Below are 56,533 nucleotides of genomic sequence, written 5' to 3'. Positions count from 1 at the left end.
TGATTTTTAACCCATATTGAATGATGTATAGGAAAGTGAGAGAAAAATATTTAAAATAACTGACCAAAGAGACAGCGTGTAGCCAAGTCGAAAATAGGGGAATTAGTAATATTAAAACGATTGAAAAGATTATAAATATATAAAATTACTAAGTTAAAATCTGTCATTTAGGTCAATTTAATTACTGGTATGAAACTTAAATGAATTTATGAAGTGACTAATTTGTCATTAGAATTTAATAGTTCATATTTTTATCTAAATCGATATAAGAATAAGATGACTATAATAAAATAGATATAGTCATCTAAAAATGACGATGTGGTCAGATTAAAGATTCTGAAGATATAGAATAAAAGTCGGTAGCCAGAGGGCCGTAAAGACAGCATTCACTGCCATACCAAATGCTGCGTATCGACCTGCAACACTACCACGCTGCCAGGCTTGTGCTGTGCCAATCGCATGAGCGGCAAGGCCCAGTGCAAGACCAGAAGCACGTTCGTCATTGATATGACGCAGAATGAGAGGGGAAAACGCAGCCCCAATGACACCAGACAGAATTACAATCAGAATCACCAGGCTAATTGGTGCATCCAGTAAAGTCGCGATATTAATCGCAATTGGGGTAGTAACTGCACGAGTGGCAAAGGCCATGATGTCACCGGCTGCCATATGTAACAGATAAGCGAGTCCCATGGGCAGGGCAACTGCACTGATACTGGCGAAGATCAGAATTCCAATCACACCTTTTAATGGCAGGTCATCATAGCGCATCGCTGCCAGAGGAATTGCCAAGGCCACCGTAACATAACCTAAAAGACGGTTAAACAGGGGATTGGTGTCTTCCGTATAATGTTCATAAGGAACACCCAGTACAAACAGAATAGCCAGCACAAAGAACATGCCAAAGACAATGACCGGAATTTTAGGAATCACACGGTTACATGGTTTTGCCGCAAGATAGGCCGCCAGCGTGATCAGGAAACCATAGAGTACAGATAACATAATGATCTCCTAAAGCCAGCGCTTGGCCATTTTTGCATAGACCCATAATGGAATGAGCGTACTAACAAACAGAATCAGCAGAAAGGCTGGAATTTTATGTCCCATATGCACCAGCATCATCAATGAGCCGGCGCTGACAGGTAAAAATGCAAAGGCACTTTCTTTCATAATCTTGTTATTGGTATCCACCAGTCGGGCAGGAATTTTGCTCCAGCGACGCCAGCTAAACAGGACGATGAGCAGGCTGATCAAACCGACCAGATTGCCTAACTCAGGGTGCTCTAACTGGGTCATGATCCATACTGCTGCTTCCCGAAAGACAATAATCAGAAGCAGCGTGCCGATCCATGCTGGCCAATCTATATGCTTAATCCAGTTCATTTTAGAGTCTATTTAATTTGATTTATCGAGTTTTAGTCGATCTTACGCGGTATTTCAAATTCTTCAAGTGGCCGTTGAAACTGAACTGCTTGCTCACCCAAAATATCTTCTAGGGAGAGATGTGCCTGGCGAATGATCTGTGCCAGTTTCTGTGGAGCAATACTGACCTGCAAATGCAGCTGACCTTGCTCGTCATAATGCTCGGACTGAATCACATTCAGATCATAAAGTTGATTACGCAGTTTGCCATGTGCAGGCTGTAACTTAAGTTCAAACTTTTGCAGTTCTCCCATCAACGCTTCATGTACCGCCTTACGTAGCAGGTCAATCCCTTCTCCAGTGTGAGCAGACACATACACCCGTTCTGGCTGATTGGGTTTGTGATAGATAATCTTGGCTTCTTCACCGCTTTGGTCAATTTTATTATAGACACGAAGTACTGGAACATTAGCCCCAATTTCCTTGAGCACACTTTCTACTGCATCAATCTGTTCCAGAATTTCCGGACTGCTGGAATCAATCACGTGCAGCAACAGGGTGGCTTCTAAGGTTTCTTCCAAAGTCGCTTTAAAAGATTCTACCAGTGAGTGAGACAGGTTACGTACGAATCCTACCGTATCTGCCAGTACTACAGTGCCAATGCCTTCCCAGTCCAGACGGCGCAAGGTCGGATCCAGAGTGGCAAACAGCTGGTCAGCTGCATAAACATCGCTATCTGCAAGAATATTAAACAGGGTAGATTTACCGGCGTTGGTATAACCAACCAGAGAAATGGTAGGTACAGCAGCTTTCTGACGGGCTACACGACCTTGCATCCGGGTTTGACGGACTTTATCCAGTCGAGCTTTCAGTTGCCCCATCCGTACGCGCAGCAAACGTCGGTCAGTTTCCAGTAAAGTTTCACCAGGACCACGTAAACCAATACCCCCTTTCTGGCTATCCAGATTACCACGACTACGAATCAGGCGAGAAGAAAGATGCTGTAACTGGGCCAGTTCGACCTGTAATTTACCTTCATAAGTACGGGCGCGCAGCGCGAAAATATCCAGAATGAGTTCAGTACGGTCGACCACCCGGCATTTAACAACGCGTTCAAGGTTACGTGCCTGCGCAGGGGTCAGGGTATGATCAAAAATCACCAGATCAGCTTCAAGAGCTTCAACTTTTTCTGCAATTTCCTCAGCCTTGCCGGAGCCGATAAAATATTTAGGATCGGGTCTTAAACGCTGAGCATGCATATGCTCAAGAATTTCTGCCCCTGCTGAACTGGCCAACAGGTGAAATTCTTCTGCATCCAGATCCTCCAGCATCTGCACGGTCACACTGACCAGAATGACACGATCTTTGGCACGATGCTGTTCAAAATATTCCACTCAGTCCACACTCTACTTAAAAATTTTTTTAATAGAATTCATTTTAGTGGAAAAAGACAGGGACAGGTAGCATTGCTCTGTGAGTTTTGGGTTAGAGTGCAGCAACAAAAAATTGCGCCAGGCCGACTAAAACAGCCGCATAAAATGCGGTTGCCACAAAAATGTATTTCAGTGCTTGTGTGAGTTGAAGGGTTTCAAGCGTAACCTTTGGATCTTGCTGCATGATAAAACTCCATAATTTACTCATTCAATGGAAATATAATAATTCATCGTTTAATTGAATAAAAATTGCAAAATTTAATCCGTCTGAACGGTTTTTATAATCAATGCATGTTCAGAATGAACAGTATAGAATGGTAAAGATACGTGAAGATGATGACCTGAATCGACCTGGAAATAGTGATCCTTGTATGCACTCGACTATAAATAATGAAACATCTGAAATTCGTGGTTTAGCAAAATTTTTGCTCTATAGCAGAAAAATGGTTGCCTCTGTCGCAGCGGTGAGTGAAGGGTTCTATCTAGTTTACCGACACGGTTTATACAAGAATCCGAATAATCCACATAACACGCGATATGTGCAGTATTTCTGTCGTCAGCTATGCAAGGTATTTAATATTGAAGTGCAGGTACATGGCACCATTCCACGAGAACCCGCACTTTGGGTGAGTAATCATGTGTCCTGGCTGGATATTGCAGTACTCGGTTCTAGTGCACGGGTGTTTTTCCTGGCTAAAGCCGAGATTGAACAGTGGCCGCTGCTTGGCAAACTGGCGAAGGGCGGGGGAACTTTATTTATCAAGCGAGGGTCGGGAGATTCACTCCGGATCCGTGAGCAGATTACCGGATTTTTAAAACAGGACATTCCAGTGCTGTTTTTCCCTGAAGCCACCACTTCAGATGGACGTGCAATCAAGAAGGTCCATGGCCGGATTCTGGGTGCAGCAATTGAAGCAAAGCGCCCGGTACAGATTTGCCTGATTTGTTATGTCAATCAGCAGGGGGAACTGGATACAGTTGCGCCTTTTATTGGTCAGGTCGGTTTCGCTGAGCATGTACGTAAAGTGTTAGAGATGCCAAATGTCACGGCACATTTAATGGCATTACCCGGGATTTCTACAGAAGGTCATACGGTGGATACGCTGACGCCGTTGGTGCAGGAAAAGATGAATGAAGGTCTGAAGTATTTACAGAATAAGGTCCTGAAAACACCCTTGGAAGTTACTGCATCAGTTTCGTAGGTAAAACAAACAGAATTATTTTCCAAAAAACTAAAATGAGCGTTTATTGGCGCTCATTTTTTTATATGTAGCATTCAGTAGTTTGTTGTTTTAACCAGTGTGATCCAGACGTGAACCTAGGGTTTCGAGATGCATCGGGAAAACATTATTTTTACGGTCTTCAAAATAATGACGTAAGGTCCTTTCTACACTCGGGAATGCTAGTTCTGCCCAAGGAATATCCACTTCGTCAAACAGGCGTGATTCAATGGTTTCTTCACCAGCACCAAATTTGCCTTCCACCAGTTGAGTTTTAAACAGCACATAAATCTGACCGATACGTGGAATATTGTACATACAGTACAGCTGTTCGATTTCCACTTCAGCTTCGGCTTCTTCACGGGTTTCACGTGCTGCGCCTTGTTCCATGGTTTCAAACAGTTCCATATAGCCGGCAGGTAAAGTCCACAGGCCATAACGAGGTTCAATCGCACGTCGGCATAGCAGTACTTTGTCTTCCCAGACCACTAGGGATCCGCAAATAATCTTTGGATTAATATAATGAATAAAACCACAGGAGCTGCAGACATGACGAAGTTTTTGATCACCTAAAGGTATTTTTTCAGTTGTCTTATGTCCACAGGCCGTACAGAAGTTCATATTCATCATCAATGACAAAAAGTAGACTCAGGATAACTGAAAAATTGAAATTTGGCATCAATTCTATCCTCAGGAATCAAAAATCAGCTATGATGAAATCATAATGAGAATGAGGAAAGCGTGGATGGATGAACGCAATTTAACACACAGATTACAGCAACGTTTGCGCTTTTCCAGGCGGATTCAGCCAGCGCATGCTGCCGTGTTAATTGCGATTACGGATGAGTCGGATCCCAAGGTCTTACTCACCCGCCGTTCGGCTTATCTGTCTAATCATGCCGGTGAGGTTTCTTTTCCGGGCGGTAAGCGTGATCCGCAGGACACCAGCAATATCGTCGTAGCGCTACGCGAAGCCTATGAGGAAACCGCACTGAACCCTTTCGATGTGCAGCTCATTGGTGATCTGCCCATGCAAAAGGCACGAAATGGCATGTTGGTAAAACCGATTGTTGGACTGATTCCACCAAAAGTTCAGCTGATTCCACAACCCACTGAAATTGACCGGATTTTCTTTGCCTCACTACGGCATTTACTTGAAGCCAAACCCACACCTTATGAAGTACGCTTTGCCCAGCAGTCCTTATATTTCCCGAGTATGCGCGTGGAAAATGAAGTGGTCTGGGGGCTGACTGCGCGTATGCTGATTTCTTTATTCCAGTATGGCCTCGACTATAAAAAAGACTGGCCATTCTTACTTAATTCACCAGCTTTTAAACGATCAAAATTCTTTCAGGACTGAAGAGGATATTCAGGCATGTTGTACAAATTTCAGGGACATTCTCCAAAAGCGCTGCAACAACCATGGGATGGTTGGGTCGCACCCACAGCGACCGTGATTGGTCAGGTTGAATTGGGCAAACAGGTCAGTATCTGGTTTGGCGCCGTGGTGCGTGGTGATAACAGCAAAATCCATCTTGGAGACTATACCAATGTGCAGGAAAATGCCGTGCTGCATACTGATGCGGGGATTGAAATGCATATTGGTGATTATGTGACGATTGGTCACCAAGCCATGCTGCATGGCTGTACCATTGGTGATAATAGCCTGATCGGGATTCAGGCTATAATTCTCAATAATGCCGTGATTGGTAAAAACTGTATCATTGGCGCGAATGCGCTGATTCCGGAAGGAAAAGTGATTCCGGACAATTCTGTGGTGATGGGATCGCCGGGCAAGGTGATAAAAACCCTAGATGAAGATACTGTACAAAAGCTGAAAATGAGCGCACTGCATTATGCCAACCATTTTCAGAAGTTCCAGCCACTGGAACAAGTTGAGCTTTAAGCAACTCATCTACCTGTATTTATTAACCTGGCGATGGCCAGGTTTTTTTGTATCTGTTTCGGGAAAATCTCGCGTAGCGGATATGAGTGGAGTATCATATCCGCGTTTTTTATATTCTCTGAATTAAGGTTGTGCATGAAAGTGCTGGCATTGGAAACTGCCAATGAGCAGTGTTCCGTTTCTGTGATTGATGACACTCAAGAATTATTTTTCCAACTTGATGCGCGCGCAAAGGCACAAACGCAAACAATTCTCCCAATGATCGAGCAGGCTCTAAAAGATTTAAGCCTGGCGGTTTCTGATTTGACGGCGATTGCATTTAGTCGTGGACCGGGTTCATTTAGCGGTGTGCGTATTAATGCCGCGGTAACACAAGCTTTGGCCTGGTCGAATGACCTGCCAGTGGTACCCGTTTCGACCTTACAGGCCTTGGCACAAGCGGCATACCGTTTGCATGGTCTGACCGAAGTGACCGCGGTACTCGATGCGCGTATGAATGAAGTTTATATCGCCAGCTATCAGCTGGATGCTCAAGGCATCATGCAGCCAGTAGATGAAGAACAGTTGCTTGGTTATGAACAGGGTAGTGCCACAGTAAAATTTGTTGTAGTCGGCTCAGGCGCTCATCTGGTTCAATCAGAAGAGACTGAATACAAGAATGTTACTGCGACTGCACAGGATATTGCCACGATAGCGCGTGTGGCAGCAGCATCAGAAAACTGGGTTAGTGCTGAATTGGCACTGCCGGTCTATTTACGCGATAACGCATGGAAAAAAATTCCAGAACAAGGCAAAGCATAATTAATCAGGATTAAGCATGGATCTATTACTGCTGCTGAAAGCGGCAATCATGGGTATTGTTGAGGGTATTACTGAGTTCTTACCGATTTCTAGTACAGGGCACTTGATTCTGGCTTCAGAATTAATGAATTTCTGGACCAAAGAAAAGAGTGATGTTTTCGTGATTGCCATCCAGATGGGGGCAATCGCAGCAGTGATTTATGAATACTGGACACGTCTGTGGGGAGCCGCCACCGGGATTGTCAGTGGTGAGCCACAAGGACGCCGTCTCGGTATTGGTCTGATTCTGGCTTCGATTCCAATTATACTTATCGGGCTGACTTTTGGTCAGACTGTAAAAGAATTGTTATTCAACAATATTGCAATTGCGATTGGCTTGATTGTCGGTGGTCTGATCATTATCTGGATTGAAAAGAATCCACCTCAAGTCCGTGCCCAAGAAGTTGAAGACCTGACCATTAAAGATGCTATCTGGATTGGTCTGATTCAGGTTTTATCGCTGATTCCAGGTACTTCACGTTCTGGTGCTACCATTATCGGGGCGATGTTCCTGGGAGTATCACGTAAGGCAGCGACTGAGTTTTCCTTCTTTCTGGGTATCCCGGTAATTGTCGGTGCAGGCCTGTTAGACTTATACCAGAGCTATGACGTGTTTAGTGGGACTCAGGACTGGGTGGTACTTACTGTTGGTCTTTTAGTGTCCTTTATTTCAGCATTGTTATTGATCCGTGCGTTAGTCGCTTATGTCGCGAAGCGTGATTTCATGATTTTTGCCTGGTACCGTATTGTATCGGGACTGCTCATTTTATTGTTTGCATACACAGGCTGGACATTATGGTAAGCGAGATTCGCTTATACACTGAAACTGCATATATCGAGAAAGCACAGCACTTTGAGGCTGTGCTTTCTTCTCGTGGTGTACAGGTTCAGATTGAGACCGTAGAAAAACTCAATGCGCGTTTCTTTCGCCTGAATCCCGAACTGGCACTGTGTGTTGATGCGGACGGTTTATGGCTATCTGCCAATGGCATGAAAATGCAACCGGACTGGAAAGCGGAAGTGGGGCGTTTAAAACGTGCTTCACTGAAGTCGGAAATGATTGCACGTGCTTGCAACTTGGGTGAAAAGCCGACCCTAATTGATGCGACTGCCGGTCTTGGTCATGACAGCCTGTTGATGGCACATCTTGGTGCGCATGTCACTCTGGTCGAACGTCATCCGATTCTGTTTACCTTGCTGGAAGATACCCATACGCGTGCGCAGAATGATGCTTTCCTGAATCCGGTTGTATCGCGTATTCATCTGGTCTTCTCTGATTCTGCTGACTATTTAATCCAGCAGGCAGCAGAAAACGCCGTGGTGGATGTCGTTTATCTGGATCCGATGTTCCCGCAGCGTGACCAGAATCAGCAGGCACCCAAGAAACAGGCACAGGTGAAAAAACAGATGCAGCTATTGCATATGCTCTTGCCTGAAGATGGTGAAATGGACCTTGGCGATAACCTGCTAGAACTGGCACAGAAAATTGCTAAACGGGTGGTGGTGAAACGTCCACGTCTTGCCGTTTTTCTGGCTGATAAAGCACCCGATCATCAATGGCAAGGGGATGCTTGTCGCTTTGATGCGTATTTTCAGCATGATCTTGTAGCTGAATAAGATAATTGCTTCAAAATTCGCCAAGGATTTGTTATATAGTTAAAAATAGCATTGATAAAAGTCCTATCAAGCATAAACTTATTCTGCGAATTAGCGAGCCACTTGATCTCCCCGAAATCCTATGATCGACTTCAAACCATCCATTAATTTTTGGCACGATTTTAAGAGCAATCAAATTGCCGGAATATGGTTGTTTCTGGGGTCGAGGCGTTCCCTGCAAATGGTACGTCCCTCCATTCTTCAACTGGTGTTCTGGGGCATTCTGGGTGGTTGTGCCAACAGCCTGTTCAGCTGGCTCAGTTCAGGCCGGATTGGGGAATTTAACTCCCAAGGTCTGGTTAGCTACGCACTCTGGCCTTTTATTGCCCTGATTGTCGGGATTTTTCTGTCACAGCGGATCAATAATCCGCGTTTGATGCTGGTGCCGGCCTTGCTCTGGCTGGTACTGGATACGCACATCATGCTATTTCAGTGTCTGATTCAGTATCTGGGCGATCTCGACTATCTGCCATATATTCTGTATGACTATATCCCGACCTTATTTGTGATGCTGTTTGTCTGGCAAAGTCTGGCTGTGGTCTGGGTATTCTCACGTGAGCTGAAATGGCCGTGGTGGGAACGGGCACTCATTATGCTGGCAACCCTGTTTACCTTGGTCGTTTGGCAAATATCTGTCAAAGATCAGCCGATCTGGAAAGTAGAAGAAGTCCCGCCAAGTTTTGCTGAAGATGCCTTCTATGCACAACCTAATTTACTAAACAAAGCGCTGGATTCTATTGAATATGGCGAGTTTGCGCAGTCACACTGGTATTTTGTGGGTGTGGCAGGTGCAAGCTATCAAGATGTATTCTATTCAGAGATTGAACGGATCAAGGAACAGTTTGATACCCGCTTTGGAACCTTTGGGCGTTCGATTGCCTTGGTAAATCATCCAGCAGCTCGCACCGAGATGCCAATTGCTTCCAAAACCAGTATGGAACTGGCTTTACGCCGTATTGGCCAGCAGATGAATCGCGAAAGTGATGTGCTCTTCCTGTACATGACCTCGCATGGTTTGCCAAACGTATTTGAAATGGAAAATGCACCGCTAGATCTGGCACAGGTCGATCCAAAGTGGCTGCGTGACACGCTGGATGCATCCGGTATCCGCTGGCGAGTTATTGTGATTTCTGCCTGTTACTCCGGCAGTTTTGTTTCTGCACTGCAAAATGAAAATACCTTGATCATCACCGCTTCAGCAGCAGATCGCCAGTCCTTTGGCTGCTCGAATGAAGCCGACTATACCTACTTTGGCCGTGCCTTCTTTGATGAAGCGATGCGTGAGCAGGACAGCTTAAAGGAAGCTTTTACACAAGCCAGCCAGACGGTAGCGAAGTGGGAAAGTGCACAAGGCTTTGAACCGTCTGAACCACAGTGGGTTATCGGTAAGAATATGGAATTGATGTTACCTCAGCTTGAACAACGTCTTTTCCCGCCAGCGACAATAGCTTCAGCTTCCCAGTCAGTCGCTTTGGCGCCCTAAACTGATCAATGACTTTAGAAAATACAAAAAGGAATCATGATGGAACTGCTACAGAATAATAGAAGTTTTGAAGGTGAACAGCGAATCTATCGCTTTGATTCTAAAGTGCTAAAAAATTCAGCGCGCTTTGGTATATTTCTGCCGCCGCAAGCCTTGGCAGGACAAAGCTGCCCAGCGTTATTCTATTTGGCAGGTCTGACCTGTACTGAAGAAACCTTTGCGATTAAAGCGCATGCGCAGCGTCTGGCAGCACAGCTTGGCTTAATCCTGATTACGCCAGATACCTCGCCACGTGGTGAAGGGGTAGCTGAAGGGGATAACTGGGACATCGGACAGGGTGCCGGTTTCTATATCAATGCAACGCAGTTTCCTTGGGCTGAACACTTCCAGATGGAAAGCTTCATCATGAATGAGCTTTATCCCTTGGTAAATGAAGAATTTGAAATTCAGCCGGGCAAAATCGGTATTTTTGGACATTCGATGGGCGGTCATGGTGCCTTAACCTTGGCATTTAAATATCCAGAAAAATTTGTCTCTGTTTCTGCCTTCGCTCCGATCTGTGCACCAAGCCAATGCCCTTGGGGTGAAAAGGCCTTTAGCAATTATTTAGGTGAAGATCGTGCAGAATGGGCCAAACATGATGCGACTGAACTGGTCAAAGCCAAAGGCGCACTTTATCCGGATATCCTGATTGACCAAGGCTTTAATGATCAGTTCTATAGCCAGCTGAATCCTGCCTTATTCCAGCAAGCTTGTGATGCCGTGGGACAAAAGCTCACCTTGCGTGAACATCAGGGCTATGATCACGGTTATTACTTTATCCAAAGCTTTGTTGATGACCATCTACAGTTCCATGCGGTACAGCTCGAAAACTGATTTTTAGCTATAACCCAAAGCAAATGACTCATGACATGGATGCAAATATACATGGCCTCCATGTCTGATCATGCGCTATGCTTGCAAAGATTTATATAATAAAAACAAGGCAGTTTATGCAAAATACCAGTGATATAGACGCATCTACAATTCCTCCAGTCATTCCACCATTCCCACCTGATATTCCAGCCACGCCGGAAGTAAGACCTGTACGGGTAGGCGGATTACAGCATTTTCGTTTTCATGGGACTGCCAGTGAATATTTCGGTATCTGGATTGTGAATATCCTGCTGACAATAGTCACTTTAGGATTGTATTCACCTTGGGCCAAGGTACGCCGTCTGCGTTATTTTTATGGTAATACTGAATTTGTACAACGCCGTTTCGACTTTACCGGGGTACCAGTCAAAATTTTGATGGGGCGTCTGATTGCGCTGGGACTATATTTTGCGATTTCGATTGCTTCAAACCTGTCTACTACAGCGACACTGGTCGGGTTGCTGATTCTTTATCTGGCAGTGCCCTGGCTGATTCGGGCGACACTACGGTTTAATGCCCGCAACAGTAAATTTGGCAATGCCCGGTTTTATTTTGGCGGCACCAATAAGGAAGCTTACTGGACCTTTATCAAAGCCATCCTGATTTATATCCTGACCCTAGGGATCTTTTTCCCGGTATTGGTCTGGCTATATAAACGTTATTGCTTTGATCATCTCTATGCAGGCCAGTTAAAATTCAGGCTAAATGCCACATGGGGCGATTACATGAAGGCTATGTATGTCCCACTGTTTATTTTCATGGGTTTTCTGGTTGCGGTGATAATCTTTGGCATAGGTTCCAGTTTTACCAATCTTGGCAATCCTGGAGTTTTAAGCTCGCTAATTGGCTGGATTGTGGCGATTTATCTATTTGGTTTTTTCATCATTTTCCCCCTGATGCAGGCCCGGATTTTTATTACCACCTGGAACAATACATCTATCAGTCGTAGCCAGTTCAAGACCGAGTGTACCCAATGGCACTATACCTGGATTCTGGTGACTAACTGGATCGCACGTATTCTGAGTTTAGGTTTGCTTACACCATGGGCAGCGATTCGTCTATATCGCTATCAGGTGGAATCATTAACCCTGAATTTACGTAATGATCCGGACATGATGATGAACAGAGCACAGCAGGATCACAGTGCGCTGGCAGAAGAGATCAGTGACATCTTCGATATTGATGTGTCGTTATAACAGGAGAAAAGTATGTCTACTCAGGTCACTGACGTCATTTTCTATGATGGCATTATCTCAAAACCGCAACCGGCGCAGGTGTCCCGGATTGATGATCAGTCGGTACTGATTCGTTATGGCGAAGCTTATGCACAGCAGCGGCGTTATCTGTATGCAGACATGCAGCTGATTGGAGCACTTGGAAAAATTCAGCCAGTGATTGAACTCCAAGATGATGCCCGCCTGGAGTTTTCTTCTGAGCTGCCAGAATGGTTTAATTTACAGCGTAAGGGATTACAGCACTCGATCTGGAAACTGGAACGCACCCCGGCTTTAATTCTGTTTAGTGTGGCATTTGTACTGGCACTGGGTTTTGCGACAATTAAATGGGGCATTCCAGCAGCTTCCTATCATGTGGCTCATCATCTGCCTGCCAACACTTTGACGCGTATGGGCGATGAAGCAGAAAGCTATGTCCTGAAGATGACTGAAGACACTAAACTGCCTAAGGCACGTCAGCAGACGATAGTAGCTCAATATCAACAACTGGTTGCAGGAGATCAGCCGGCGAAAGTGGTGTTCCGTCAAGGTGGAGCAATCGGTGCCAATGCACTGGCGATTCCAAACAATACCATTATCCTGACTGATGAACTGGTCGCACTGGCTCAGGATGATCGGGAAATTATGGGGGTGTTGGCACATGAACAGGGCCATCTGGTACAGCGGCATAGCCTGCAACAGGCACTTTCCAGTTTAGGGTTTAGCGTAATTTTAATCATGATTACCGGTGATGGTTCAGACCTGCTTACCAATTTACCGGTGGCCATGGTCGGCGCCAGCTATTCGCGTAATTTTGAGGCTGAAGCAGATGACTATGCTTTAAATGCGATGCAGGCTCAGCATATCCCTACCATTCATTTTGCCAACTTCCTAGAACGCTTGGCTAAAGACAGTGGGGAAGATAAGGAGGCCGAAAGCTCAGTATGGGATTTCTTTAGTAGCCATCCTGCAACACAAGAGCGGATTAAGGCGGTAAAAGCATTTGAGGCAGAACATACACTACGACAGCCCTGAGGCTTAGAGTTGCTGAATTTGCCATTCTGCCTGTAAAGGCTCCTGACCCATCCGTTCGAGATGCTCAATGACCACCTGCTGTAGTCGCGGCAGGTCGACATCTTCCTGCTGTGCCCGAATCTGTACCCGTAAATGCTGATCCGTAGGTATCATTTCCACCATCGCATTCGGCATGTGAATTTGAATATTCTGTTCAGTCGAGGCCACTTCAAATTTGTGTTGCCAATGTTTCATTAACCGTAAGGCAATACGTTGAGCTTGTAAGGTCGGAATATCAGCATAACTTTCTTGCATGGTTTGAATGATCTTGTTGAGAGGTATTCATCATAGGCGGGAGCATCCATAACCGGCAAGTCTTGTCCTATAACAATTTGTTAAGCGGATGCGATTATTCAGGCGAACAGACGCAGGCGCAAATACAATTTGTTATAATGCGGTATTCATCTCATATTCAGCCAGGTTCTTCCATGTCCAAGCCGTATTTAATTGCACCTTCTATTTTGTCTGCTGACTTTGCCCGCTTAGGTGAAGAAGTTGAAAATGTACTGGCAGCAGGTGCTGATGTTGTTCATTTTGATGTCATGGACAACCACTATGTGCCAAACCTGACTTTTGGGGCAGGTGTGTGTAAGGCATTGAAAAAATATGGCATTAAGGCACCGATTGATGTGCATCTTATGGTCAAACCGGTCGATCGCATGATTGGTGATTTCCTTGAAGCCGGTGCGGACATTATTACTTTTCATCCGGAAGCTTCTGATCACGTTGACCGTTCTTTGCAGCTGATTAAATCTGGCGGTGCTCAGGCGGGTCTGGTATTTAATCCGGCAACACCTTTGCATTACCTTGATTATGTACTGGATAAAGTGGATCAGATCCTGTTGATGAGTGTAAACCCGGGCTTTGGTGGTCAGAAATTTATTCCGATGACTTTGGATAAATTACGTCAGGCACGCAAGATCATTGATGCTTCTGGTCGTGATATCCGTCTAGAAGTAGATGGTGGTGTAGGACCAGCCAATATCCGCGAAATTGCACAAGCAGGTGCGGATATGTTTGTAGCAGGTTCAGCGATCTTCGGTAAACCGGATTATAAAGCTGTGATTGATGAAATGCGTGCAGAACTGGCGAAAGTAGGACAAGTCACTGTCTGATCGGAATTTTATGTTATTCACAGCAATCTGTGGATAACTTTATGGATAAGTATATGGATATCTATGTGGGTAACCCTATGGATATCCAGCATAAATTGTAATCAATTGTAGCTTGGTTGTTTAAGCATTATACAAAATATGTATAAAAAGAACTCAATTTGGGTTCTTTTTCTATTTTGAAAGACTTACAAATTCTGGTGTTTTATTCACCTATGCTTACAAATCAAGCTTTATAAAAAGTGATCAACTTATTTTAAATTCGTGTTTCATTGTGTTACTTCTCCGAACAATTTTAAATTTAATTCATGTGCATAACTTAATTATTTGATGTGGATAAGCTTCTTGTTTTGGAGCAGTGCTGAGCACCTTGTTGTCATTTTTAAAGCAAATGAGAACTCTGTTTTGTTCTCAACTGTATGTCTAAAGTAGCGAGTTTTTTAAGGGCTGTCTTGGGTGCTTGAGTTAAGCTGAGTTAAGTTACATCTCATACGGTCAATTTTTGTAATCTGCCCTATATTTTTGCAAGTAATTTTATACAATCTCACAGTTTTAGGAGGAACGACCTCCCTTGATGTAAAATATTGCTTTTACTCAGGAAAAATCGTCAGGACGGCCTGATTTCTTAATTCATGAAGGAGGGCATATGGCCTGGTTTTTACTCATACTGGCAGGTCTTTTTGAGGTAGTGTGGGCCTACTCAATGAAGCTATCGGAAGGCTTCAGCAAACTGACCCCCAGCATTATTACTATCTTTTTCATGTTTCTAAGTTTTGCACTGCTGGCTTACGCTATGCGTACGCTACCTTTAGGCACCGCCTATACCATCTGGACCGGAATTGGTGCGGTTGGTTCTTTCCTGATTGGGATTTTTATTTTGGGAGAACCTGCGACTGCCATGCGCATGCTGGCAGCTGTCTTGATTATTTCCGGTCTGGTCTTGATGAAACTCTCATCTTCTTAAAGTTTATAGGGTGTACCCTAATGTAAATGTTTCAGTATTTATTTATATCAACCTTCTATTGAGCATTACGTTAAAATATAATCTTTCTGTGGCAATGCAACAGGGTGAGGACATGAACTTAAGCTATATCTATATGGATTCACCTGTGGGGCAATTGCAATTGGTGGCGAGTACTAAAGCACTGGTTGCGGTGCTTTGGGACTGTGAAAAGCCGAACCGGGTCAAGCTGGCAACTTTAATGGAAGATCCTGGGCATCCTATTCTGGTTGTGACTAAAGTGCAGTTGGAACAATATTTTGCTGGTCAACGTAGCTGTTTCGATGTGCCTTTGGACTTTGCCGGTACACCATTTCAGAAAAGTGTCTGGCAGGCCTTGCTGAATATTCCTTATGGAGAAACTCGAACCTATCGTGATATTGCCCTGGAAATTGGTAATCCGAAAGCGGTTCGTGCCGTGGGGGCTGCCAACGGTCGTAATCCGATTTCGATTATTGCTCCATGCCATCGTGTGATTGGTGCCAATGGCGCTTTGGTGGGTTTTGCAGGTGGACTGGACCGCAAGGAAATCCTGTTAAATATTGAACAAAATAAGTAAGATATATTCTATCCTAATAAAAATCTGACCCAACAAAATGAATCCATTTTTCGCCCCAGTGATTGAAAGTTTCTGGTGGCTGTTTCTTTTATTTTCCTTAGCAGCTTTATTCAAGCTATTTAAACCATATCTCAAAGGGAAATTCGGTGAGTTTGCCGTTATTGTGCATGCTAAACGCTATCTTAAACAGCCGCATTATATTTTGATGAATGACCTGACCTTTGAGGATGGGCAAGGGACTACTACCCAGATTGATCATCTACTGTTAAGCCCATTTGGGCTATTTGTGATTGAAACCAAGAATTATAAAGGCTGGATTTTTGGGGGTGAACGTCAAAAAATGTGGACTCAAAAAATTTATAAACAGAGTTATAAATTCCAGAATCCGCTGCATCAGAACTATAAACACGTCAAAGTGCTGGAACAGGTTCTGACAGACGTTTTAAGTCCAGAACATATCCATTCACTGGTGGTGTTTATGCCAGAAGCTGAGTTTAAGACCGCGATGCCAGCAAATGTTTTTCGTAATGCCAGCTGGACGGATTACGTGAAAAGCTTTCAGGAGCCGGTAATTTCTGAAACCAAACTCAATCGGATTCAGCTGCATCTGGAGAAGGCTATGCTGGAGAAATCCAGACAGACCAATCGTCAACATATAGAGGGCTTAAAGCAGCGTAAGCAAGTTAAATAAAAAATCCCTGAAAAGTTCAGGGATTTTTAGCGGAATGCTGAGCATATCTGAGCTTTTCGGTAATTTCTTCCAGCGGTTTTACCCGTTTTACTTCATCCCACAGCGACTTCGCTTCAGGATAATGCTTGGACATCATGCCGAGCCACTGCTTATAACGACCGACCATATTCATTTCTTTTTTATAGGAACCATTCAGAAAACGAATTTGCAGACCAAGCAGTTCGTTCCAGCTAATGAGTGGATCATCACTATTTTTACGGATACATTGAGTCAGATCAGGCGTCGTTACTGCACCGCGTCCAATCATCAGATCTTCACAACCAGATTCTAGCTGACATTGCTTGGCATCGGCATTTGTCCAGATTTCACCATTGGCAATGACATTAATTTTTAAGGCTTCACGGATCGGTTGTAGCTGGTCCCAGAATGCAGGTGGGGTATAGCCATCCGCTTTAGTCCGCGCATGCACTGTTACCCAGGCAGCACCAGCATCTTCAATGGCATGGGCATTTTCCAGCATAAAGTTACGGTCCATATAGCCAAGCCGCATTTTTGCGGATACCGGAATATGTGCAGGAACCGCATCACGCACAGCTTTCACCAGCTCATACACGACTTCAGGTTCATCCAGCAGTACTGAACCACCACGATGACGGTTGACGGTTTTAGCCGGACAGCCAAAATTCATATCAATTGCGGGTGCACCCATAGCAGCAACTTTGACTGCATTGGCTGCCAGCATTTCCGGATTATTCCCCAAGAACTGTACATGTACCGGTGTACCGGCTGCAGTTTTACCTTCATTTAGGAGTTCAGGGCAATAATTATGGTAAACATGGTCCGGCAACAGCGAATCTGTGACACGAATAAACTCGGTCACACACCAGTCAAAGCTTCCGACGGATGTCAGTACATCGCGCATAATCGGGTCCGTTAAGCCTTCCATGGGTGCAAGAACAAGTTTCAACGGTCAACACCTGTGAATTTGAAAAACGGTGTTATACGGCTTTTTCGCCTGAATGTCCAGGCAGTTTAAATTTCATGCTTATAAAGGGAGGGAGCGTGAGAATGGATTTAGTACATATCAACAGATCAGCTGTCTTCAGCACAATAAAATAATAGAGTTTTAAATATTGATGGCTATATTGAAAAGAACAATAAATTTTCAGGATGGCAGTATGGAACAGCCTCATTTCAAGGATTATTTCTCCCAGCAGTCACAGGACTACGCCTTGTTTCGTCCACATTATCCAGACATGTTGGGCAAGATATTGTCAGAGCTGTCACCTGATATACAACTGGCTCTAGACGTTGGTTGTGGCTCAGGGCAGTTTTCAGAGGTCTTGGCAAATTACTTCGATCAGGTGATTGCGATTGATGGCAGTGCTGAACAGCTTGCCCAAGCCAAGCCTCATTCAAAAATACAATATCTTCAAGCTAGAGCAGAAGATATTCCTCTGGCTGACCAGAGTGTTGATCTGATTTCGGTAGCGCAAACTGCACATTGGCTGGACCTGGACAAGTTTTATGCAGAAGTACAACGTATTGCGAAACCAAATGCCATTCTGGCTTTGATTACTTATGGTGTTTTTAATGTTGATGAGGAGCATTTGAATCATTATTTCAGGCATTTTTATGAAGTGACACTTGCTTCATACTGGCCGCCAGAACGTCCTCATGTAGATGAAGGTTATCAGAATCTGATATTCCCATTTGAAGAAATTTCAATTTCGCCCCCTGTGCTGCAAGTTGAATGGAACTTTTACCAGCTGATTGGTTATATGAGTACATGGTCAGCTGTTAAAGCAGCCACCAAAGCTTTAGGACATAATCCACTCAATATACTGGCAGATACCATGTTATCCGAATGGGAAGATCCGGAATTGCCCAGAGTCATCCGCTGGCCCCTGTCGGTACGGGTAGGCAGAGTAAATCCAGATTAAGTTTTGGCAAATAAAAAGCCCAGTAGTTGGGCTTATGAAAATATTAATTTTAAAAAAATCTTAAACTTACTTATTCAACAACATTTCCAGCACAAACTTGGAACCGATAAAACCTAAAGCCAGCAAACCAAAACCGATTAAAGTAAAACGAACAGCCTTTTGTCCACGCCAGCCAAATTTCCAGTGACCAATCAGTAAAGCGCCATAGACCAGCCAGGAAATAATACTAAATACTGTTTTATGTGCGAGGTGTTGGGCGAAGAAATCATCAATGGTAAAGAAGCCGAAACCTAAGGCAATAGTCAGTAGGACAAAACCGGTCATCAGCATATCAAACAGCAATGATTCCATATCCTGATACGATGGTAACAGATTGACCCAGACCCGGCGTTTCTGTTTTTTCTTGAGTTCACGGTCCTGAAAACGCAGAATCACCGCCTGAATGGTGGCCATCAGCAGTACCGCATAGGCAGATAATGACAGGATGATATGAATATCAAGACCAAGCGAGTTCTGCACAATGATTTTGGCTTGTGGGGTAAAAGCAAAGCCTAAAATCAGGCCAGTCGCTGCAACCGGAATACCAATCAGATTCAATGGCAGAATAGGGCGATAGGTACTATAAGCCAGACTCAGTAAAAGCATTAGTCCTGAAGTAAACGAAACCAGAACAAAGACATCGTAATTTATCCCCATCGGGGTGTGCATGTCACCATAAAGAACCATGCCATGTAACACCAGACCAAGAGCGGCTGTGATACCGACAAACCACTGATTTGGAATACGTTTCGACATTAAATGAACAAACAAATACCAGAAAGATGCGGTATAGGCGACTAATGCCAAAATTGTATAAACCAGAGGGAGGCTAACCATGTCTAACCTTTTTAAGGGTGATGAATATTCATTTATATAAATTCGATGCGAACTACAGTATCCTATAGCATTCTATGCATAAATTTTCTATTTTAAGAAACAATTTTTTGCTCACGGCTATTTTAAGCGGATTTTGCAATGTTTGATACCTTAACAGAACGACTCACGCAGAGTTTAAGAAATGTTACTGGCTCAGGGCAGCTAACCGAAGACAATATTAAAGATACGTTACGTGAAGTACGTATGGCACTTCTTGAAGCCGACGTTGCGTTACCTGTAACTCGTGAATTTATCGCGAAAGTTAAGGAAGAAGCATTGGGCCAGGAAGTGATGACTCAGTTATCTCCAGGCCAGGCCTTCGTCAAGATTGTCTATGACGAACTAACCAAGATGATGGGCGCGGCGAACGAAAGCCTCGACCTGGCAGCAAAACCACCTGTGGTTGTGCTACTTGCTGGTTTGCAGGGTGCGGGTAAAACCACGACTGCTGCAAAACTTGCACGTTTCTTACAAGAACGTCAAAAGAAAAAAGTCGCGATGGTGTCTGCCGACGTATACCGTCCAGCAGCAATCAAGCAGCTACAAACGGTTGCGGGTGAAGTAGGTGCGATTTTCTTTGAATCGAATGCCAATGAACGTCCAATTGATATTGCTAACCGTGCCATCGAACAGGCAAAAATCCAGTTTGCTGATGTCCTGATTGTCGATACCGCAGGCCGTCTGCATGTCGATGATGACATGATGGACGAGATCAAAGAGTTGCACGCTGCGATTAGCCCAACTGAAACCCTGTTCGTGGTCGATGCCATGACTGGTCAGGATGCGGCAAATACTGCAAAAGCCTTCAACGATGCTCTACCTTTGACCGGTGTAATCCTGACCAAGACTGATGGTGATGCTCGGGGTGGTGCAGCACTTTCTGTTCGTGCTATTACTGGCAAGCCAATCAAGTTCCTGGGGATGGGTGAAAAGCTGGATGCGCTTGAGCCATTCCATCCGGAACGTGTGGCACAGCGTATTCTTGGCATGGGTGACGTGCTTTCTCTGGTCGAAGAAGTTGAACGCAAAATCGACAAAGAAAAAGCCGAGAAAATGGCGAAAAAACTGCAGAAAGGCGGCAGCTTCAACTTTGAAGATATGCTGATGCAGTTTGAGCAAATGAACAAGATGGGTGGCATGATGGGCTTCCTGGATAAACTTCCAGGGATGAGCAGTGCTGGCCTTCAGGATGCAATTGCTCAAGCCAACCCTGAAAAACAAATCAAGAAAATGGAAGCGATTATCCAGTCTATGACTGTTAAAGAGCGTCGTAACCCTGACTTGATGAACCCAAGCCGTAAGAAGCGTATTGCAGCAGGCTGTGGTATGGATGTTGCTGAAGTGAATAAACTGATCAAGCAGCATGCCCAGATGGCGAAAATGATGAAGAAATTTGCCAATCCATCAGGTATGGCAAAAATGATGAAGTCACTCGGCGGCTTGCAGAAACAGTTTGGCGGCGGTGGTGGCATGGGTCCACTGTTCGGCGGCAACGACAAGAAATAAGTTCTTTGTTTAAAAAAAGGCGCTTCATGCGCCTTTTTTGCTTTTTAAGATATACAGTTTAATCAAAGCATACATTTACTTACCCAATCCTGTCGTTAGCTGAGGCAGACTCTTTAAAAAATGCAAACACAGGAGTAATAAAATGACGCAAGTGATTGTGGTACACGGCTATACGGCTGGTCCAGATGAAAACTGGTATCCCTGGATTCAGCAGAAAGCCAAGGAAGAACATGTGAGTCTAAAAGTTTTACGACTTGATCCCTCTACCACACCTCGGCTGGAAACCTGGCAAAAGCAGATGCAGGAGCAGATAGAAAGCGTCGATGAGAACAGTATCTTTATCGCTCACAGCTTAGGCACTATTGCGGCTTTGCATTATTTATCTCATAAATTGAAACAGCAGAAAATCAAGCAACTCGTACTCATTGCTGGTTTTAATGGGCGACTCGGACGTCTGGAAGAAGTGAATCCATTTATTGATGCTGCCCAAATTGACTTTGATTTATTGAAGCAGCAGATTCAGGAACGAGTGGTCATCTACTCTGAAGGTGATGATCGGGTAGCACCAAAATTTAGTCTGGAGCAGGCAGAAAGTCTGGATGCACAAGTGATTAAGGCGCAGCATTTTGGTCATTTTATTGACTCGCAAGGCTGCACTGAACTGCCTGAAGTCTGGCAAAGTATTGAACCAAATCTTATACGCCAATAAGCGTTTCGAGGCTGAAAGACTAAACTTTACAAAATGGGTGCTAGTGGTCTGGAAATTTGCTTGAAAGCTTTGTAAAACATGTTAAAACAATGAGCCGGTAGCATCATTATTTTAACAATTAGTATAAGTATACAGCTATGACAAATAAATCAGGAAACGTTTATATCATTCATGACTATCAGTCGACCTCTAATGACCATTGGTATCCGTGGTTAAGTCGACAGGTCAAGAAACTTGGTATTGATGCTAAGCGCATCATGTTAGCCAATCCATTAGAACCGAAAATGCAAGATTGGCAACAAAGTCTGGCAGTGCAGATCCCGCAAATGGATGCCGATACCATTCTGGTAGCACACGGGTTGAGCTGCCTGAGTGTGCTGAAATTCGTAGAACAGCACTATCTGACTCACCGTAAAGCTATTCGTGGGGTAGTGATGGTGGCAGGTTTTGATCAGCCGCTGGTGATGTGGTCAGAACTGAATGATCTGGTGCGCAGTGTAAAACTGGATTTCAAAACACTTTCCAAAAGCTATAAATACGGGATTATGTACATTTCTAACAATGATCCACATGTACCCACTGCCATGTCTTTAAGTCTGGCCCATCGACTTCTCAATACCCAGATTTTTGAAGTCTTGCAGGCAGGACATTTTGAAAAAACTGATGGTTATGCGGATTTCCCACAGCTACTGGAAGTCATCCAGCGGCTATATGGTCTAAATGAGCTGCAAAATGCTGCAGGCCTTTAAGTAACAGGTCGGATTCAATCACGGGGTGAAAGGATTGTAAATGCTGTGCAAACAGAGGGGCATCTCCACCCGTGAGAATCAGCTGGGCAGGAAAGTCACTCAACACCTTTTCAATGGTGCTGAGTAGCCCGAGCAGAATACCGTGATGTACTGCATCAATGGTATTGCGTCCCGGGCTCAGCTCTTCAAACGCAGCATCTGGAATTTTAATGCCTTTAGTATTCTGAATCAGGGCATCTCGCTGTAGATGTAAGTTTGGCAGGATAAAACCCCCCAGATGTTTTTGCCCTTGAGCCAAGTCAATGGTGAGAGCGGTACCACAGCTAATGACGCAATAGTTTTGTGTATTCGATGTTGCAACTGCCAACACCTGTAACCAACGGTCAATTCCGAGTTGAGCCGGATCATCATAGCCACAGATCAGGCCTGCATATTCAGCATGAACTTTGGCAAAGATCACTGGAATATCCAGGCGTTTTAGAATTTTCAGGATACGTTCATTATTTTGCTTATCTAGTACAGAAGAGATTCCCACCTGATGCAGGCCAGATCCCATAAAATGCTGAATCAGACCCAGCAGTAAATCCGCCGGAGACTGTAGATGCATTTCAGCCGCATGTTCAATGATACGGTCTTGTTCCGTGATCCAGTATTTAAGACGTGTATTGCCAATATCCAGCCATAATTTTTTCATTGATCTTGCCTTAGCTACCAGTCTTTAAACGTAATTGCCCCTGATAAAAGGTCTGAATACCAGATTCAGTCTCAATCTGCACCGCGCCATCTTCCTGAATACCGGCAAAGATACCGGCATATTGTCCTTGTAGGTCAGTAAATTCCACCTGTTGCTGAATAAAAGCGGCATAATGATTAAAGCGGGCCGCCAGATTGTGGCTGCCATGATTAAACCATTGACCCGCCTGTTGAATGGCCTGATAGAGTTCAGCAATCAGCTGGTTGCGTATCACTGTAGCCAGGCCCAGTTCAGAAAGGGAAGTGATCGGCTGATCCAATTGTTCTGCTTCAATCGGCGCCAGGTTAATTCCCACACCGACCACTGCCTGATGGGTAGAGATCGGCTCTACCAGAATGCCGCCCCATTTGGCATTCTGACTATATAAATCATTTGGCCATTTCACTTGCAGATCAAGCTTTTGCAAGCCAGGCATTTGCAGAATATTGAGTGCAACTTCAAGCGCGAGACGACCATCAATCGGTATCTCTGTATTCAGCAATGTGCTTAAATAGATATTACCTTCCGGAGAAATCCATTGGCGTTGACGCTGGCCCCGGCCCTGAGTTTGGGCACGACTGCTGACCAATACCTGTCGAATGCCTTTGTGAGCGAGATCCCGAACATCATCATTGGTCGAAGTGGTGACGGGTTTCAGCAACAGGACTTCAGGCAGTTGTCCTGCATCTTTAAGCAGTTGCTGCAGTTCGCGAGTTTCTACATCCATCTGAATTTAAACGTGGTAAATGTCGTTATGGAGTTAATCATATATTTGTTGATTGGTGCAATTGCTGGTTTCACCGCAGGCCTGTTTGGAGTCGGTGGTGGCCTGATTATTGTGCCAATTCTGTACATTGTATTTACCCAGCTCCAGTACGATCCAAGTGTCATCATGCACATGGCAGTGGGAACCTCTTTGGCGACGATTATTGTGACCTCAATCAGTTCGGTCATGGCACATCATCTCAAAGGTGCAGTACTTTGGCCCGTTTTCCGCAATCTGGCACCTGGTTTGGTGATTGGGTCTTTCCTCGGTGCAGGCATTGCAGACTATTTACCGGGTCAAGGCCTGCAGCTTCTGATCGGTTTCTTTGCAGTATGGGTAGCTTTACGAATGTTTAGCCGTGCCAATGTCAAGATTGATCCAGCAAGCACACTACCTTCTACGCCAAAACAAATGGCGACTGGGGCTGGAATTGGTATTGCCTCTGCAATCTTTGGAATTGGCGGCGGCAGTCTGACAGTGCCATTTTTAAACCGTTGTGGCGTAGTGATGCAAAAAGCCGTAGCGACTTCAGCTGCATGTGGACTCCCCATAGCGATTGCTGGCGCACTCGGATTTATGTGGTTTGGTAAGCAGTCGGATGTTACGGTACCGAATACCATTGGCTATATTCATATATATGCTTTTATCGGCATCAGTATCATGAGTTTTTTTACTGCCAAAGTGGGGGCAAAAGTGGCACATCTATTGTCACCGGTCATGTTGAAGAAATGTTTTGCGGCCTTATTAAGCGTTGTCGGTAGCTATTTTATTTATCAGGGTGTCAGTGCCTTTCTGTAAGGTAATTTCTTTAATGCAGATTTCAGAAAAGAGAGTTTAAGTACTCTCTTTTTCTATTTGATCAATATGTTTATGCTGATAAAGAGAATAAAAACAGAATAAACAACCGCTAAACTGGTTTATATAGAGGCTGGTTGGCTGCATAGACAGAATATTGTCTGACAATGTCAAAGCATTCCTTTAATAAAATAGGTTAAATAAATGAAAAGTCATTCAGCATGACAAGAACTGCATCAATAAAAATAAAGACAGGATGGCCATGCACGAGGAAAAAGCAAACAGCTTGTCTGAGCAGATCGCCAGGCATATCAGTGAACAGATTATTCGTGGTGAGCTTGTGGAAGGTGAGCGGATCCAGGAACTGAGAATTGCATCAGAACTTGATGTCAGTCGTGGTTCTGTACGCGAAGCATTATTATTGCTGGAACGCACCCAGCTCATCGAAATCTACCCGCGCCGCGGTGCCATTGTCTCGGAAATGTCTGCACTGCAAGTTCGTGCCCTGTTTGAAATGTGCTGTCTTCTGCTAGGTCAGATCGTACACCGTATGGCTGAAACCTGGCGCCCGCATGAGGCAGAGCGTGTTCAGCTATTATTAGAACAATTAGAAGCGGAAACCCGTCAAGGTCACACCGAAAAGTTTTATGATTTGATCTTTCAGGGCTTGGCGCAGCAGCAGGACATGGTTGGCAATCCCTATCTGATGCGTTACTACCATGAGCTACTGCCTTCACTGCGGCGCAGTTACTTTTTAACCCTGAATATTTCCAAGCGCGAGCTACAGGAATCTTTTGATCTGTTTAAGCTGGTAACTGATGCAATTCTGAGCCGAAAATCACATCAGGCCACTTTATTTATGGAAGATTTTTGTCGACACTTGCGCAACCTTGTGTTGGAATCACTAACACGGATGAAACAAATTGAACTTGCGTGGGCGAGACGCTCGCGCCGTTAAATCAGGACATTATGCGTTTAAGCAGTTTAAAACTTTCAGGCTTCAAATCTTTTGCCGATAGTACAACTTTACACTTTAAAGATAACCGGACTGCCGTTGTGGGGCCCAATGGTTGTGGCAAGTCCAACGTCATTGATGCAATTCGCTGGGTGATGGGGGAATCGAGTGCGCGCCAGTTACGTGGCGGCAGCATGCAGGACGTCATTTTTACCGGAACTGCGAAGCGTAAGCCAGTGGGTGTGGCGAGTGTAGAGCTACGCTTTGAAAATACCTACGGAAAACTTGGCGGTGCGTATAATGCCTATAACGAGCTGGCCGTACGCCGTCAGGTCAACCGGGATGGCAAGTCTGAATATTTCCTGAATGGTACCAAATGCCGCCGTCGTGACATCACTGATATTTTCCTGGGTACCGGTCTGGGACCACGTTCCTACGCCATTATTGAACAGGGCATGATTAACCGTCTGGTCGATGCCAAGCCTGAAGAAATGCGGGTTTATATCGAAGAAGCAGCGGGCGTATCGCGCTATCAGGCCCGCCGTCGCGAAACCATGCAGCATCTGGAACATACCACCCAGAATCTGTCTCGCTTAGAAGATATTGCTTCCGAACTCAAGTCCCAACTCAAAACCTTAAAACGCCAGTCCGAAACTGCAATTCAATATAAAGAACTCGAAGGGCAGATCCGTACCCTGAAAGTTGAAATCCTGTCATTCCAGTGCGAGCAAAGCCAGCGCTTGCAGGAAGAATATACCGTTGAGATGAACACGCTAGGTGACAGCTTCAAGTTAGTACGTTCTGAACTGACCACGGTTGAGCACGATCTGGGGACAACCAGTGAGCTGTTCCAGCGTTTGATCCAGCAGTCCACCCCATTACAAAATGAATGGCAACAGGCTGAGAAAAAGCTGGCTGAACTGGAAATAAACCTGAAGCAGAAACAGTCTCTGCTGGAGCAAAACTCAACCAGTCTGGTGCAACTAGAACAACAGAAAGCTCAAACCAAAGAACGTTTACAGTTGATTGAATTACAACTGGATACCCTACAAGAGCAACTAGAAGATCAAACTACACAGTTACAACAACAGGAAGGTTTAAGTCAGGATCAGCAACAAGGTTTGCAGGAACTGAAATCTCAACAGGCTTCAGTCGCGACCCAATTTGCTCAGATTAAAACTCAAGTCGAACAGCAACAGCAGCGCAAGATGCAGATGCTGGCACAAAGCGAGCAACTAGCTAAAAATATCGTTCGTATCGAGCAGCAGAAAGAAACCTTGCAGCAACAGTCCGCCCAGATTCAGAATCAAGCACAGCAAGATGAGCTGGAACAGTATCAGCGGGAGAAAGCTGATACTGAACAACAGCTGATTCGCCTAGAAAGCCATTATGCTGAGCTGAGCCAGCAGATGGAACAGGTTAAACAGGCACATAGCGAACAACAGCAACAACAGATGCAGTTGAAATCTGAATTGCAAGTATTGAATGCAGAAAAGAAAAACCTTTCCCAACTTCTGACGAAAGCTAATCCGGCAGCTAAAGCGGATACCGTGCAACTGATGCATGTGCTAAAACTGAATGAGCAGGGCAAAGCCCATGCCAGCCTGATCGAAAAATTCCTGGCAAAATGGCTGTCTGCTCAGGTACTTTCGGATTCAGATCATTTTCTGGAAAATACAGCACGTCAACTGAAAGCACAGCAATCGCCTGCTAAAATCCAGCTAGCAAATGTCCAATCTCTGGCGGACTGGATTGAAAAACCACAGTATTCTTTATGGCAGCAGGTCGCCGTAGTGGAAACCCTACAGCAAGCGCTACAACTACAAGACCAATTGCAGTCGGGTCAATCCATCCTTAGTTTAGATGCTTATCATGTCGGTCCAGACTGGGTGATTGGACTAGAGTTTGATGAAGCCAGTCAGGCAGGTCAAGGCGCACTGAGCCACCGGATTCGTCTGGATGAAATTGAACTACAACTAGCTAAGCTGGAAGAGCAATCCTGCCAAGCTGAACAGCATCTGGCTGAAGCAAAAGAACAGCTCACAGCGCTGCAAATTCAGCTACAGCAGGTCACCAGCCAGCAGCAACAGGCACAGAAGCAGCTGCAACAGCTGGATTTAAATATTGCCAAAGTACAAAGCACTGCTCAGGCTTTTGCTGTGCAGAAACAGCAGTTGCAGAACCAGCTCCAGCAGCTGGATGAACAGCTTGAAGAAGATGCAATGCAAAAAGATGATCTGGAAATTGATCTGCATGCATTAAATCTAAAACTGGAACAGGCTTTACCGAATTATAAGACCTTGCAATTCCAGCTGGATGAACTGACTACGCAACTGGAAGATTGCCAGCAGCAAACCCACAATGCTCAGCAGGAACTGGAAATTACCCGTCGTCAATCGGTTCAGTCCAAACAGCAAGTCGAATTGCTACAAAAAGACCGAGTATTCCTGAAAGAGCAGTATCAACAAATTCTCCAACAGATTGAACAGGCCAAGAAATTTATTGATCCGGTACAGTTAGAACTGCCGCATCTGGAAAGCCAGTTTAACGAGCAGGTGGAATTGACAGGGAAACTGCAAAAAACCTGGTCGGAATGGCAGGTCGAACTGAATCAGGTACAAAATAAACAACAGCAGCTCACTGAAAAGCGTCATCAGTTCCAGCAGCAGGATGAAAAGCTGCGGAATGCACTGGAACAGAAACGCCTGGCTTGGCAAGCAGCTAAATCTGATCTGCAACACTATTCTGAGCAGCTAAAAGAATTGAATAGTGAAGTCATTAATGGTCTGAATATCGAAGTCAAAGTACATCAGGCCAAGCTGGAAAAAGCCCAATCGCAGTTCGACAAGCTCGGAGCGGTGAATCTTGCAGCATCTGAAGAATATGAAGAGGTCTCAAAACGCTATAATGAGCTGAGCCATCAGATTCAGGATCTGGAAAATACCGTCGAGCAGTTGCAGGCAGCCATGAAGAGCATCGATCAGGAAACGCGCAAGCTGTTTATGCATACTTTTGATCAGGTCAATGCCGAATTGCAAAACCTGTTCCCGAAAGTATTTAATGGCGGTGAAGCGAGCTTAAGTCTTGAAGACGGATGGCAATCAGGTGTAAAACTGATGGCACGACCACCGGGTAAGCGTAACAGTTCATTGGCTTTATTGTCTGGTGGCGAAAAAGCATTAACAGCATTGGCTCTGGTGTTTGCGATTTTCCGTCTCAATCCGGCGCCATTCTGTGTGCTCGATGAAGTCGATGCACCATTGGACGATGCGAACGTGGGGCGTTTTTGTAATTTAGTCAAAGAGCTTTCAGAACAAGTGCAATTTATTTACATCACACATAATAAGCTTGCAATGATGATGGCAACAGACCTCTTGGGTGTGACCATGCCTGAACCGGGCACATCAAAACTGGTTACAGTGAATTTGGAACAGGCAAAAGAATACGGCTTAGCTGCGGAGGCATAAAATGGAAATCACTACTATTCTCGGGATTGTTGTAGCAGTCGTGATTATGCTCTTGGGCATTCGAATGATCATGAAAAAACCTGCTGATGCAGCACCATCATTGGATTCGGAATTACATATTGATCCGGACAGTCAGACACCGGTTATTCCGCGTCATGTACGTGCCCAGCTGTCAGCACAGGAGGCAGAGGCGCAACGTGTTGAACCGAGCCTGAATGCGGAAACTGTTGAAAGCACAGCACCTGCAACAGAACCAAAAGAAACAGCAAAAGTAGAGCCGACATTGACGGAAACAGCCAAACCTGTAGCAGAATCTGCAAGCCCGCTGGATACGCCAATCGTTCAAGAGGCTGAAGTAGAAGTTACAAAAGCTGAAGTAAAAGAATCATCTGCTGAGGAAGCTAAGGCCGAAAATGCTGCTACAGAGGAAGTCAAACCTGTTGAATTTAGCCTGAACAGTAATATTGAAAAAGCTGAAATTTCAGACTTTGAAGATGAAAGCAGTATTCTTGATGCGCATCTGCATGAACAGAAAGTCGTGGATGATGAGTGTGCATTGGCGAATGCAGAAATGATTATTTCGCTGAGTGTCATTCCACAAGGCCGTGTATTGTCTGGTGAAAAAACGCTAAAAGTTCTGCTGAAATACGGCCTGCGCTATGGTGAGCTGGCTTGTTTCCATCGCTACAGCGAAGATGGTTCTAAGCTGCTATTCTCGGTATTGCAGATCACGGATACGGGTATGGAAGGTTTTGATCTGGAAACTTTGTCAACTGAAGAAGTGAAAGGTCTGGCATTCTTCCTGGCACTGCCGCACAGCGATGTACAAAATGCTTTTGACACCATGGACAGCATTTCACGTCTGATTGCCCGTGAAGTAGACGGTATTGTCTATGATCAGAACCAGCAGGAGTTTACACCGCAGCTGCGTGAGTTCTGGCGTCATCAGGCCATCGATTACCGTGCGGGACAGCCAGCAGAAGTCTAAGTTTCTGTATTGAAACCGGACATTTCGATTTTTATAATAGCCAAAACTGAAGAATATACAGGGCGGGTTTTCCGCCCTTTTTTATGGTGAAACTATGACCCAGGAAACCACTGTCGTTGCGCAAATGCGCCAGCTGATTCAACTGATTGCCAAACATAATCATGCCTATTATGTGATGGATCAGCCGATGATTGAGGACAGTGAATATGATCAGCTTTTTCATCAGCTCAAAGCCCTTGAAGAACAATATCCAGCATTGGTGCAGCCGGATACACCGACTAACCGTGTCGGTGGTCAGCCTTTAGCAAAATTCGCGACTGTAACGCATGCCGTACCGATGCTGTCTTTAGGCAATGTATTTAATAAAGAAGATTTATTTGCCTTTGCCCGCCGTATTGAAGAACGCTTGCCGAACCAGAAAATTGAATATGATGTCGAGCTGAAATTTGACGGTCTGGCGATTTCCCTGTGGTATGAACATGGTGTATTGGTACGTGGTGTAACCCGTGGTGATGGTGAAACTGGGGAAGACATTACCCAGAATGTAAAAACTATCCGCAACCTGCCAAAATTATTATGTGAAGGTCACTGCAAGGTGCCTGACCTGCTGGAAGTACGCGGTGAAGTCTTGATGCCGAAATCCGGTTTTGAAAAGCTGAATGCGGCGAACTTGGCCAAAGGTGAAAAGACTTTTGCCAATCCACGCAATGCCGCCGCAGGTAGTTTACGTCAGCTGGACCCAAATATTGCTGCTTCACGTCCACTCGCATTCTATGCCTATGGTATTGCGCAGTGTGTGCCGCATCATGGACAGACCACGATGTCAGCCAGTCTGGAATGGCTACAGCACTTCGGTTTCGCCGTGGGTGAGCGTCATTTTATCTGCGATAGCATTGAAGAAGTACAGCAAGTCTATGAGCAGATCAATGAGGAACGTCCAAACCTCAGTGTTGAGATTGATGGCATGGTGATCAAGGTCAATGACCTGAAACAGCAAAAGCAATTGGGTTTTTTAAGTCGTGAACCACGCTGGGCAACGGCTTATAAATTTCCTGCGGTTGCAGCACTGACGACAGTTGAAAATATTGACTGGCAGGTGGGGCGTACCGGGACTTTGACCCCTGTCGCACGCTTGAATCCTGTCGCAGTTGGTGGCGTAACGGTTTCCAATGTGACCTTGCATAACATTGGGGAAATTCACCGTCTGGATGTCCGGATCGGGGATACGGTCAGCGTTTACCGTAGTGGGGATGTCATTCCTAAAGTTGAAAAAGTCTGGCCAGAATTCCGTCCGGTTGACGCAGTTGAAGTACATCTGCCAGAAAACTGTCCGGTGTGTGGTTCCCCTGTAGTGATGCCAGAAGGTGAAGCACTTGCACGCTGTTCAGGTGAGTTGTATTGTGCAGCACAGCGTATTGAAACCATCCGTCACTTTGTGTCACGTAAGGCGATGGATATCGAAGGCTTGGGCGATCGTTGGGTAGAATCTCTATTACACCTGAACCTGCTGAAAGATGTGGCCGATATCTATCACCTGCATGAACATCGTGATCAGCTGCTACAGATTGAAAAAATGGGCGAGAAATCTGTTCAGAACTTGATTGATTCTATCGAGAACAGTAAGAAAACGACATTGGCTGCTTTCATTTATGCATTAGGTATTCGTGGTGTCGGTGAGACCACAGCACGTATGCTGGCCAATACTTTCCAGACGCTGGATGCTTTACGTCGTGCTGATCTTGATGCGTTAAAGAAAACCCCAGATGTCGGTGATATTACGGCTGAATGGATTCTGGATTTCTTCCAGGCACCGCATAATCTGGAAGTACTGGATCGTCTATTGGCAGCGGGTATTCACTGGGATGCACCAATTGCGCCAACACGTCAGCCTTTGAATGGCGAAAGCTGGGTGGTAACTGGAACTTTAAGTTCCATGGGGCGTGATGAAGCAACTCAATTGCTGCAAGCCTTAGGCGCACGTGTGAGTGGCAGTGTATCGAGTAAAACCAAATGTGTGGTTGCAGGTGAGAAAGCTGGTTCGAAGCTGGATAAGGCAGAAAAGCTTGGCGTGCCAGTATTAAATGAAGAACAGTTTATTACCTTAATGAAAGAGCATGGTCAACTTCCTGCTTAATCGATCTTAAGCAGGAATTAAAAAAGACATCCGAGGATGTCTTTTTTAATGGCTTGATTGGGTCGGGCTCGTCATGATGAACTGAATTCACGTACAATATCGATCTATTGACAGGTATTGAGCCTGTCTCATCAGATGATTCTGTTCTCCCGTTGATGATTGGCATACACATGGCGCAAGCAAAGAAAACTTTTCCGCAACAAAAATCGGAATTACATATACGAAATCTGCATCGCAGTCGTTACGATTTCCCTCAGTTAATGAAGACTTGTCCGGAACTTGCACCTTTTGTTAGCCTAAATAAATATAATGATCTTTCAGTCGATTTTTCTGATCCACACGCTGTGAAAATTCTCAATAAAGCATTGCTGAAACATTTTTATGGCATTCAATATTGGGATATTCCTCAAGATTTTCTTTGTCCGCCTATTCCGGGTAGAGCCGACTATATCCACTATCTGGCTGACTTGTTGAGTGCCAATCATCAAGGTCAGATTCCAACAGGACCTGCAGTTCAAGTCTTAGATATTGGGGTTGGTGCGAACTGTATTTATCCAATCATTGGTCATCGTAGCTATGGTTGGAAATTTGTCGGCTCAGACATTCATTCTGCATCCGTTAAAAGTGCTCAATTTATTGTCGAGGCGAATCCAAATCTACGTAAAGGGATTCAGATTCGATTGCAGAAGAACTCAAACAATATTTTCAAAGGTCTGATTAAACCTACAGACCGTTTTGATTTGACGATGTGTAACCCGCCATTTCATGCCTCGCAAGATAAAGCAGATGCCACAGCAACGCAAAAATTAAGAAAACTCGGCAAGCCGGTTGATCGGACAAAGGTGGTGTTAAACTTTGGTGGTCAAAAAAATGAACTCTGGTGTGACGGTGGTGAAGAACGCTTTGTCTGCCAAATGGTACAAGAGAGCATACAGTTTGCTGAGCAATGTCTTTGGTTTAGCACACTCGTTTCTAAGAAAACCACATTGCCTGTGCTTTTAAATGCGTTGCGTAAGAGCGGAGCAGGGGATGTGAAAATCATTAAAATGACGCAGGGGCAAAAAGAAAGTCGTTTTGTCGCTTGGACTTTTTTAGATTCAAAGCAACAACAAGCATGGAGAAATGCACGTTGGACTTCAGCTTAAGCTTATTTTCATCTGAGGATGAGTGAGCTTGTCGGTGCATGACGAAGATTTGGCTTGTTTATACCAATGAACAAGCTCAATTTTGCTTATATGATAACTTGATGCCGATACACTCAGCGTTTCTGATTTGATACGCATGCAGTTCAATGAATATAGGCCACAATGATTTTGAATCTAGTTACAAAAAACAATACATTATAAAAGTACTTTGATCTTGTTCATCTAAGCTGAGTACTGAGTGCAAGATATTGTTTTATAAATGGGAATTTATTCAACTAAAACTGTAAATGAAAGTACTTCTCATTTTAATTATTTAAAAATCATATATTTACGTAAATTTTATTTTGCAAATCCAGAAGATTTTCTCCATAATAAGTCCATAAAGGTAGGGAGTTATAAAAATGCGTGGTAATCCAGAAGTCGTAGATTATTTGAATATGTTGATCGGTGGCGAACTGGCTGCTCGCGACCAATACCTGATCCACTCTCGTATGTACGAAGATTGGGGCCTGACTAAAATCTTTGAACGCATTGATCATGAAATGCAGGAAGAAGCACAGCATGCGGACGCAATTATTCGCCGTGTTCTGTTCCTGGAAGGTACACCGAACATGACCCGTGATGATGTAGAAATCGGTGAAGATGTGGTGAGCTGTCTGAAAGCAGACCTGAAACTGGAATATGAAGTTCGTCAAAAACTGGCAACAGGCGTGAAACTGTGTGAAGAGAAGGGTGACTATGTGACGCGTGACATGTTACGTCAGCAAATGTCAGATACAGAAGAAGATCATACTTACTGGCTTGAAAAGCAACTACGTTTAATTGAGCTGATTGGTCTGCAAAATTATATTCAGTCCCAGATGTAAGATTTGAAAAATCCCGCCAGTTGAGCGGGATTTTTTTAACATCGAATTTTCAAGGATTTTAATAACATTTGGATGGTTCGTTGATCCTCAGCTGAAAACTCACTCATGTTAATATCAAATTCTTCCTGACCAGTTTTAAGTTTAAATAGATGAATGTCGGGGTTATGCGGTGGAATTAAAATGCACTGAATTTCAGTGTAGGCATTCAGTGGAAAGATTTGACCGATTTTCATATGACCCAAAGACCAATAAATTTGATCTGCGTCTATCTCCAGTTTCTTGAACTTGCTGATTCCATAAAGTGCCAAATAAGCCATCATTATGGTCAAGGTGATAATACTGATGTAGTGATCAGTATATTGAGCAGGTTGATAAAAAATAGCCGAGAACCACTGACTTAGTATTGCAAGCTTAAAGTTCCAGTCCTGATCAGTGATTCGCAGATAATAGCTGAATTGAAAAAGTAGATAACCTATTAAAATATAAGTCAAGAATAGAAAGGGATGCAATGAGCTTTGACAGTAGAAGGATCTTTTCATATTGTTATTTTTAGAGCTAAAAAAACCAGGCAACTGCCTGGTTTTTATCTTAACAAAGGCTTAGAACTTGTTAAAGCCTTTGTTTACGCCATAAGGACGACGTGGTGTGTTTTCATCACGTTCTTCACGTCGGCCAAAACCTGATTCGGGACGATTGTCACGGCGTACAAACTGAGTACCATTCTGGTTTTCACGACGACCAAACTGTGAGCCGGCTTGATTATTGTCACGACGGCCAAAACCACCTTCACGACGTTCACGGCCAGTATTCGCTGCCGGTTCATCACTGTCACGGCGCTGCTGACGCAGGAAACCACCACGACGTGCTGCCATAGGTTTTTCCTGCATACGCTCAGAACGGCGTTTTGCCATGCCGTACAAACCAGTACCTTGACGTGGTTTAAGCTCAACAGCTTTTGCCAGGTTATCGATATCCTGCTTGTCCAGTTCAATCCAGCGACCAGTACGCAGTTCGCGTGGCAGAATTACTGTGCCATAACGGGTACGTAACAGACGGCTGACTTTCAGACCTTGGGATTCAAAGATACGACGTACTTCACGGTTACGTCCTTCTTTCACCACCACCTGATACCAGCGGTTGATACCGTCACCGCCCAGTTCAGAGAATGATTCGAATTTTGCCGGGCCATCATCCAGTACGACGCCTTTGAGCATGTTATTTTTCAGCTCAGGCGTTACCTCACCCATGACACGAACTGCATATTCACGTTCGATTTCATTGGAAGGGTGCATCAGACGATTCGCCAGTTCACCGTCATTTGTGAAAAGTAACAGGCCAGTGGAGTTAATATCCAGACGACCAACCATCACCCAACGATCACCTTGGATCGCAGGCAGGTTATCAAATACAGTCGGACGTTGTTCAGGATCGTTACGTGAACAGATTTCGCCTTCAGGCTTATAGTAAATCAGTACGCGACGACGGATTTCGTCCTCAATCTGGAATTGTACCTTACGACCATCGATGCGAAGCTCATCACCTGGTTCGATACGCTCACCCACTTGGGCAACTTGCCCATTCACACTTACACGACCAGCGGCAATGACTTCTTCCATATAACGGCGAGAACCCAAACCAACACGTGCAAGCACCTTTTGCAATTTTTCACTCATGACAGCATAACCTTAGAAATAATTATCAACAGTTCACCTATTTATGACTTCGGTGCATTTGCATCGAGGGCCATAAAAGCTTCCTTGGCATCCTGCAGGGGAGGCAATTGGCCTAAACTGGTTAAGCCAAACGCATTTAAAAATTGTGGCGTTGTCACTAACAACGCAGGTCTTCCAGGGAGTTCACGAAAACCAGATTCTTTAATCCAGTTCCAGTCAAACAGCGAACGCAAAATCTGACTGTTATTTGTGACACCACGAATTTGTTCTATATCTGCCCGGGTCACCGGCTGGTGATAGGCAATTACGGCCAAAGTTTCAAGTAATGAAGGAGACAAGCGCGCTGGTCGCTCGGGCCATGTCTGAGCAATAATATTACGATACTTCGCACGTACTTGAAAACGGAAACCTTGAGCAGTTTCAATCAGTTCAATTGAGCGGCCATGCATCAGCATAGACAGTTGCTGTAGGTACTGACGTAATTCCTGCTTGGTATATCGATCCTGAAAAGCTTCTTTTAGACGTGCCAGAGACACCGCTGAATCACTCGCAAAGATAATCGCTTCCAGCTGCATTAGAACATCATGCAGACTATCTTCCGCTGTAAGGATTGAGCTATGGTCAATGGTCATAAAGGTGCTCCCTGAATTGCGAGCGGGGCTTCAACGCCTGTAGCAATAATCTGAATTTTTTGTTGACGTGTCAGTTCCAGAACCGCCATGAAGGTGACGACCATGCCCATCCGGCCCTGGTTTGGTTTGAGTAAATCTGCAAAAGAAAGCACTTCACCAGTTTCCAGGCAGCTTTCAATGTAGGCAATGCGTTCTTCAAGTAGCACCGGTTCCTGTTGCACCTGATGAATCACCGGCTCAGGACGGTTAAAGATACACAGCAGGGCATCACGCAGCAGATTGACGTTATGACCTTCATTCGGTTGAATGAACTCGCCCAGACTGACATTGGTCTCAAACGTATCACGTTCAAGCACACTCATTTTGTTCAGACGTTCTGCGGCCTGTTTAATGCGTAAATAATTTTCCAGACGATCGATCAATTCCTGTTTCGGATCTTGTTCCGTCGCAGAAATACTTTTGGGTTTTGGAAGAAGTAAGCGGGATTTGAGGTCCGCTAATAATGCCGCCATTACCATATAGTCTGCGGTCAGCTCAATATTGAGTGACTTCATCGCATCCATATAGGACAAGTATTGGGCAGCAATCGGCGCAATGTCGACTTGCAGCAAGTCAAAGCCATTTTTTTGGATCAGGTAAATTAAAAAGTCGAGCGGGCCTTCGAAATGCTCTAACAGGATTTCAAACGCTGAAGGAGGAATGTAAAGATCCTCAGGAATCGTCTCCTGCCATTCATCCAGTACACGGATGTGTGGAGTAGGTTCCATCATATTATGGATGCTTTGATTCATATACAGTTGTTGGCCACGCGAATTTTCAAAGGCATGAAGGCTGATTCTTCGATCTCACATCGAAAGAAAAAGCATGTAAAAGTTGATCTTAGTGTACTCGAAAAATACCTCTAAATAAATTGGATATGGAGTTAGATACAAAAAAACAGTAGCTTTTACGGCTATTCTTCGGTTTTTGATCATCTCAAATACAGGGATGCCTTTCTGAATTAAGGGTTCAGAGAAATAAGGTTAAGCTCCAGTTGAGTTTGCAACCCTTAAGATCGATCATGAGCATTGACAAATATTAAAAATTAGATCAGGAAAAATCATTCTTTAGCAGTAATTAAAAAGTAAAAGTTTTAAAAATAAACCTTAAAAACATATATCTATCGTTCAAAAAGTATTCTAATATCTCAGAAAAATATACTGATGAATAAAACAACTAAAAACAGGACGGGTGATCAATATGCCTATTATGCTGGTACTTATTGCCGTGATTGGCTTGGGGTATTTTGGGGTTATCCCAAATATGAAATGATGCAACTTGAAGACCAAACACGTCAGCAGCTTCAATCAGGTAGATTTGCCGATTTAGAAGCGAAGTATCAACCCATACTTCAAAGAGAAAAGGTAGAGCTTACAATTCTGGATCAGTATCCGAATATTCGCTTTTATACACGCTGGCTTGAAAATGAAAATAAAAAACTTTCTGTAAAGAGTGAACAGAATGTCAAAAACATAGCCTGTAATTCTGTAGAGGCGTTTCAAAACTTTGATTACAAGTCTCGAACTGCCGTCTTAAATGTGATTGAAGAAGATCAAATAGTTTTTCATATGAATGTCAAAAATAAATTTGGTACGGACATGATGCAACATCAGCAAAAGCTGTTGGATTGTCCAAGTTTTTTACAAGTGAGAGCATTAAAAGCTGGGGAAGAATATATCCCACCACCTTAAAAGAATACCCCAGTAGACATGGTTGCACTTGCTGCATCGGTTTCGGAAGAGGCTGCGCAACCTTTAAGTTAAAATCCTACGGATAAAAATATGAATATAAAATTTGTTGTTGTTGGCCTTTTAGTGATTGCCGGACTATTTTTCGGAACTGAAAAGTATTGGGAGCATAAGTTTCAACAGCAGGCACGAGATAATCTAAAACAGGTACACATGGATGCACAGACTCAACAGCGACTGGAAAATAGTGGTCTGCCCATCTCTGGAGATATACTCAATCAATATCCGAATATCATTACCTACATGAAACTCACCACTTTCGCGGATAATCAATTACCGACAGAAATCCAAAGCCATGTACGACAACTTGGTTGTATGCAGGTTGACCAGTTACAAGGTCAAGAGCCAGATTTGGTAAAAGCCTATATAACGGTTCTTGAAGAAGATCAGGTTTCATCCAGCTATACCATTCAAAATAAATTTGGCAAGGCTGTATTTGAGCATAAACAGATACTAGCAGATTGCCCGAATTTTATGACTTTGCGTCAGTTATAAATATGTTGTGGTCCTGCTGCTTTAACGCATATTCAATTATTCGCTGGCAGGTGTCTGCTAGACAGAGATTATTTGTTGAATAAATGTTCAGCAGTTTTCTTGTCATCGCAACTTCAAGAAAATACTGGTACTCAATATTGTCGATATTCAGACTTAAGACAGGCTTAGAATTCTTTTCGATAGAAATTGCCTTAGATTCTAATGTCCAAGGCCGTTCGACGTAGATCAGATGAGTGGCAGGAAACTCATTCAAGTTTAGAAGGAGATAAAACAGATTCACTTTATTTCCTCCTAAAACTGAATTAAAACGTTTTAATTATTCAAAAGCACTTACATCACCGACACCACGGCGAATCACTTCAGGCTGATCACCCGATAAATCCACGATAGAAGTTGTGCTTAATGTACCTAGGCCACTATCAATAAATACATCGATGCGTTTGCCGAGCTGCATTTCAATCTCGTATGGATCATCCATTGGATCAGTCTGATCTGGCAGGATCAGGGTTGAGGTTAACAGGGGTTCACCCAGTTCTTGAAGCAGCATCTGACACACGGGATTGCTGGGGATACGTAAACCGATGGTTTTTTTCTTCGGATGCATTAAACGTTTAGGTACTTCACTGGTGGCTGGCAGAATAAAAGTAGTGACAGCAGGCGTATTATTTTTCAGCAAACGATATACGGCATTGTCCACTTTGGCATAGGTCGCAATGTCCGACAAGTCACAGCAGAGAATGGCATATTGGTGCTTAGGGCCTAGACCACGAATCTGGGCAATGCGCTCCATGGCATTTTTATTTCCGATCTGGCAGCCAATTGCATAAGCGGCATCAGTTGGATAAACAATTACATCGCCGGCACGGATACGTTCCACGGCCTGACTGATCAAACGTGGTTGGGGATTGTCTGGGTGTAAGCGTAAATGCAACATAAACTCTGTCTCCGATCCTGTGCTGACTTTATTATGAGATTGCCTGCGACGGACATGCAATCTCAATAACGATAAATTTGTATAATTTAATCAAGCATTTCACGAATAAATTCGTCGGATTGTAAACTTTTGCCATTCCGTGTGCAGGCACAGATACAATCAATAAAACGTTTTGCATCACGCGGTAGTTTGGCTTCACCACTAAAATAACGCTGTACCTGTGCATAGACATTATCTTTAAAGCTGCTGCCATTGCCGCCTTCACCGGTCAGGTTGTCTAAAGACACGCGAAATTTACGCCCAAAGGCTTTGGCAAACATCCATTCAATCGCCTGGGGCTTGATTTCGACCTGTTCAAATAAAGCTTGCTGTTCCTGGGTGCGGCCATCCGGCGCATACCAGTAGCCCAGATCTGGCAATAGACGACGCTTGTCACCGGCAATGGTCCAGTGGCTGATCTCATGCAGGGCACTATTGAAGAAACCATGCGCAAATTGAATGCGGGCAGGAGTATCTTCAGTAGCCGGGAAATATTCTGGTTCAAAATCACCACGGACTAATGTGACATTTAGGTGGGAAAACCAGTGATTAAAGTGTAAGATGAGCCAATCAACCTGTTCTGCTTCTGGCGATACATTCGCCCACGGTAAGCGTTGCACTTGCTGTAGTGAGCTGTCAGAATCCAGAGTTGAAAGTGTGCTAACGAGTGATGAAACATTCACTTCTGTTTGCGGCTGCAACAGATGCATGACTGAAATTACCCAATTGGTCTGTCTAAAAATAAGTACAAAATTGTATCTTAATCTTTGACAGAGTTCTGATGAATTTGTAGAATTGCCGCCTTAATTATGTCAGCAAATACCTTTCCGGCACAGATTGAGCCGTTTAAATGGGCTGAACAGGGCTTTAAATGGTCAGGTCAACTGCCTTTATCCCGCTTTGTTCGTATTGCTCGTGAAGCTGTTGGATCAATTGATGATCAATTGATTAACATAGACTGTAAGCTATCAATGGATGCTTATCATCGCATTGTGTGGCTAGATGGCCATGTTGAAACGAAAGTTCCAATGGAATGCCAGCGTTGTCTGGAAACCGTTGAGATTGAACTCGTTTCAGATTTTCATCTTGCCCTTGTAGATGACGAATCACTGATAGAGCGCTTGGATGAGGATGCTGATTTCATCGTCTTAGGTGAAAGTGAAGCAACGACGAAAGGTTCATATGATGCACCTGCCACCGCTGATTTACTGGCACTCATAGAAGATGAATTGTTATTGTTGATGCCGTTGTCTCCTAAGCATGATGTTTGTGAGCATAAGCACCAACCCGCTCAAGAAGAAGTTGTTGAAGAAAAACGGGACAATCCGTTTGAAGTTTTGGCAGCTTTGAAGGGTAAACTTAACTAATTTTTGTGTTATACTTATACGTATAAGACAATCGAATTTGTTCTGATCCATTTTTTCGATATTTGTAAGGAGCCATCATGGCCGTTCAGCAAAACCGTAAAAGTCGCTCTCGCCGTGACATGCGCCGTTCACATGACGCTTTAACTGAGAATGCATTAACTGTAGACCAAGCTACTGGTGAAACTCATCGTCGTCACCACGTATCTAAAGATGGTATCTACCGTGGTCGTCAATTATTCGCTAAAGCATCTGCTGAATAATTAATGATGTATTAAGCGTCAAGCTTGATAGAAAAAATGGGAGCGTTAAGCTCCCTTTTTTTTGTCTGTCACTTTTAGGCGCTTTAATAAAGTCGGGCTTTTTGTTGTATTTGGCAATTACCCCAGCCAAAATTACGTGCTAAATTGCGCTCCACAATGAGTTAGGTGGTATTTAGCTGTTAATTTTCATCAATTCTGTGAAGATTAGCGCCTCTTAATCGAAAGGATTTTATTATGTCTGCTAAACAACTCGAGCAAGCAGCTCAGGCAACCAAAACTGCATTTGTATTCCCGGGTCAGGGATCGCAGAAGGCGGGCATGCTCGCTGAACTGGCTGAGCAGTTTAGTAGTGTAGGTGACACATTTGCCGAGGCATCTGAAGCAGTAGGCTTCGATCTGTGGCAGATTGCACAAAGTGGCGAAGGTCTGAACCAGACTGAATTCACTCAACCGGTCCTTCTGACTGCATCGATTGCATTATGGCGTGCATGGCTGGAACTGGGTGGTGTTGCACCAAAGTATCTGGCTGGCCATTCTTTAGGTGAATACAGTGCACTGGTTGCGGCGGGTGCGTTAAGCCTGGGTGATGCAGTGAAACTGGTCAACCTGCGCGGTAAGCTGATGCAAGATGCAGTCCCACAAGGTGTGGGTGCAATGGCGGCAATTCTGGGTTTGGAAGATGCTCAGGTTGTTGAACTTTGTGCACAGGCAACAGCAGCCGGTGAAGGTTCGGTTGAAGCGGCAAATTACAATGCCAAAGGTCAAATCGTTATTGCAGGGAACAAAGATCGTGTTGATGCGGTAATTGAACTGGCAAAAGAAATTGGCGCTAAAGCGATTGCATTGCCCGTATCTGTTCCATCCCACTGTTCACTGATGAAACCTGCCGCTGAACAGTTTGCTACGGCTTTGGAACAAACTGCCATTGAGCTACCACGTATTCCTGTAATACAAAATGTGGGCGCGGAAATCGCAACAGATGTGAACGCATTACGTCAGGCACTGACTGCGCAATTATATGAATCTGTACAATGGACCAAAACCTTGCAGTTCCTTCAAGATGAAGGTATTGCATATATCGTGGAATGCGGTCCGGGGAATGTACTTGCCAATATGGCAAAACGTTTACCAAATATCGAAAAAGCACTTCCACTGGATACTCAATCCCGTCTGGAAGATGCATTAAACACCGTATTGGTGGCAGAAGGGAAAATTGCATGACACAGGAACGTAAAGTTGCCTTGGTGACAGGTGCAAGCCGCGGCATTGGTGCTGCAATTGCACAACAACTCATTCAGGATGGCTACTTTGTGGTAGGAACTGCCACTTCTGAAGCTGGCGCTGAGAAATTATCTGAACAGTTTGCTGAAAATGGCGCAGGTAAAGTCCTTGATGTGCGTGATGGCGCAGCCATTGATGCACTGGTGACTGAAATTGAACAGAACTATGGTCCAGTTCTTGCGTTAGTGAACAATGCTGGTATTACCAAAGATAACCTGTTGCTGCGTATGTCAGAAGATGACTGGGACGATATCCTGAACATTCATCTGAAAGCCGTTTATCGACTTTCCAAGCGTGTCCTGAAAGGCATGACCAAGGCACGTTTCGGTCGTATCATTAACATCAGCTCTGTAGTGGCGCATTTTGCTAACCCGGGTCAGGCGAACTATTCTGCTGCCAAAGCAGGTATCGAAGCGTTTAGCCGCAGTCTTGCAAAAGAAATGGGTAGCCGTCAAATTACGGTAAACTCTGTGGCACCAGGCTTTATTGCCACTGAGATGACTGAACAGTTAAGTGAAGAAATTCGCAAGAAAATGAGTGATCAAGTGGCATTGAACCGTCTCGGTGATCCACAAGATATCGCAAATGCCGTAAGTTTCTTAGCTTCTGACAAGGCAAGTTACATTACAGGTACTGTAATTCACGTGAATGGTGGTTTATACATGAGCTAAGGGGCTTAAGTATAAACTTTCCAAATTTTTTAGATTCAATTAAACTAACGGCATTAAAAACGCCACAAGCAATGAGGAGAATTCCTGTGAGCGATATCGAACAACGCGTTAAGCAAGCGGTTGCAGAACAACTTGGTATCAAAATCGAAGAGATTAAAAACGAAGCATCTTTCATGGATGACTTGGGTGCTGACTCTCTAGACCTAGTTGAACTGGTAATGTCTTTCGAAAATGACTTCGACATCACAATTCCTGATGAAGATTCTAACGAAATCACAACTGTTCAATCTGCGATCGACTACGTTTCTAAAAAACTTGGTTAATCGTTGATTCTTAGCGCTGCTAAGCCTAAAGACCACCGCAAGGTGGTTTTTTTTGTGCCTGTGTTTTTCTTAGTGGTAACTTACATTCATTAACAGGAAGCTTACCAATGATTAACTTCTGCTTAGGTGAATTCCGCTATAAACAATAGGGAGATAAAAAATCAGACAACAATAAGGGAGTCTTCCATGGGTATTTTTGATTTTGTAAAAGGTATTGGTAAGAAAAATACCGCAGCGGCAGAACCGCAACAGACACCTGCTGCACAACAATCACCTGCGGCTGCGCCTAAAGCAGCTCCGGCAGAGCCATCGGCACAAGAAATTGCCAACAAGTTATTGGGTCATGTTAAAAGTTTAGGGTTGCCAATTAAAGGTTTGTCAATTAGCTATAACTCTACTTCTGATCTGGCAACTGTGCGTGGGCAGGTACAAAATCAGGCCGATCGTGAAAAAATTATTCTCGCGGTAGGAAATATTGATCATGTGGCCAAAGTGGATGACCAGCTTACGGTGAGCAGCCCTGAACCAGAAAGTAAATTTTACACGGTAAAATCAGGCGACAGTTTGTCAAAAATTTCTAAAGAATTTTATGGTGATGCCAATCAATACAACAAGATTTTTGAAGCCAACCGTCCATTATTAAAAGATGCTGATGATATTTTCCCGGGTCAGGTACTACGTATTCCTGATTAATATTTTTGAACTTTCAGATTTTTCAGATTAATGGCAAAGCTCCTTTTGGGAGCTTTGTTGTTATTGTCGATAACTAGAGTATTAAATACCGACATCCAGATATAGCGTCTCTTTTACTTCCTCCATCACCACATAACTGTGTGAAGAGGCGGAAGAAGGTAGTTTCTTTAATAGATCGCCCAACAGGCGGCGATAAGCACTCATCTCTTTCAGGCGCGCTTTGACCAGATAATCAAAATCTCCAGAAATCAAATGGCATTCCAGTACTTCAGGAATTTCACTCAGGTCTCGTGCGACCTGCTCAAATACATCACCGGATTTGGCTGAAAGTTTGATTTCAAGAAAGACCAGTAAATTGCGTTCCAGCTTTTCTGGATTGAGTCGGGCGTAATAGCCCATGATAATGCCATCGCGTTCCAGTCGCTTCACACGCTCAGAGCACGGGGTGGTGGATAGGTTCACCCGAGCTGCCAGTTCACTAATCGCAATACGTCCATCACGTTGCAGAATATCCAGAATCATACGATCAATACGGTCTAATTTGCGCATTCATTATTCCCTTAATTTTTTAAAATCACGCGAGAAATCTAGTGGATTCACTGAATATATTACTTTAAAACAGTGAAATTAACTATTGATCCAAAAATATACTAGTTAAATCAACTAGAAGGATTTTGAGGGTAAGGCAATGCGTGTTTTGGTCTTAGGTAGTGGTGTAATTGGTGTGGCAAGTGCCTATTATCTGGCACAGCAGGGTGCAGAAGTTACTGTACTTGACCGTCAGACTGGCCCTGCTGAAGAAACCAGTTTTGGTAATGCAGGCCAAATCTCTCCAGGTTACTCGACACCGTGGGCAGCACCTGGCATTCCATTCAAAGCAGTGAAATGGATGTTTCAGCATCACGCACCCTTGGCGATTAATTTAGATGGCAGCATGTGGCAGTTGAACTGGATGGCGCAAATGCTGAAAAACTGTAATCCAGCCAGCTATGCCATTAATAAAGAACGTATGACCCGTGTGGCTGAATATAGCCGTGACTGTTTACGTGAATTGCGTAAAGAAACCGGGATCAGCTATGAGCATCGTTCCAAAGGTACTTTACAGGTATTTCGTAATGAAGCCCAGTTGGATATGGTGCAACGTGATATCGCTGTATTGCAAGAGTGTGGTGTGCCGCATGAATTGTTACTGGGAGCTGATTTGGCAAAAGTTGAACCTGCCTTGGCACATGCTCAAGATAAACTGGTCGGTGGCTTACATTTACCCAATGATGAAACCGGTGATTGCTATCTATTTACCAACGCCTTAGCCAATGTTGCCAAAGAATTGGGAGTACAGTTCAAGTTTAACCAGAATGTGGAACATCTGCTAACTGAGGGCAATGAAATTAAAGGTGTTGTCGTCAATGGTCAGGTATTCACTGCGGACAAATACGTGCTGGCATTTGGTAGTTATTCACGTGATTTCTTGAAACCGTTGCATCTGGATTTACCAGTTTATCCAGTAAAAGGCTATTCACTCACGATTCCAATCGTTGATGCCGATTTTGCGCCGCAATCTACGGTGCTGGATGAGACCTATAAGATTGCCATCACTCGCTTTGACCAGCGCATTCGTGTCGGCGGTATGGCTGAGCTAAGTGGCTTTAACCATAATTTAAAAGACAATCGCCGTGCCACATTGGAAATGGTCACTCAGGAATTGTTCCCGGGTGGGAATCTGGCAGAAGCGAGTTTCTGGACCGGTTTACGCCCAATGACCCCAGACAGTACCCCAATTATTGGCGCAACGCGTTTTAAAAACCTGTTTCTGAATACCGGACATGGCACCCTGGGTTGGACCATGGCCTGTGGTTCGGGCAAGTTGATCAGTGACATGGTGCTGAATCATAAAACCGAGATTAGCACGGAAGGGTTGTCACTCGGACGCTATTCACACGCGGCTTAAATTACTGTTTCAAGGAAGAATCTATGCCACGTCCAATTCAAGCTGTAGTGCATTTAGATGCATTGCAGCATAACCTGAATATTGCTAAAGCTTCTGCTCCGAATGCTGAAGTGTATGCTGTGCTCAAAGCCAATGCCTATGGTCATGGCATTGAACGGGTTTATGCGGCATTTCAGTCTGCAGACGGTTTTGCTTTTCTGGATATTGAAGAAGGCAAGCGGCTACGTGCACTGGGATGCAAAAAACCGCTGCTGTTGCTCGAAGGTATTTTTGCGCTAGCGGATTTATTTGCATGTGCGAAGCATGACATGAGCTTTGCCATTCATTCCCGGCATCAAGTGCAATGGCTGAAACAGTTTGCAGAAATAGTCCCGGATGCACAGTTTGATGTGTTCTTGAAAATGAATAGCGGCATGAACCGTTTAGGTTTTCAGCCGCATGAATATGCAGAAATCTGGCAGGAGCTGCACCAGCTAAATAATGTCCGTTCCATAACCCATATGACCCATTTCTCTGATGCGGATGGCGAGCGTTTTGGGTTGGATGGTATTGAATATCAAAACCTGATTTTTAGCCAGACCATTCAGGGGCTTGAGGCTGAAACCTCACTCAGTAATAGTGCAGCCATTCTACGCCATCATCAAAGCTTGCATTCCGATATTGTACGTAGCGGCATCATGCTCTATGGCAGTTCACCAGATTATCCAAGCCATAGTATTCAAGACTGGAATCTCCAACCAAGTATGAGCTTACGCAGTGAAATCATTGCCATTCAAGATATTCAGGCTGGGCAAAGTGTCGGTTATGGGTCCAACTTTGTTGCGGAGCAGGCGATGCGAATTGGTGTTGTGGCTTGTGGTTACGCGGATGGTTATCAGCGCATTAGCCAGACCGGTACACCAGTGCTGGTGGATGGTGTTAGAACCCAAACCATTGGGCGGGTCAGTATGGATATGCTGACAGTTGATCTGACTGAACTTTCTCAAACGAACATTGGTAGTGAAGTGGTGCTCTGGGGGCGGTCGACCCACGGCACAGTGCTGCCCATTGATGAAGTTGCAGCAGGATCAGGAACAGTGGGCTATGAGTTGATGTGTGGCATTACCGCCCGTGTGCCGATTCAGGTTGAAACCTGAAATTCAATATTGACCCATTAACGGAAAAAATGGAGAGGAAAATTTATGATGGAACATAGCGATATTCAACGTATCCGCAGCAATCAGGTGATGAGTGCTGCCACTATTCACAACAAGACCGTGTATTTGTCAGGGCAGGTGCCAACACGTACCGATCTGGATATACACGGACAGACCTTGGAGGTCTTTGCCAAGATTGATGAACTGCTTGCGCTGGCAAATACTGATAAAAGCCGGTTGCTTTCGGCGCAATTATTTATCAAGCATTTAGCTGACTTTAGCAGCGTAAACCAACTCTGGGTGGAATGGCTGCAAGGTCATAACACTCCGACACGTGCCACCATTCAGGCGGATCTGGTCAATCCAGACTGGCTGATTGAAATTGCAGTGATTGCAGCACAGCCCTAAGTTGTTTTGATGTTTGAAATCTCCCAACTTAATTTTGTAACAACATCAGACCCGATCATTTAACTTATTAAATGAAACTGCATCTGAATCAGGATTTCAGGAGGAAATCTGATCAGGCGGGCAAGGGTCTAATGCGAAAAAGGAACTGAAGATGAATACTACACCCTCTAGAGATGACGCAGCGCCGTCGCAACATGAGCTACAACGCAAGTTATCTAATCGGCATTTACAGCTGATTGCCATTGGTGGCTGTATCGGTACCGGCCTGTTTATGGGGTCGGGGAAGACCATCGCCCTGGCTGGCCCTTCGATCCTGCTGATCTATATGATCATTGGCGGGATGTTTTTCTTTTTAATGCGTGCTCTTGGTGAAATGCTGCTGTCGAATCTGCAGTACAAGTCTTTTATTGATATGGCACATGATCTGATCGGTCCGGGTGCAGGCTATTACATTGGCTGGTCGTACTGGTTGGGCTGGGTGCTGGTCGGTATTGCCGATCTGGCTGCGATTATTAACTACCTGAATTTCTGGTTACCCGAAGGTACAGCCTTTACCCCGACGGGACAGGCGCTGATCAGCGCTGCCTGTGTGCTCTTGATTCTGGGTATTAACCTGGTGACAGTAAAACTCTTTGGTGAGATTGAGTTCTGGTTTGCCCTGATCAAGATTCTGGCAATTATTGGCCTGATTTTTGTCGGTGGTTATATGGTCTTTAGTGGTTTTCAGGCGCCAAGCGGTGCGACGGCCAGCTTTAGTCATGTCTGGTCAGATGGGCTGTTCCCGAAAGGTGTGACTGGCTTTCTGGCCGGTTTCCAGATCGCGATGTTTGCTTTCGTGGGAGTAGAGTTGCTGGGTACCATGGCGGCTGAAACCAAAGACCCGGAAAAGAATTTACCTAAAGCCGTCAATGCGATTCCAACCCGTATCATTCTGTTCTACGTATTGTCATTGCTGGTGATTATGGCAGTCACGCCATGGAGCCAGATTCCCGCGGATCAGAGTCCGTTCGTCAGCCTGTTCTTATATGCGGGGATTCCAACGTCCGCCATTATCATGAACTTTGTGGTCTTGTCTTCCGTGATGTCTTCGATGAATAGTGGGGTGTTCTCCACCAGTCGGATGCTGTTTGGCCTGGCACGAGGTGGTCAGGCACCACAAGCCTTGGCACAACTGTCGAGCCGTGCAGTACCGGCGAAAGGTCTGATGTTCTCCTGTACTTTTATTCTGCTGGGTGCAGCATTCCAGTATTTTGTACCGAATACGATGGAAGCCTTTACCTTGGCGAGCTCACTGTGTGTGATCCTGTTTATCAGTATCTGGAGCATCATTATGGTGTGCTATATCCGCTACCGTAAGCAGCAACCGGAAAAACATACTGCTTCGACTTTTAAAATGCCGGGCGGTGTATGGATGTCTTATATCGTGCTGGCATTCCTGTTCTTTGCTTTGGTGATTTTGAGTCTGGAACCAGATACCTTGAAAGCCTTGATGATCAGTCCGTTATGGCTGTTAATTCTGGCGGTGACCTATCGCCTGCTGTATCTGCCAAGAGTTCGTAAGCTTCAGGTAGAGATGTAAATTTAGAATCTAAGACATAAAAAATCCCCGACTGATCGGGGATTTTTTATTGAGTAGCTAAACTAGAAGGTAGGTTTAACCACCACCAGAATCACCACTGCAAATAAGAGTAGGGTTGGCATCTCATTAAAATAACGCCAAAACTTGTGTGACTTGTAATGGGCATTATCAATCAGCTTCTTGCGGTAATAACCACAGACCAGATGGTAAATCACCAATAAGCCAACCAGGCCGACTTTAAGGTAGAACCATAAGGCTTCATGGTAATGACGCGTTGCATCACCCCAATCCACCAGAAAGTGTGCCGTAATCAGGGTGGCCAGCATTGCCGGCCACATGATGCCACGGTACAGCTTACGCTCCATGACTTCAAAGCGTTGATGACTCACGGTATCTTCGCTCATGGCATGATAAACATATAAACGTGGCAAGTAGAACAAAGCCGCGAACCAGCAAACCACTGCAATAATATGTAATGCTTTTACCCAAAGGAAAGCATCAGAAGGAGCATCCATCAAGTCACCCTAAATTGGGCAGCTTAGCCTTCCCATTTTTTGAAGATGAGACAAGCATTTACGCCGCCGAAACCGAAACTGTTACTCATCACAGTATTCAATTTTGCGTCACGTTTTTCAAGCACGATATCAAACGGTTTCGCACCTTCATCCAGCTCAGTCACGTTGATGTTTGGCGCAATAAAATCATTTTGCATCATCAGAACTGAATAAATTGCTTCTTGAACACCAGCAGCACCTAGGCTGTGACCTGTCATAGACTTGGTCGAGCTAAGTGAAGGAACTTGGCCTTCACCAAACGCACGTTCCATTGCCTTAAGTTCTGTAATGTCGCCTGCTGGAGTAGAGGTACCATGCGTATTTACATAGTCAATCTTGTCTACACCATGCTGTTTTGCTTCTTCTAAAGCCATCAATACACAACGCGTTGCACCTTCACCACTTGGCGCAACCATATCGGCACCATCAGAGTTCGCTGCATAAGCTACGACTTCCGCAAGAATATTGGCACCACGTGCTTGAGCGTGTTCAAGGGATTCAAGCACCACGAAACCGCCGCCGCCGGCAATCACGAAACCGTCACGGTCTGCTGAATATGGACGGGATGCAGTTTCAGGTGTGTCATTGTATTTCGAGCACAGCGCACCCATCGCATCAAACAGCAAGCTTTGAGACCAGTGATCTTCTTCACCGCCACCGGCAAGCATCAAGTCCTGTTTACCCAATTGAATCAGGTTGTAGGCATAACCAATCGCATCAGCAGAAGTTGCGCATGCGCTGGTAATTGAGTGAGCAATACCTTGAAGTTTAAGCGCTACACCAACGTTGGCTGTAATGGTATTTGACATATTGCGGGGTACGAAGAACGGGCCAATTTTACGTGCACCTTTTTCTTCGAGTAATTTCGCCATTTCTATTACAGATGCTGTTGAGTTACCGCCTGAGCCGCCTGCAATACCATAGCGTGGGTTGCCCGCCAGATCTTCCGGTTTCAGACCAGCATGCTCAACCGCTGCAATTGCCGAATTATAGGCATACATGGCACAAACACCCATAAAGCGTTTGAGACGACGGTCGATATTGTCAAAATCCTGCTCAGCAGCCGCGCTGACATGACTTTTAAAGTTCAGTTCAGCATAGACTGGATTTAAACGTGTGCCTGAAATCCCGTTTTGTAAAGAGTGAGTTACATCTTCCAATGTATTTCCGATGCATGAGTTAATACCCATACCAGTGATGACAACACGTTTCATCTACAGATCCTTATAGTTCATCTTTATGGTCAGGGGAGATATTTAGCGTTTTCATCAAGCGTTAAATATGGTGCTGACCCATTGTTCACAATGAGGAACATCATAACAGAAAGATTTTTGAAATCTTATGGCAAATGTTATGCCCAGTACGCTGTACATTCGAATAGAGATTCCTACACAGAGGGATTACTAAATGAAACAGAATAAGGTTGAGATAAACGCTGCTAGCACCTAGTATTTATACAAAATACAAGCACGTGCACGCTGAGGTAAGGAATGACAAATACCAATAATAAACAATCAAATGGCTTCATCTCCAGTGCGTTTGGAGTGGCGAAAAAGTTCAGTACAACAGGTTTGGATCTATTCAACCATGTTGCACCTGATTCAGTTTCGAAGGTCACACAAGCGCTGAATGTAGATAAGGTGCTCAATGGTGCAGCTCAAGCCAAGAGTCCATTTGAATCAAAAAAATACGACAATCCACAGGAGATGTTACGTGAACATCTACCGAGTGTATCGCGCCAGTTGTTTGGCCGTCATTTCAATACAGTGAATAATGTTACGCATTTTATTTCGCCCAAGTTTAGCGAAAAAGTGTCCGATTATTTCTTTGATCATCTAAATCAGTTTACCAATGACATCAGTTCAGTAGATGCCATTCTTGATGAAGCGGGAGTGCGTGATCTGGAAGAACTCACCCAGGATGTTGATCGTTCTAAGCGTATTTCTCAAGCGTTTGGTGAACAGAATAAATGGATTGCTGCAGTTCAAGGTGCATTCTCAGGGGCAACTGGGGTAATTGGTACAGCAGTGGATATTCCTGCATCTTTGGTGCTGGCGCTGCGTACTATTTATCAGGTCGGCCGTTCTTATGGCTTTGACTTAAGTAAAGAAGAAGATCAGGATATCGTGCAGCATATCTTCCGTCAGATTGATCTGAGTCTGATTGCAGAAAAGCAAACTGTATTGTTGGGCTTAAGAGCGCTAGGTGCTACTTTAAAAACCCATGACATTTCCCAGCTGCAAGCCATGTTGGGTTCAAGTAATGATACTGAGCTGCTACGCAAATTCCTGCATCAGGAAGATGGTCAATCGAAATGGGAATGGATAAATCATATACCGAAAGTTTCCCTGATTGAACAACTATCTAAATTGGTACCGTTAGCGGGTGCTGGGGTAGGCGCAGTATACAGTCGCCGTTTTGTCGAGGATGTTAATCAGAAAGCACAGGATGTGTTCTCGAATGCACGTCAATATCTGCTACAGCATCGTGACAGCTCTGCCTCTGTTTTAGAGGCTTATGAAAAATCTAAAGCATTGCTGCAACAGGCTGCACCAAAACTACTGGAAAATATCAAGAAAAATGGTCATACCGGGGATGAGTTAATTTTAGATAAAGAGATTCCGATTGAAGGAAATGATCATATTACTCAGGTAAAAGTGCTGAAAAAGACAGATTCTCAAGTCACAGAGAAAGTAAAAGATGAAGAGGTCAGTGAAGGCTTAGATTCATTAGCCGATAAGTTGGTAGAACCGGTTGCGGATAAGCATGTACAGCAACCAGCACTGAGTGAGCCGGCACCTGAAGATATCGAAGATACGCTTGCACAGGCAGAAGCTGAGGGCGATGTCACAGACGAGGCCGAAGTCGCTGTCGCTGATACTGAAAATGATCAGAGCGAAGTAGACACGGAAGCTGCACAGCAAAAGCCAAAAAAAGCGACAAAATCTTCTGCTAAAAAATCAACAGAAGATGTTACTAAAGATGCAGATTAATCTGCAAGAAAAATAGTAAGGATATGAAAGTACTAAGCAATTGTAAGCAAGAGCGGATGTGGATTTGCCTGCTTCTATCATGTTGACCAATTTTGTATCTTGACTTACAATTGCATGCCCTCAAAAAGTAGTAGTTTTTGGGGCTTTTTATTAACGGGAGAATTGCCAAATGGCAACAACAAATCAGTTGATCCGTAAGGGTCGTACGACTTTGATTGAAAAATCTAAAGTTCCTGCGTTGAAGGCTTGTCCACAGCGCCGTGGTGTTTGTACACGTGTTTACACAACTACACCTAAAAAACCTAACTCAGCAATGCGTAAAGTTTGCCGTGTTCGCTTAACTTCAGGCTTTGAAGTTTCTAGCTACATCGGTGGTGAAGGTCATAACCTGCAAGAGCACAGTGTTGTTCTTATCCGTGGTGGTCGTGTTAAAGACTTACCAGGTGTACGTTACCATACCGTTCGTGGTTCTTTAGACTGTGCTGGTGTTAAAGATCGTAACCAGTCTCGTTCTAAATACGGTACTAAACGTCCTAAGAAATAATTGATCTTTCGAGATTAACTTCTTAGTTCGCTAGAACTGCAATCCTTTATCGTCTCGCTTGTCTGATTTCTGCATTTAATTTTGTGAAATTCAAGCGACGTGTAGTAAGGCCAGCGAATGCACATGACACTTTGTGCTAATGCTGGATAAACCTGAAGTGTCATATTTATAGGTAGTTTAAAATGCCAAGACGTCGCGTAGTCGCTGCTCGTGAAATCCTTCCGGATCCGAAATTCAGTAGCCAAACAATCGCTAAATTCATGAACCACGTAATGCAAGATGGTAAAAAATCTATTGCTGAAAGTATCGTTTACGGTGCTTTAGACCGCGTTCAAGAAAAATCTAAAGTAGATCCGGTTGAATTTTTCGAGACTACTCTTGAAAAAGTTCGCCCTATGGTCGAAGTAAAAGCACGCCGTGTTGGTGGTGCTACATACCAAGTACCTATGGAAGTGCGCCCATCCCGTCGTACTGCCTTGGCTATGCGTTGGTTAGTAGATGCTGCTGCTAAGCGTTCTGAAAAAACTATGGCTTTACGTCTTGCTGGTGAGTTGCTTGATGCATCTGAAGGTAAAGGCGCAGCGGTTAAAAAACGTGAAGATGTGCACCGTATGGCTGAAGCCAACAAAGCATTCTCTCACTACCGTTTCTAAGCAAATAAAACAGGCCCTTATCAGGACGGTGATGATATGGGTTTCACCCAATTGTCATCAAAGCGCTTTAAGTTGCTAGCAACTTAAAGCGTCCTGTTTTAAACAACAAAATTTAGGAATGCAAGAGATCATGGCTCGTCAAACCCCAATTTCTCGTTACCGTAATATTGGTATTTCTGCGCACATCGATGCGGGTAAAACCACAACTACTGAACGTATCTTGTTCTACACAGGTGTATCTCACAAAATTGGTGAAGTACATGATGGTGCAGCAACAATGGACTGGATGGAGCAAGAGCAAGAACGTGGTATTACCATTACTTCTGCTGCTACCACTACATTCTGGTCAGGTATGTCTAAGCAGTTCCCAGAACACCGTATCAACGTAATTGATACCCCGGGACACGTTGACTTCACAATCGAAGTTGAGCGTTCTATGCGTGTTCTTGATGGTGCATGTATGGTTTACTGTGCTGTAGGTGGTGTACAACCTCAGTCTGAAACTGTATGGCGTCAAGCTAACAAATACCAAGTGCCTCGTTTAGCATTCGTGAACAAGATGGACCGTACTGGTGCAAACTTCTTCCGTGTTGTTGAACAAATGAAAACACGTCTTGGTGCACACCCTGTACCTGTAGTAATCCCTGTTGGCGCTGAAGAAAACTTCCAAGGCGTTATCGACCTGATCGAAATGAAAGCGATCATTTGGGACGAAGCTTCACAAGGTATGAAGTTCGAGTACGGCGAAATCCCTGCTGATCTTCAAGAAACTGCTGAAGAATGGCGTACAAACATGGTTGAAGCTGCTGCTGAAGCTTCTGAAGAGTTAATGGACGAATACCTGAACAATGGCGATTTGACTAAAGAACAAATCGTTGCTGGTCTACGTGTTCAAACATTGGCTTGTGAAATTCAACCAATGCTTTGTGGTACAGCGTTCAAAAACAAAGGTGTTCAACGTATGTTGGACGCAGTAATTGAATTCTTGCCATCACCTACAGAAGTTAAAGCGATTGAAGGTGTTCTTGACGACAAAGCTGAAACTAAAGCGATTCGTGAAGCATCTGACGAAGCTCCGTTCTCTGCACTTGCGTTCAAAATCATGAACGACAAATTCGTAGGTAACTTAACTTTCGTACGTGTTTACTCTGGTGTTCTTAAACAAGGTGATTCTGTTTATAACCCGGTTAAATCTAAACGTGAACGTATCGGCCGTATCGTGCAAATGCACGCGAACGATCGTCAAGACGTTGAAGAAATCCGTGCTGGTGACATCGCTGCGTGTGTAGGTCTTAAAGACGTAACTACTGGTGATACACTATGTGATGAGAAAAACATCATCACTCTAGAACGTATGGAATTCCCAGAGCCAGTAATTGCATTGGCTGTTGAACCAAAAACTAAAGCTGACCAAGAAAAAATGTCTATCGCTTTAGGTCGTTTGGCTAAGGAAGATCCATCATTCCGCGTTCGTACTGACGAAGAATCTGGTCAAACCATTATTGCTGGTATGGGTGAGCTTCACCTTGACATCATCGTTGACCGTATGAAACGTGAATTCAACGTTGAAGCGAACATTGGTAAACCAATGGTTGCTTACCGCGAAACAATCAAAAAGACTGTTGAGCAAGAAGGTAAGTTCGTACGTCAAACTGGTGGTAAAGGTAAATTCGGTCACGTATACGTACGTTTAGAACCGCTTGATCCTGAAGCTGGTAAAGAATACGAATTCGCTGAAGAAGTTGTAGGTGGTGTAGTACCTAAAGAATTCTTCGGTGCAGTTGACAAAGGTATCCAAGAACGTATGAAGAATGGTGTCCTTGCTGGTTATCCAGTAGTTGGCATCAAAGCGACATTGTTCGATGGTTCTTACCATGATGTCGATTCTGACGAATTATCGTTCAAGATGGCTGGTTCTTATGCCTTCCGTGACGGTTTCATGAAAGCAGATCCTGTTCTTCTTGAACCTATCATGAAAGTTGAAGTAGAAACTCCAGAAGACTACATGGGCGATATCATGGGTGACTTAAACCGTCGTCGTGGTATGGTTCAGGGTATGGACGATCTACCTGGTGGTACTAAAGCAATTAAAGCTGAAGTTCCACTTGCTGAGATGTTCGGTTATGCAACTCATATGCGTTCTATGTCTCAAGGTCGTGCGACTTACTCTATGGAATTTGCTAAATATGCTGAAACTCCACGTAACGTGGCTGAAGGCATCATCGCTAAGTTCCAGTCTGGCGGTAAAAAAGGTGACGACGAGTAATCTTTCGATTACTATAAGCCCAAACTAATTCATAGTTAAAAACCAAGCGCTCATGCAGTGATCCTGCATGAGCAGTTCAAAAAGGAAGATCTCATGGCTAAGGCTAAGTTCGAACGTAATAAGCCACACGTTAACGTGGGCACAATTGGTCACGTTGACCA

The 56,533-nt window shown here is 44.4% G+C and carries 60 protein-coding genes; 41 read left to right on the top strand and 19 right to left on the bottom strand.

Annotated elements, in window-relative coordinates:
- Window positions 1–327 precede the first annotated feature (327 nt).
- From C8322_RS09640 to C8322_RS14690, 4 genes are all read right to left on the bottom strand, one after another.
- On the bottom strand, window positions 328–1,002 hold the full coding sequence (locus C8322_RS09640) for an LrgB family protein (RefSeq protein ID WP_071320881.1): 675 nt from the start codon (window positions 1,000–1,002) through the stop codon (window positions 328–330).
- Between the two features lie 9 nt (window positions 1,003–1,011).
- On the bottom strand, window positions 1,012–1,383 hold the full coding sequence (locus C8322_RS09635) for a hypothetical protein (RefSeq protein WP_004811284.1): 372 nt from the start codon (window positions 1,381–1,383) through the stop codon (window positions 1,012–1,014).
- Window positions 1,384–1,415: 32 nt separating this feature from the next.
- Window positions 1,416–2,756, bottom strand: a complete 1,341-nt coding sequence (hflX, locus tag C8322_RS09630; protein WP_004811281.1) for a ribosome rescue GTPase HflX — start codon at window positions 2,754–2,756, stop codon at window positions 1,416–1,418.
- A 91-nt stretch (window positions 2,757–2,847) separates the two neighbouring features.
- Window positions 2,848–2,979: a hypothetical protein gene (locus C8322_RS14690; RefSeq protein WP_004811279.1), complete on the bottom strand. Its 132-nt coding sequence runs from the start codon at window positions 2,977–2,979 to the stop codon at window positions 2,848–2,850.
- A 187-nt stretch (window positions 2,980–3,166) separates the two neighbouring features.
- Here C8322_RS14690 and C8322_RS09625 point away from each other — a divergent pair, with 187 nt between their 5' ends.
- Window positions 3,167–3,997 carry a lysophospholipid acyltransferase family protein gene (locus tag C8322_RS09625; protein ID WP_034424231.1) on the top strand — a complete coding sequence of 277 codons (831 nt, stop codon included), beginning with the start codon at window positions 3,167–3,169 and terminating at the stop codon, window positions 3,995–3,997.
- 90 nt (window positions 3,998–4,087) lie between these two features.
- On the opposite strand, the gene C8322_RS09620 is transcribed toward C8322_RS09625, so the two are convergent.
- On the bottom strand, window positions 4,088–4,636 hold the full coding sequence (locus C8322_RS09620) for an NUDIX hydrolase (RefSeq protein ID WP_008304383.1): 549 nt from the start codon (window positions 4,634–4,636) through the stop codon (window positions 4,088–4,090).
- Window positions 4,637–4,760: 124 nt separating this feature from the next.
- Here C8322_RS09620 and C8322_RS09615 point away from each other — a divergent pair, with 124 nt between their 5' ends.
- The 9 genes from C8322_RS09615 (at window position 4,761) to C8322_RS09575 (ending at window position 13,064) form a co-directional block, all read left to right on the top strand.
- Window positions 4,761–5,375: an NUDIX hydrolase gene (locus C8322_RS09615; RefSeq protein WP_004811271.1), complete on the top strand. Its 615-nt coding sequence runs from the start codon at window positions 4,761–4,763 to the stop codon at window positions 5,373–5,375.
- Window positions 5,376–5,390: 15 nt separating this feature from the next.
- Entirely contained in the window at window positions 5,391–5,921 is a 531-nt protein-coding gene (locus C8322_RS09610; protein WP_004893238.1) for a gamma carbonic anhydrase family protein, read from the top strand.
- A 135-nt stretch (window positions 5,922–6,056) separates the two neighbouring features.
- Window positions 6,057–6,722, top strand: coding sequence for a tRNA (adenosine(37)-N6)-threonylcarbamoyltransferase complex dimerization subunit type 1 TsaB (gene tsaB, locus C8322_RS09605; RefSeq protein ID WP_004893243.1), 666 nt, complete (start codon window positions 6,057–6,059; stop codon window positions 6,720–6,722).
- A gap of 16 nt (window positions 6,723–6,738) precedes the next feature.
- Window positions 6,739–7,563, top strand: coding sequence for an undecaprenyl-diphosphate phosphatase (locus C8322_RS09600; protein WP_004893246.1), 825 nt, complete (start codon window positions 6,739–6,741; stop codon window positions 7,561–7,563).
- Window positions 7,557–8,378 (top strand): class I SAM-dependent methyltransferase, encoded by an 822-nt coding sequence (locus tag C8322_RS09595; protein ID WP_004893249.1) that lies wholly within the window; start codon window positions 7,557–7,559, stop codon window positions 8,376–8,378. The genes C8322_RS09600 and C8322_RS09595 overlap by 7 nt, the downstream gene beginning before the upstream one ends.
- Window positions 8,379–8,499: 121 nt before the next feature.
- Entirely contained in the window at window positions 8,500–9,900 is a 1,401-nt protein-coding gene (locus tag C8322_RS09590) for a C13 family peptidase (protein ID WP_034429690.1), read from the top strand.
- A 39-nt stretch (window positions 9,901–9,939) separates the two neighbouring features.
- A complete protein-coding gene (gene fghA / locus C8322_RS09585) occupies window positions 9,940–10,776 on the top strand; it encodes an S-formylglutathione hydrolase (RefSeq protein WP_004893253.1) in 837 nt (278 codons plus the stop codon).
- Between the two features lie 116 nt (window positions 10,777–10,892).
- Window positions 10,893–12,011, top strand: a complete 1,119-nt coding sequence (locus C8322_RS09580) for a YjgN family protein (RefSeq protein ID WP_111810544.1) — start codon at window positions 10,893–10,895, stop codon at window positions 12,009–12,011.
- A gap of 12 nt (window positions 12,012–12,023) precedes the next feature.
- The gene (locus tag C8322_RS09575) at window positions 12,024–13,064 is read left to right on the top strand and encodes a M48 family metallopeptidase (RefSeq protein WP_004893264.1); all 1,041 of its coding nucleotides are present in this window, start codon (window positions 12,024–12,026) and stop codon (window positions 13,062–13,064) included.
- Window positions 13,065–13,067: 3 nt separating this feature from the next.
- On the opposite strand, the gene C8322_RS09570 is transcribed toward C8322_RS09575, so the two are convergent.
- A complete protein-coding gene (locus C8322_RS09570) occupies window positions 13,068–13,358 on the bottom strand; it encodes a DUF2218 domain-containing protein (protein ID WP_004893266.1) in 291 nt (96 codons plus the stop codon).
- Window positions 13,359–13,531: 173 nt separating this feature from the next.
- Here C8322_RS09570 and rpe point away from each other — a divergent pair, with 173 nt between their 5' ends.
- From rpe to C8322_RS09550, 4 genes are all read left to right on the top strand, one after another.
- Window positions 13,532–14,218, top strand: a complete 687-nt coding sequence (gene rpe, locus C8322_RS09565; protein WP_004811249.1) for a ribulose-phosphate 3-epimerase — start codon at window positions 13,532–13,534, stop codon at window positions 14,216–14,218.
- A 643-nt stretch (window positions 14,219–14,861) separates the two neighbouring features.
- Window positions 14,862–15,179, top strand: a complete 318-nt coding sequence (sugE, locus tag C8322_RS09560; protein ID WP_004811247.1) for a quaternary ammonium compound efflux SMR transporter SugE — start codon at window positions 14,862–14,864, stop codon at window positions 15,177–15,179.
- A 112-nt stretch (window positions 15,180–15,291) separates the two neighbouring features.
- Window positions 15,292–15,774, top strand: coding sequence for a methylated-DNA--[protein]-cysteine S-methyltransferase (locus C8322_RS09555; RefSeq protein WP_008304399.1), 483 nt, complete (start codon window positions 15,292–15,294; stop codon window positions 15,772–15,774).
- A gap of 37 nt (window positions 15,775–15,811) precedes the next feature.
- Window positions 15,812–16,465 carry a nuclease-related domain-containing protein gene (locus tag C8322_RS09550; RefSeq protein ID WP_004811243.1) on the top strand — a complete coding sequence of 218 codons (654 nt, stop codon included), beginning with the start codon at window positions 15,812–15,814 and terminating at the stop codon, window positions 16,463–16,465.
- A 16-nt stretch (window positions 16,466–16,481) separates the two neighbouring features.
- Here C8322_RS09550 and C8322_RS09545 read toward each other — a convergent pair whose 3' ends face one another.
- Window positions 16,482–17,432: a tRNA dihydrouridine synthase gene (locus C8322_RS09545; protein WP_004811242.1), complete on the bottom strand. Its 951-nt coding sequence runs from the start codon at window positions 17,430–17,432 to the stop codon at window positions 16,482–16,484.
- A gap of 211 nt (window positions 17,433–17,643) precedes the next feature.
- Between C8322_RS09545 and C8322_RS09540 the strand changes: the two genes are divergently transcribed.
- Complete coding sequence (locus C8322_RS09540) at window positions 17,644–18,408, top strand: class I SAM-dependent methyltransferase (RefSeq protein ID WP_004811241.1); 765 nt, start codon at window positions 17,644–17,646, stop codon at window positions 18,406–18,408.
- 66 nt (window positions 18,409–18,474) lie between these two features.
- Here the strand turns inward: C8322_RS09540 and C8322_RS09535 are convergent, their stop codons facing one another.
- On the bottom strand, window positions 18,475–19,284 hold the full coding sequence (locus tag C8322_RS09535; protein ID WP_111810543.1) for a cytochrome C assembly family protein: 810 nt from the start codon (window positions 19,282–19,284) through the stop codon (window positions 18,475–18,477).
- 138 nt (window positions 19,285–19,422) lie between these two features.
- On the opposite strand from C8322_RS09535, the gene ffh reads away from it, so the two are divergent.
- The 3 genes from ffh (at window position 19,423) to C8322_RS09520 (ending at window position 22,287) form a co-directional block, all read left to right on the top strand.
- Window positions 19,423–20,829: a signal recognition particle protein gene (ffh, locus tag C8322_RS09530; protein WP_004811236.1), complete on the top strand. Its 1,407-nt coding sequence runs from the start codon at window positions 19,423–19,425 to the stop codon at window positions 20,827–20,829.
- A gap of 142 nt (window positions 20,830–20,971) precedes the next feature.
- Window positions 20,972–21,538, top strand: a complete 567-nt coding sequence (locus tag C8322_RS09525) for an RBBP9/YdeN family alpha/beta hydrolase (protein ID WP_004893278.1) — start codon at window positions 20,972–20,974, stop codon at window positions 21,536–21,538.
- 137 nt (window positions 21,539–21,675) lie between these two features.
- Window positions 21,676–22,287, top strand: a complete 612-nt coding sequence (locus C8322_RS09520; RefSeq protein WP_004811232.1) for an RBBP9/YdeN family alpha/beta hydrolase — start codon at window positions 21,676–21,678, stop codon at window positions 22,285–22,287.
- Here the strand turns inward: C8322_RS09520 and C8322_RS09515 are convergent.
- Window positions 22,235–22,981 carry a type III pantothenate kinase gene (locus C8322_RS09515; protein ID WP_004811230.1) on the bottom strand — a complete coding sequence of 249 codons (747 nt, stop codon included), beginning with the start codon at window positions 22,979–22,981 and terminating at the stop codon, window positions 22,235–22,237. The genes C8322_RS09520 and C8322_RS09515 overlap by 53 nt on opposite strands.
- 10 nt (window positions 22,982–22,991) lie before the next feature.
- Window positions 22,992–23,747, bottom strand: coding sequence for a biotin--[acetyl-CoA-carboxylase] ligase (locus C8322_RS09510; protein WP_004811228.1), 756 nt, complete (start codon window positions 23,745–23,747; stop codon window positions 22,992–22,994).
- 27 nt (window positions 23,748–23,774) lie between these two features.
- Between C8322_RS09510 and C8322_RS09505 the strand changes: the two genes are divergently transcribed.
- The 7 genes from C8322_RS09505 to ftn all read left to right on the top strand — a co-directional run bounded on the left by C8322_RS09505 (window position 23,775) and on the right by ftn (window position 34,136).
- Window positions 23,775–24,584: a sulfite exporter TauE/SafE family protein gene (locus C8322_RS09505; RefSeq protein ID WP_004811226.1), complete on the top strand. Its 810-nt coding sequence runs from the start codon at window positions 23,775–23,777 to the stop codon at window positions 24,582–24,584.
- Window positions 24,585–24,843: 259 nt separating this feature from the next.
- Window positions 24,844–25,539, top strand: a complete 696-nt coding sequence (locus C8322_RS09500) for a GntR family transcriptional regulator (protein WP_004811224.1) — start codon at window positions 24,844–24,846, stop codon at window positions 25,537–25,539.
- A gap of 11 nt (window positions 25,540–25,550) precedes the next feature.
- Complete coding sequence (smc, locus tag C8322_RS09495; RefSeq protein ID WP_004811222.1) at window positions 25,551–29,003, top strand: chromosome segregation protein SMC; 3,453 nt, start codon at window positions 25,551–25,553, stop codon at window positions 29,001–29,003.
- Between the two features lies 1 nt (window position 29,004).
- Entirely contained in the window at window positions 29,005–29,991 is a 987-nt protein-coding gene (locus C8322_RS09490) for a cell division protein ZipA C-terminal FtsZ-binding domain-containing protein (protein ID WP_004811220.1), read from the top strand.
- A 94-nt stretch (window positions 29,992–30,085) separates the two neighbouring features.
- Window positions 30,086–32,125 carry an NAD-dependent DNA ligase LigA gene (ligA, locus tag C8322_RS09485; RefSeq protein WP_111810542.1) on the top strand — a complete coding sequence of 680 codons (2,040 nt, stop codon included), beginning with the start codon at window positions 30,086–30,088 and terminating at the stop codon, window positions 32,123–32,125.
- A 170-nt stretch (window positions 32,126–32,295) separates the two neighbouring features.
- Window positions 32,296–33,270: a 23S rRNA (adenine(1618)-N(6))-methyltransferase RlmF gene (rlmF, locus tag C8322_RS09480; RefSeq protein ID WP_004811216.1), complete on the top strand. Its 975-nt coding sequence runs from the start codon at window positions 32,296–32,298 to the stop codon at window positions 33,268–33,270.
- A gap of 401 nt (window positions 33,271–33,671) precedes the next feature.
- A complete protein-coding gene (gene ftn, locus C8322_RS09475) occupies window positions 33,672–34,136 on the top strand; it encodes a heteropolymeric bacterioferritin subunit Ftn (RefSeq protein ID WP_004811213.1) in 465 nt (154 codons plus the stop codon).
- Between the two features lie 599 nt (window positions 34,137–34,735).
- Here ftn and rluB read toward each other — a convergent pair.
- Genes rluB through C8322_RS09455 form a run of 3 tightly spaced genes read right to left on the bottom strand, consistent with a single transcriptional unit; the run spans window position 34,736 to window position 37,232 of the window.
- Complete coding sequence (gene rluB / locus C8322_RS09465; protein WP_004811208.1) at window positions 34,736–35,809, bottom strand: 23S rRNA pseudouridine(2605) synthase RluB; 1,074 nt, start codon at window positions 35,807–35,809, stop codon at window positions 34,736–34,738.
- Window positions 35,810–35,850: 41 nt separating this feature from the next.
- Complete coding sequence (gene scpB / locus C8322_RS09460) at window positions 35,851–36,441, bottom strand: SMC-Scp complex subunit ScpB (protein ID WP_004811206.1); 591 nt, start codon at window positions 36,439–36,441, stop codon at window positions 35,851–35,853.
- Window positions 36,438–37,232 carry a segregation and condensation protein A gene (locus tag C8322_RS09455; RefSeq protein ID WP_026056761.1) on the bottom strand — a complete coding sequence of 265 codons (795 nt, stop codon included), beginning with the start codon at window positions 37,230–37,232 and terminating at the stop codon, window positions 36,438–36,440. The genes scpB and C8322_RS09455 overlap by 4 nt, the downstream gene beginning before the upstream one ends.
- Before the next feature lie 411 nt (window positions 37,233–37,643).
- Between C8322_RS09455 and C8322_RS09450 the strand changes: the two genes are divergently transcribed.
- Together C8322_RS09450 and C8322_RS09445 are read left to right on the top strand one after the other, a co-directional pair.
- A complete protein-coding gene (locus tag C8322_RS09450; protein ID WP_004811201.1) occupies window positions 37,644–38,171 on the top strand; it encodes a hypothetical protein in 528 nt (175 codons plus the stop codon).
- A 90-nt stretch (window positions 38,172–38,261) separates the two neighbouring features.
- Window positions 38,262–38,723: a hypothetical protein gene (locus C8322_RS09445; protein ID WP_076753143.1), complete on the top strand. Its 462-nt coding sequence runs from the start codon at window positions 38,262–38,264 to the stop codon at window positions 38,721–38,723.
- Here the strand turns inward: C8322_RS09445 and C8322_RS14595 are convergent.
- The 3 genes from C8322_RS14595 to C8322_RS09430 all read right to left on the bottom strand — a co-directional run bounded on the left by C8322_RS14595 (window position 38,701) and on the right by C8322_RS09430 (window position 40,406).
- On the bottom strand, window positions 38,701–39,003 hold the full coding sequence (locus C8322_RS14595) for a hypothetical protein (protein WP_103800230.1): 303 nt from the start codon (window positions 39,001–39,003) through the stop codon (window positions 38,701–38,703). The genes C8322_RS09445 and C8322_RS14595 overlap by 23 nt on opposite strands.
- A gap of 36 nt (window positions 39,004–39,039) precedes the next feature.
- Window positions 39,040–39,657 carry an L-threonylcarbamoyladenylate synthase gene (locus C8322_RS09435; protein ID WP_103800229.1) on the bottom strand — a complete coding sequence of 206 codons (618 nt, stop codon included), beginning with the start codon at window positions 39,655–39,657 and terminating at the stop codon, window positions 39,040–39,042.
- 86 nt (window positions 39,658–39,743) lie between these two features.
- A complete protein-coding gene (locus C8322_RS09430) occupies window positions 39,744–40,406 on the bottom strand; it encodes an elongation factor P hydroxylase (RefSeq protein WP_103800228.1) in 663 nt (220 codons plus the stop codon).
- Between the two features lie 99 nt (window positions 40,407–40,505).
- Here C8322_RS09430 and C8322_RS09425 point away from each other — a divergent pair, with 99 nt between their 5' ends.
- The 6 genes from C8322_RS09425 (at window position 40,506) to lysM (ending at window position 44,291) form a co-directional block, all read left to right on the top strand.
- A complete protein-coding gene (locus C8322_RS09425; RefSeq protein ID WP_004811191.1) occupies window positions 40,506–41,063 on the top strand; it encodes a YceD family protein in 558 nt (185 codons plus the stop codon).
- Between the two features lie 77 nt (window positions 41,064–41,140).
- Entirely contained in the window at window positions 41,141–41,323 is a 183-nt protein-coding gene (rpmF, locus tag C8322_RS09420; RefSeq protein ID WP_004279227.1) for a 50S ribosomal protein L32, read from the top strand.
- Window positions 41,324–41,557: 234 nt separating this feature from the next.
- Window positions 41,558–42,544, top strand: coding sequence for an ACP S-malonyltransferase (gene fabD / locus C8322_RS09415; RefSeq protein WP_103800227.1), 987 nt, complete (start codon window positions 41,558–41,560; stop codon window positions 42,542–42,544).
- The gene (gene fabG / locus C8322_RS09410) at window positions 42,541–43,275 is read left to right on the top strand and encodes a 3-oxoacyl-ACP reductase FabG (protein WP_103800226.1); all 735 of its coding nucleotides are present in this window, start codon (window positions 42,541–42,543) and stop codon (window positions 43,273–43,275) included. The genes fabD and fabG overlap by 4 nt, the downstream gene beginning before the upstream one ends.
- Window positions 43,276–43,361: 86 nt before the next feature.
- Window positions 43,362–43,598 carry an acyl carrier protein gene (gene acpP, locus C8322_RS09405; protein WP_004646101.1) on the top strand — a complete coding sequence of 79 codons (237 nt, stop codon included), beginning with the start codon at window positions 43,362–43,364 and terminating at the stop codon, window positions 43,596–43,598.
- A gap of 186 nt (window positions 43,599–43,784) precedes the next feature.
- The gene (lysM, locus tag C8322_RS09400) at window positions 43,785–44,291 is read left to right on the top strand and encodes a peptidoglycan-binding protein LysM (protein ID WP_076753146.1); all 507 of its coding nucleotides are present in this window, start codon (window positions 43,785–43,787) and stop codon (window positions 44,289–44,291) included.
- Between the two features lie 81 nt (window positions 44,292–44,372).
- Here the strand turns inward: lysM and C8322_RS09395 are convergent, their stop codons facing one another.
- Entirely contained in the window at window positions 44,373–44,840 is a 468-nt protein-coding gene (locus tag C8322_RS09395) for an Lrp/AsnC ligand binding domain-containing protein (protein WP_004811183.1), read from the bottom strand.
- Between the two features lie 139 nt (window positions 44,841–44,979).
- Here C8322_RS09395 and C8322_RS09390 point away from each other — a divergent pair, with 139 nt between their 5' ends.
- The 4 genes from C8322_RS09390 to C8322_RS09375 all read left to right on the top strand — a co-directional run bounded on the left by C8322_RS09390 (window position 44,980) and on the right by C8322_RS09375 (window position 49,362).
- Entirely contained in the window at window positions 44,980–46,239 is a 1,260-nt protein-coding gene (locus tag C8322_RS09390) for a D-amino acid dehydrogenase (protein ID WP_004811182.1), read from the top strand.
- A 23-nt stretch (window positions 46,240–46,262) separates the two neighbouring features.
- The gene (alr, locus tag C8322_RS09385; protein ID WP_004811180.1) at window positions 46,263–47,375 is read left to right on the top strand and encodes an alanine racemase; all 1,113 of its coding nucleotides are present in this window, start codon (window positions 46,263–46,265) and stop codon (window positions 47,373–47,375) included.
- 48 nt (window positions 47,376–47,423) lie between these two features.
- Window positions 47,424–47,783: a RidA family protein gene (locus C8322_RS09380; RefSeq protein WP_034424226.1), complete on the top strand. Its 360-nt coding sequence runs from the start codon at window positions 47,424–47,426 to the stop codon at window positions 47,781–47,783.
- Between the two features lie 151 nt (window positions 47,784–47,934).
- Entirely contained in the window at window positions 47,935–49,362 is a 1,428-nt protein-coding gene (locus tag C8322_RS09375; RefSeq protein ID WP_004811176.1) for an amino acid permease, read from the top strand.
- 62 nt (window positions 49,363–49,424) lie between these two features.
- Here the strand turns inward: C8322_RS09375 and C8322_RS09370 are convergent, their stop codons facing one another.
- The gene (locus C8322_RS09370; RefSeq protein WP_004811175.1) at window positions 49,425–49,877 is read right to left on the bottom strand and encodes a CopD family protein; all 453 of its coding nucleotides are present in this window, start codon (window positions 49,875–49,877) and stop codon (window positions 49,425–49,427) included.
- Window positions 49,878–49,900: 23 nt separating this feature from the next.
- Window positions 49,901–51,130: a beta-ketoacyl synthase N-terminal-like domain-containing protein gene (locus C8322_RS09365; protein ID WP_004811172.1), complete on the bottom strand. Its 1,230-nt coding sequence runs from the start codon at window positions 51,128–51,130 to the stop codon at window positions 49,901–49,903.
- Window positions 51,131–51,406: 276 nt separating this feature from the next.
- Here C8322_RS09365 and C8322_RS09360 point away from each other — a divergent pair, with 276 nt between their 5' ends.
- The 4 genes from C8322_RS09360 (at window position 51,407) to fusA (ending at window position 56,372) form a co-directional block, all read left to right on the top strand.
- A complete protein-coding gene (locus tag C8322_RS09360; protein ID WP_004811170.1) occupies window positions 51,407–52,909 on the top strand; it encodes an EcsC family protein in 1,503 nt (500 codons plus the stop codon).
- 169 nt (window positions 52,910–53,078) lie between these two features.
- On the top strand, window positions 53,079–53,453 hold the full coding sequence (gene rpsL / locus C8322_RS09355; protein WP_004648013.1) for a 30S ribosomal protein S12: 375 nt from the start codon (window positions 53,079–53,081) through the stop codon (window positions 53,451–53,453).
- Window positions 53,454–53,635: 182 nt separating this feature from the next.
- Window positions 53,636–54,106 carry a 30S ribosomal protein S7 gene (rpsG, locus tag C8322_RS09350; RefSeq protein WP_004279240.1) on the top strand — a complete coding sequence of 157 codons (471 nt, stop codon included), beginning with the start codon at window positions 53,636–53,638 and terminating at the stop codon, window positions 54,104–54,106.
- Window positions 54,107–54,236: 130 nt separating this feature from the next.
- The gene (gene fusA / locus C8322_RS09345) at window positions 54,237–56,372 is read left to right on the top strand and encodes an elongation factor G (RefSeq protein WP_004811169.1); all 2,136 of its coding nucleotides are present in this window, start codon (window positions 54,237–54,239) and stop codon (window positions 56,370–56,372) included.
- Window positions 56,373–56,533: the final 161 nt, after the last annotated feature.

The sequence above is a fragment of the Acinetobacter sp. SM1B genome (genome assembly GCF_003289665.1).
GTDB classification, from domain to species: Bacteria; Pseudomonadota; Gammaproteobacteria; order Pseudomonadales; family Moraxellaceae; genus Acinetobacter; species Acinetobacter schindleri.
This window is presented reverse-complemented; position numbering and strand designations above follow the sequence as displayed.

Coding starts and splice junctions, on each gene's coding strand:
- rpsG (WP_004279240.1), top strand. CDS start 53,636: ATGCCAAGACGTCGCGTAGTCGCTGCTCGTGAAATCCTTCCGGATCCG.
- rlmF (WP_004811216.1), top strand. CDS start 32,296: ATGGCGCAAGCAAAGAAAACTTTTCCGCAACAAAAATCGGAATTACAT.
- C8322_RS09525 (WP_004893278.1), top strand. CDS start 20,972: ATGACGCAAGTGATTGTGGTACACGGCTATACGGCTGGTCCAGATGAA.
- C8322_RS09450 (WP_004811201.1), top strand. CDS start 37,644: ATGAATAAAACAACTAAAAACAGGACGGGTGATCAATATGCCTATTAT.
- C8322_RS09555 (WP_008304399.1), top strand. CDS start 15,292: ATGAACTTAAGCTATATCTATATGGATTCACCTGTGGGGCAATTGCAA.
- C8322_RS09580 (WP_111810544.1), top strand. CDS start 10,893: ATGCAAAATACCAGTGATATAGACGCATCTACAATTCCTCCAGTCATT.
- rpe (WP_004811249.1), top strand. CDS start 13,532: ATGTCCAAGCCGTATTTAATTGCACCTTCTATTTTGTCTGCTGACTTT.
- C8322_RS09445 (WP_076753143.1), top strand. CDS start 38,262: ATGAATATAAAATTTGTTGTTGTTGGCCTTTTAGTGATTGCCGGACTA.
- C8322_RS09600 (WP_004893246.1), top strand. CDS start 6,739: ATGGATCTATTACTGCTGCTGAAAGCGGCAATCATGGGTATTGTTGAG.
- fabD (WP_103800227.1), top strand. CDS start 41,558: ATGTCTGCTAAACAACTCGAGCAAGCAGCTCAGGCAACCAAAACTGCA.
- C8322_RS09505 (WP_004811226.1), top strand. CDS start 23,775: ATGGAGTTAATCATATATTTGTTGATTGGTGCAATTGCTGGTTTCACC.
- C8322_RS09620 (WP_008304383.1), bottom strand. CDS start 4,636: ATGAACTTCTGTACGGCCTGTGGACATAAGACAACTGAAAAAATACCT.
- C8322_RS09570 (WP_004893266.1), bottom strand. CDS start 13,358: ATGCAAGAAAGTTATGCTGATATTCCGACCTTACAAGCTCAACGTATT.
- C8322_RS09535 (WP_111810543.1), bottom strand. CDS start 19,284: ATGGTTAGCCTCCCTCTGGTTTATACAATTTTGGCATTAGTCGCCTAT.
- C8322_RS09590 (WP_034429690.1), top strand. CDS start 8,500: ATGATCGACTTCAAACCATCCATTAATTTTTGGCACGATTTTAAGAGC.
- C8322_RS09550 (WP_004811243.1), top strand. CDS start 15,812: ATGAATCCATTTTTCGCCCCAGTGATTGAAAGTTTCTGGTGGCTGTTT.
- rpsL (WP_004648013.1), top strand. CDS start 53,079: ATGGCAACAACAAATCAGTTGATCCGTAAGGGTCGTACGACTTTGATT.
- smc (WP_004811222.1), top strand. CDS start 25,551: ATGCGTTTAAGCAGTTTAAAACTTTCAGGCTTCAAATCTTTTGCCGAT.
- C8322_RS09370 (WP_004811175.1), bottom strand. CDS start 49,877: ATGGATGCTCCTTCTGATGCTTTCCTTTGGGTAAAAGCATTACATATT.
- C8322_RS09625 (WP_034424231.1), top strand. CDS start 3,167: ATGCACTCGACTATAAATAATGAAACATCTGAAATTCGTGGTTTAGCA.
- C8322_RS09430 (WP_103800228.1), bottom strand. CDS start 40,406: ATGCATCTGTTGCAGCCGCAAACAGAAGTGAATGTTTCATCACTCGTT.
- tsaB (WP_004893243.1), top strand. CDS start 6,057: ATGAAAGTGCTGGCATTGGAAACTGCCAATGAGCAGTGTTCCGTTTCT.
- ffh (WP_004811236.1), top strand. CDS start 19,423: ATGTTTGATACCTTAACAGAACGACTCACGCAGAGTTTAAGAAATGTT.
- C8322_RS09520 (WP_004811232.1), top strand. CDS start 21,676: ATGACAAATAAATCAGGAAACGTTTATATCATTCATGACTATCAGTCG.
- C8322_RS09455 (WP_026056761.1), bottom strand. CDS start 37,232: ATGAATCAAAGCATCCATAATATGATGGAACCTACTCCACACATCCGT.
- lysM (WP_076753146.1), top strand. CDS start 43,785: ATGGGTATTTTTGATTTTGTAAAAGGTATTGGTAAGAAAAATACCGCA.
- fusA (WP_004811169.1), top strand. CDS start 54,237: ATGGCTCGTCAAACCCCAATTTCTCGTTACCGTAATATTGGTATTTCT.
- C8322_RS09640 (WP_071320881.1), bottom strand. CDS start 1,002: ATGTTATCTGTACTCTATGGTTTCCTGATCACGCTGGCGGCCTATCTT.
- rpmF (WP_004279227.1), top strand. CDS start 41,141: ATGGCCGTTCAGCAAAACCGTAAAAGTCGCTCTCGCCGTGACATGCGC.
- C8322_RS14690 (WP_004811279.1), bottom strand. CDS start 2,979: ATGCAGCAAGATCCAAAGGTTACGCTTGAAACCCTTCAACTCACACAA.
- C8322_RS09610 (WP_004893238.1), top strand. CDS start 5,391: ATGTTGTACAAATTTCAGGGACATTCTCCAAAAGCGCTGCAACAACCA.
- C8322_RS09500 (WP_004811224.1), top strand. CDS start 24,844: ATGCACGAGGAAAAAGCAAACAGCTTGTCTGAGCAGATCGCCAGGCAT.
- C8322_RS09575 (WP_004893264.1), top strand. CDS start 12,024: ATGTCTACTCAGGTCACTGACGTCATTTTCTATGATGGCATTATCTCA.
- alr (WP_004811180.1), top strand. CDS start 46,263: ATGCCACGTCCAATTCAAGCTGTAGTGCATTTAGATGCATTGCAGCAT.
- fabG (WP_103800226.1), top strand. CDS start 42,541: ATGACACAGGAACGTAAAGTTGCCTTGGTGACAGGTGCAAGCCGCGGC.
- C8322_RS09380 (WP_034424226.1), top strand. CDS start 47,424: ATGGAACATAGCGATATTCAACGTATCCGCAGCAATCAGGTGATGAGT.
- C8322_RS09435 (WP_103800229.1), bottom strand. CDS start 39,657: ATGTTGCATTTACGCTTACACCCAGACAATCCCCAACCACGTTTGATC.
- ligA (WP_111810542.1), top strand. CDS start 30,086: ATGACCCAGGAAACCACTGTCGTTGCGCAAATGCGCCAGCTGATTCAA.
- fghA (WP_004893253.1), top strand. CDS start 9,940: ATGGAACTGCTACAGAATAATAGAAGTTTTGAAGGTGAACAGCGAATC.
- sugE (WP_004811247.1), top strand. CDS start 14,862: ATGGCCTGGTTTTTACTCATACTGGCAGGTCTTTTTGAGGTAGTGTGG.
- C8322_RS09395 (WP_004811183.1), bottom strand. CDS start 44,840: ATGCGCAAATTAGACCGTATTGATCGTATGATTCTGGATATTCTGCAA.
- C8322_RS09595 (WP_004893249.1), top strand. CDS start 7,557: ATGGTAAGCGAGATTCGCTTATACACTGAAACTGCATATATCGAGAAA.
- rluB (WP_004811208.1), bottom strand. CDS start 35,809: ATGAGTGAAAAATTGCAAAAGGTGCTTGCACGTGTTGGTTTGGGTTCT.
- C8322_RS09635 (WP_004811284.1), bottom strand. CDS start 1,383: ATGAACTGGATTAAGCATATAGATTGGCCAGCATGGATCGGCACGCTG.
- C8322_RS09390 (WP_004811182.1), top strand. CDS start 44,980: ATGCGTGTTTTGGTCTTAGGTAGTGGTGTAATTGGTGTGGCAAGTGCC.
- C8322_RS09515 (WP_004811230.1), bottom strand. CDS start 22,981: ATGAAAAAATTATGGCTGGATATTGGCAATACACGTCTTAAATACTGG.
- C8322_RS09615 (WP_004811271.1), top strand. CDS start 4,761: ATGGATGAACGCAATTTAACACACAGATTACAGCAACGTTTGCGCTTT.
- C8322_RS09540 (WP_004811241.1), top strand. CDS start 17,644: ATGGAACAGCCTCATTTCAAGGATTATTTCTCCCAGCAGTCACAGGAC.
- C8322_RS09375 (WP_004811176.1), top strand. CDS start 47,935: ATGAATACTACACCCTCTAGAGATGACGCAGCGCCGTCGCAACATGAG.
- C8322_RS09490 (WP_004811220.1), top strand. CDS start 29,005: ATGGAAATCACTACTATTCTCGGGATTGTTGTAGCAGTCGTGATTATG.
- C8322_RS09360 (WP_004811170.1), top strand. CDS start 51,407: ATGACAAATACCAATAATAAACAATCAAATGGCTTCATCTCCAGTGCG.
- ftn (WP_004811213.1), top strand. CDS start 33,672: ATGCGTGGTAATCCAGAAGTCGTAGATTATTTGAATATGTTGATCGGT.
- C8322_RS09425 (WP_004811191.1), top strand. CDS start 40,506: ATGTCAGCAAATACCTTTCCGGCACAGATTGAGCCGTTTAAATGGGCT.
- C8322_RS09365 (WP_004811172.1), bottom strand. CDS start 51,130: ATGAAACGTGTTGTCATCACTGGTATGGGTATTAACTCATGCATCGGA.
- C8322_RS09510 (WP_004811228.1), bottom strand. CDS start 23,747: ATGGATGTAGAAACTCGCGAACTGCAGCAACTGCTTAAAGATGCAGGA.
- scpB (WP_004811206.1), bottom strand. CDS start 36,441: ATGACCATTGACCATAGCTCAATCCTTACAGCGGAAGATAGTCTGCAT.